The following is a 51,138-nucleotide window of genomic DNA, read 5'->3' on the forward strand; positions in this document are numbered from 1 at the left end:
CTACAGCGGGCCACGACCTCGACGCGCACCCCCGCGCGCCCCCGGGCCGCGGCCGGCCGGGCGCCCTCGCTCGGCGCGCCCGTCGACGTCCGCGGCACGCGCGTCTACCACGTGACGCACATCGACAACCTCGGCCGCATCCTGGGCGCCGGCGCGGTGCTCGCCGACCACGGCGACCCCGGGGCGAACCCCGTGGTGGACATCGCGGCGCCCGCGCTGCGGGACTACCGGCGCACCGCGCCGGCACCGGGCGGACACGGGGTGCTCGCCGACTACGTGCCGTTCTTCCTCAGCGTCGACGCGCCGCTGTGGGAGGCCGTGCGCGCCGGCGCCGCCGACCCGCGCCTCGCCGACGAGGAGGTGCGGCGCCCGGCCGCCGACCACGTCATCCTCGTGAGCTCGGTCGCCGCCGCGCTCGGCGCACGAGCCGACGTGCCCGGCGAGGTGGTCGCGAGCGACGCGGACGTCGCGGCCGGCACCGGCGTCGCGGCATCCGACTGGGCCGCCGTCGAACGCCTGCTCGTGCGCCTCACGCGCCTCGACGACGGCGCGGGGCTGCGCCCTGCGGAGTTCCACGTGCGCGCGCAGGTGCCGCTCGAGCGGTTCGCGCTCATCGCGGTGGGCAACGACCGGGTGCGCGACCGCGTGCGCCAGGCGCTGCGGGCCGTCGGGGCGACGACCCGCGTCGCGGTGTACCCGCCCTGGTTCCAGGCGCCCGAAGCCGAGTAGACACTCGGGCTCGAGCCGGCGGCTCAGCGCTCGCGAGGGATCGGAGGCGCCGCGGCATCCGTCGACGCGTCGCCGTGCTGCGGCCGGGCGTCGGTCGCGGGCGCCGTGGTGCCGACATCGACGGGCTCGGGTTCCTCGAACAGGCTCCGCTGCGCCTCCTCGACCCGCGCGATGTTGGAGAGCCCGTCGGAGCGGTGGTGGCCGAACACCCAGTAACGGTAGAGCACGAAGCGGAAGGCCGTGCCGAGCGCGAGGCCGACGACGTTCGTCGAGATGTTGTCGGCGAGCAGGCTCGTGAAGCCGAGCAGGTGGTGGCTGATCCAGAGGCACGCGAGCGAGATGAGCATGCCGCCGATCGACACCACGAGGTACTCGGCGAACTCGCGGACGTAGTTGCGGCGCCGATGCCTGCGGAACGTCCAGTAGCGGTTGCCGATCCAGTTGCAGATGATCGCCACGCTCGTGGACACCGTCTTCGCCCCGATCGCGGTGGAGATCCAGCCGTCGCCGAACGCCCCGAGGCGCAGCGCGTTGAAGAGGGCGACGTCGATCACGAGGCCGATGAGCCCGACCACGCCGAACTTCACGAGGTAGGCGAGGAATCCCGTCCACGCACGTCGCAGCACGGGGACCACGCGACCGGACACGGTACCGATCCTCCCATACGGGCCGGAGCCTAGACTGGGATGTCGCGGCGCGCACGGCGCCGCATCGAGCGGAACGGGGCGAACGGGTGCGAGTCGGAGTGATCGGCGCGGGGCAGCTGGCCCGCATGATGGTGCCCGCGGCGATCGAGCTCGGCGTCGAGTTGCGCGTGCTCGCCGAGGCCGAGGGGATGTCCGCCGCGATCGCCGCCGAGCGCGTCGGCGACTACACCGACGTCACGACGGTGCTCGAGTTCGCGCGGGGCGTCGACGTGATCACCTTCGACCACGAGCACGTGCCGCAGCACGTGCTGCACGCGCTCGTCGACGCCGGCGTTCCCGTGCGCCCCGGCCCCGACGCGCTGCGCTACGCGCAGGACAAGCTGCTCATGCGCGAGCGCCTCTCGGAGTTCGGCCTCCCGGTGCCCGACTGGGCGCGGGTGACGACCGTGGGCGAGCTCGACGACTTCATCGCCGACCACGGCGGCGCGGCGGTCGTGAAGACCCCGCGCGGCGGCTACGACGGCAAGGGCGTGCGCGTCGTGCGATCGGCCGCCGAGGTGGCCGAGTGGTTCGCCGGTCTCGCGGAGGACGGCCGCGAGGGGGCGCTCCTGGCCGAGGAACTCGTGGAGTTCCGCCGCGAGCTCGCGCAACTCGTCGCCCGGCGCCCCGGCGGCGAGGTCGCCGCGTGGCCGGTCGTCGAGACGGTGCAGGTCGGCGGCGTCTGCAGCGAGGTCATCGCCCCGGCGCCGCACTCGGCCGGCCGGCTCGCGGACGTCGCGGCCGACGTCGCGATCACGATCGCCGAACGCCTCGGCGTCGTCGGCGTGCTCGCGGTGGAGCTCTTCGAGACCACCGACGACCGCATCCTCGTGAACGAGCTCGCGATGCGGCCGCACAACAGCGGCCACTGGTCGATGGACGGCTCCACGACCGGCCAGTTCGAGCAGCACCTCCGCGCGGTCCTCGACCTGCCCCTCGGCGGCACCGGCACGCACGACGAGTGGGCGGTCATGGTCAACGTGCTCGGCGGACCCGAGCAGGGCACCCTCGCCGACCGCTACGCCGAGGCGCTCGAGGGCCACCCGACGGTGAAGATCCACAACTACGGCAAGGATCCGCGACCCGGCCGCAAGGTCGGCCATGTCACCGCCATCGGACCCGACCTCGACGACGTCGTCTACGAGGCGCGCGCCGCCGCGGCCGTCTTCCAGGACTGAGACGGGCGGGCTGAGCGTGCCGTCCGGCTTCTCCCAGCCGGTCGCCCTAGTATTTTCGGGTGACAGCAGGTAACCCCACCCCCCTCGTCGGCGTCGTGATGGGCTCCGACTCCGACTGGAACGTGATGCGCGAGGCATCCGAGCTGCTCGACGAGTTCGGCGTCGCGCACGAGGTCGAGGTCGTGTCTGCGCACCGCACGCCCGAGAAGATGATCGCCTACGGCCGGTCCGCGTCCGATCGCGGACTCAAGGTCGTCATCGCGGGCGCCGGAGGGGCGGCGCACCTGCCCGGCATGCTCGCCGCGGTCACGACCCTGCCGGTGATCGGCGTTCCCGTTCCCCTGTCGCGCCTCGACGGGCTCGACTCGCTGCTCTCGATCGTGCAGATGCCCGCGGGCGTGCCCGTCGCGACCGTGTCGATCGGCGGTGCGAAGAACGCGGGCCTGCTCGCCGTGAAGATCCTCGCGACCGCCGACGCCGCGCTCCAGGGCGCGCTGGCCGACTACGCGACGTCCCTCGCCGCGCTCGTCGAGGAGAAGAACGAACGGCTGAAGTCCACCCGATGAGCATCGCCGCAAGCCCGATCCGATTCCCGGATGCCGCGTCCCGCACGGTCATGACCCGGCGGGCCTGGTGGCTCGTCTGCCTCAACTTCCTCATCCCCGGGTCGCCGCAGGTGCTCGCCGGGGACCGCAAGCTCGGCCGCTTCGGGCTCGGCACGACGCTCGCCCTGTGGGCGCTCGCCGTTGTCGCCCTCGTGACGTGGCTCCTGGCGCCCGCTGCGCTCTACACGATGTTCTCGACCAGCATCACCCTCTGGATCGTGGCCGCGGTCCTCGCCTTCTACGCGGTGGTCTGGTTCGTGCTCACGCTCGACACGCTGCGACTCGTGCGGCTCGTGAAGACGGCGCCGTCGGCGCGCGGCTGGATCGCGGGGCTCACGGCGGTGCTCATGCTCTTCCTCTCGGGATCCGCCGCCTACGGCGCCTACCTCGCCACGACCGCGAGCGGGTTCCTCTCGTCGGTGTTCGTGGCCGGGCCGAGCGAGCCGCCGATCGACGGGCGGTACAACGTGCTGCTCCTCGGCGGCGACGCGGGGCCGGACCGCGACGGGCTTCGGCCCGACAGCATCCGCGTGGTGAGCATCGACGCCGACACCGGCCAGGCGGTGTCGATCGGCCTGCCACGCAACATGGTGGACGTGCCGTTCAACGACGACTCGCCGCTGCACGAGCTCTACCCCGACGGCTACGGCGCGATCGACGGCTGCGAGGTCGACGTCTGCATGCTCAACTCGATCTACACCGAGGTCGAGCTGAAGAGCCCCGACATGTATCCCGAGGCGGTCTCGCAGGGTTCCGAGCCGGGCATCGAGGCGATGCGGGATGCCGCGGAGGGCATCACCGGGCTCGAGATCCAGTACTACGTGCTCATCGACATGCAGGGCTTCCTCGACCTCATCGACGCGCTCGGCGGGGTCACCATCAACGTGCCCGAGGACATCCCGATCCACGCCGACGAGACGTTCACGACCGTCGCCGAGTGGATCCCCGCGGGCGAGCAGCATCTCGACGGCTACCACGCCCTCTGGTACGCGCGCTCACGGCACGGCACGAGCGACTACGACCGCATGGCCCGGCAGCTCCAGATCCAGGAGGCCGTGCTCGCGCAGTTCAACCCCGCGAACGTGCTCTCGAAGTTCCAGGAGATCGCGGCCGCCGGCACCCAGGTGGTGAAGACCGACGTGCCGCAGGGCATGCTCGGCTACTTCGTCGACCTGGCGCGCAAGACCAAGGAGCTCCCGGTCATCGCCGTCGAGATGGTGCCCGACAACGGGGTGGACCCCGAGGATCCCGACTACGAGTACATCCGGCAGCTCGTGCAGCAGGCGATCGCGCCGCCGACGGAGGAACCCGCCGACGGCTGACCGGCGTCGGACCGGACGGGTGCGGTTGCGCCCGGCCGCGGCCGTCGGGTCACGCGTGGCTAGAGGTCGGCGTGCAACTGCCAGACGCGCTCGGCCGTGTCACGCCAGCTGAAGGCGCGGCTCCGGTCGTGCCCGGCGATCGCGAGGCGCTCGGCGATGCCCGGCTGCTCGACGACGGAGGTGATCGCCGCGGCGAGTCGATCGGCGAACCCGTCGCCCACGCCGACCGGAACGGTGATGCCGGCGTCGGCGGCGACCTCGACGAACGCGGGCGCATCGGAATGGATGACGGGAGTGCCCAGGCTGAACGCCTCGATGAGCTCCGTGCCCGACCCGGCATCGTGGGCGGGGGCGACGAATGCCCGGGCGCCCGCAAGCACGACGGCGAGGTCGGCAGCGTCGAGCTCGTCGAAGTGACGCACCCGCCGCGGGTCGACACCGTATTCCTCGGCCACCGTTGCGAGGTGCTGGTCGCCCCAGCTCTGCGGCCCGATGACCACCACGGGGACCTCGGGCACCCCCGGGCGCCCGAGCGCCGCGAACACGTCGACCACGCCGCGTCGGGGCTCGAGGGTGCCCGTGGTCACGATGTAGTCGTCGGGGAGTCCGAGCCGGGCGGCGCGCTCGGCGCGGTCGGGGCCCAGCGAGAGCCCCGATCGCGGGGCCGTGCCGATGACGCGGACGCGCGCGCCGAAGTCGGCGATGCCCTGGAGCCGCTCTGCGAGCGCGTGCGTGGGCACGACCACGGCATCGGCGTGACGGCGGGCGCGCTTGAGCATGCCCTTCTGCCAGGCGACGGATGCCGCGCTGAGCGCCTCGGGGTGCGTCCAGGCGAGCACGTCGTGCACCGTGACGACCACCTGGTTGCCGTCAGTGGCCCGGTCGTGCCGCCGCAGTGGGGCGAAGAGGCTCGGGCTGTGGATCATCCCGCCCCCGGGCGAGGTGGTGACGTTCAGCTGCCAGGCGCCGGCGAGCTCGCGGCGCGCGAGCGAGGTCTTGTAGAGGCCCGAGAGGCCCGGCACGGCGGCGAGCACTCGGTCGTAGTCCTCGGGGAGCGACGAGGACACGATGCCCTCGACATCGCAGCCCGGGGGAGCGGCCGCCACGATCGCCCGCGCGAGGTCGTACGTGTACCTGCCGAGGGCGCCGGGGACGGGTGCGATGATCTGGTCGACGATGAGTCGGAGGGTGGTCACCTCGCTCCTTCCGTGGCCGGTCGCTGAAGCGGTTCCGCCCACACTAGTGCGCCGGGCTGATGCACGCCCGGCCTCGTCCACAGTGGGCGCGGTGGACGGTTCGAGGGCCTACTGCCCCTGCGCCCGGTACCGGGCCTCCGTCGCGTCCTTCTGGGGTGCCCACCAGGCCTCGTTGTCGCGGTACCAGGCGATGGTGTCCGCGAGGCCGGCCTCGAAGTCGGAGAACTGCGGTGCCCACCCGAGCTCGGAGCGCAGGCGCGTGGAGTCGATCGCGTAGCGCAGGTCGTGACCGGGGCGGTCGACGACGTGGTCGTAGGCGTCGGCAGGCTGCCCGAGGATCGTGAGGATCAGTTCGACGACCTGCTTGTTGTTCTTCTCGCCGTCGGCGCCGATCAGGTAGGTCTCGCCGATGACGCCCGTGTCGAGGATGGTCAGCACCGCGGAGGAGTGGTCGTTCGCGTGGATCCAGTCGCGCACGTTCTCGCCCTTGCCGTACAGCTTGGGCCGCTCGCCGCGGAGCACGTTCGTGATCTGACGGGGGATGAACTTCTCGACGTGCTGGTACGGACCGTAGTTGTTCGAGCAGTTCGAGATCGTGGCCCGGACGCCGAACGAGCGCACCCAGGCGCGCACGAGCAGGTCGCTGCCCGCCTTCGTCGACGAGTACGGGCTCGACGGGTTGTAGGGCGTCGATTCGGTGAACTTCGCCGGGTCGTCGAGCTCGAGGTCTCCGTAGACCTCGTCGGTGGAGATGTGGTGGAAACGGATGTCGTGCCTGCGCGCCGCCTCGAGCAGCGTGTAGGTGCCGACGATGTTCGTGTCGAGGAACGGGCGCGGCTCGTCGAGCGAGTTGTCGTTATGGCTCTCCGCCGCGTAGTGCACGACCGCATCGTGCTCGCCGAACAGCTCGTCGACGAGTGCGGCGTCGCAGATGTCCCCCTTCACGAACCGGAAACGGTCCGCGGGCAACCCCTCGAGGGAGGCGAGGTTGCCGGCGTACGTGAGCTTGTCGAGCACGGTGACGGTGTGGTCGGTGTTCGCGAGCACGTAGTGGACGAAATTCGAGCCGATGAAACCGGCGCCGCCGGTCACGAGGAGTCTTGACACGCGCTTCATCCTAGCGAGCCGACCGCGACGGCTCCTGAGGGTGGCCCGTTACGCCGACGGTGCGGCGACCGCTCCGGCCGCGACGGCCGCGTGCAGCGCCTCGCGCCAGTCGCGCATCTCCGGGATCCCCACGGCAGCCCAGCCGGCATGGCCGAGCACGGAGTACGCCGGTCGCGGCGCGGGTCGCACGAAGGCGGAGCTGTCGGTCGGCAGCACCCGATCGGGGTCGAGACCGACCTCGGCGTAGACGGCCCTGGCGAACTCGAACCAGGAGCACTGCCCGGCGTTCGTGCCGTGGTACGCGCCGGACGGGGCATCCGATTCGACGAGGAGCCGGATCTGGCGAGCGAGGTCCATCGTCCAGGTCGGCTGGCCGAGCTGGTCCGTGACGACGCTGACGGTGGGGTTCGAGCCGGCCAGCCGGATCATCGTCGCTGCGAAGTTCGGCCCGTGCGCGCCGTAGAGCCACGCGGTGCGCACGATGTAGGCGCCGCCGGGATGCTCCGCGAGCACGGCCTCCTCGCCGGCCGCCTTCGTGCGGCCGTATGCCGAGATCGGATGCCGCGGCGCATCCTCGGCGTAGGGGGTCGTCGCGCTCCCGTCGAAGACGTAGTCGGTCGACACCTGCACGATCCTCGCGCCCGCCTCACGTGCGGCGATCGCCAGGTTGCGCGCGCCCGACGCGTTCACCGCGAAGGCGAGCGCTTCGTGGGCCTCGGCGTCGTCGACCTTCGTGTACGCCGCGGCGTTGAGCACGAGGTCCTGGCCGGCGACGGCGGCGCGCGCCGCATCGAGATCGGTCACGTCGAGTTCGGACCGACCGAGCGGGGTCAGGTCGTGACCGGCGAACTCGGCACGCAGGTCGGTTCCGAGCATCCCGGAAGCGCCGGTGAGGAGGATGCGCATGATGGAGATCCTAGGCGGTCCCGCGCGCGGGCTCGGACCCGCGCGTTGGTAGAATCCAGCGGTGCAGATCCGCGAACTGAAGATCCCCGACAGCTACGAGGTCACCCCCAGGCAGTTCGGCGACGATCGCGGCGTGTTCCTCGAGTGGTACCGGTTCGATCGGCTCGAGGAGGCGGTGGGGCATCCGCTCTCGCTCGCGCAGGCCAACACGTCGGTCTCCCGCCGCGGCGTCGTCCGCGGCATCCACTTCGCCGACATCCCGCCGAGCCAGGCCAAGTACGTCACCGCGACCCGTGGCGCCGTGCTCGACTTCGTCATCGACATCCGCGTGGGCTCGCCGACCTTCGGCCAATGGGACTCGGTGCTTCTCGACGAGGTCGACCGTCGAGCGATCTACATCGCCGAGGGGCTCGGACACTGCTTCGTGGCGCTCACCGACGACGCGACGGTCAGCTACCTCGTCTCGGCGCCGTTCAACGCGCCGCGCGAGCACGGCATCGATCCGCTCGACCCCGAGGTCGGCCTCGCCTTCCCCGAGGAGGCGGGTGAGCTGCTGCTCTCGCCCAAGGACACCGAGGCGCCCGGCCTCGCCGAGGCTGCGGCATCCGGACTTCTCCCGACCTGGGAAGCGGCTCGGGCCTTCTACGACACGCTCAACAGCAAGGGGAACTGACCGATGCGCGGCATCATCCTCGCCGGCGGGTCCGGCACGCGGCTCTGGCCGATCACCAAGGGCATCTCGAAGCAGCTGATGCCGATCTACGACAAGCCGATGATCTACTACCCGTTGTCGACGCTCATGATGGCCGGCATCCGGGAGATCCTCATCATCACGACGCCCGAGTACAACGAGCAGTTCCGGGCGCTGCTCGGCGACGGCTCGCAGCTCGGCATCCGCCTCGAGTACGCGGTGCAGCCCTCGCCCGACGGCCTCGCGCAGGCGTTCATCATCGGCGAGGAGTTCATCGGCGACGAGAGCGTCGCGCTCGTGCTCGGCGACAACATCTTCCACGGCTCGGGCCTCGGATCGGCGCTCCGGTCGCACACCGACGTGGACGGCGCCCTCATCTTCGCGTACCAGGTCAGCGACCCCACCGCCTACGGCGTCGTCGAGTTCGACGACGACTTCCGAGCGATCTCGATCGAGGAGAAGCCCGCCCAGCCGAAGAGCGACTACGCCGTGCCCGGCCTCTACTTCTACGACAACTCCGTGGTCGGGATCGCGAAGACCATCGAGCCCAGTGCGCGCGGCGAGCTCGAGATCAGCACGGTGAACGAGCGCTACCTGCAGGCGGGCAAGCTGCAGGTGCAGGTGCTCGACCGGGGCACCGCCTGGCTCGACACCGGCACCTTCGAGTCGATGATGCAGGCGTCCGAGTACGTGCGGGTGATCGAGGACCGGCAGGGCTTCAAGATCGGGTGCATCGAGGAGATCGGCTGGCGCGCCGGGTGGATCGACGACGCGCAGCTGAACGCCCTCGCCGCGCCGCTCGCCAAGAGCGGGTACGGCGCCTACCTGCAGCGGCTCGCGGGCTCGCGCTGACGCCACGGCGTGGCTCCGGGCGAGCGGGATCGCTCAGTCGAGTCCCTGCGAGAGATGGCGTGCGCGCAGCCTGAGACCGAGTACGAGCGCCCAGCGCACCGGCGCGAGCACCGGCGACGCGTAGCGACGGCGCACGAAGCGCACCGCACTCTCATGGTGCGCGATGAGCATGCGACGCGACTCCGCCCGCGTCGAGAGTCCGCCGATATGCGTGACCACGGCTGACGGGATGTACCTGTTGACCCAACCCGCTCGCCCGAGGCGGTAGCCGAGGTCGACGTCCTCGAAGTACATGAAGTACTCCGGGTCGAATCCGCCCACCTGTTCGAACGCGGACCGACGCACGAGCAGGCAGGCACCGGAGAGCCAGCCTGCGGCACGGGGATGCGTGGGGGAGGTGCCCTCGCCGCGATACTCGCGCGACCAGGGATTGGACGGCCACGGACCCGAGAGGAGCGCGTGGCCGATCCCCGTGCGCAGCGAGGGGACCTTGCGGGCGGAGGGGTAGGTGGAGCCGTCGGGGTTGAGGATGCGCGGCCCGACCGAGCCGACGGTCTGGTCGTGCACCGCCGACTCCAGGAGCACCCGGAGGGCGTCGTCGCCGAAGTCGACGTCGGGGTTGGCGATCAGCACGAACCGCACCGCCTCGGGCAGCCGTGCCACCGCCGCATTGATCGCCGCGCCGTAGCCGACGTTGCGCTCGAGCTCGACGAGCTCCGCCCCGAACTCCGAAGCCGAGGCCCGCGCGGCCTCCCGGTCGGCCGAGGCATTGTCCGCGATGAGGATCGCCTCGGGTTGCAGTGATTGCATCCTGACGGATCGCAGGAACTCGGGCAGTTGCGCGCTCGAGTTGTACGAGACGGTGACCACGGCGAAGCGGTCCAGCGGGGCAGCGGACATCCCATCGATCCTATTCGGTGCGCGCCGCCGGTTCGTCCGAGCGTGCCGTCGATGACGGCGGGCGGAAGGCGGCGGGCTAGACTTGCCTGTCGGCGCAGGCGTGGCCGCCACCGGTCCCGGTACTCCCGGTCTTCCGGCGAGCGGCCAGGGGCCTGCGGGTGACGGACAAGGACGGTGGTACATGGCTTCGCGAGTGGCGCACAAGATGATGCGCCCGTTCCGGGTGCTTCGCGACGAGGGCCCGAGGGAATTCGCGGCCAGGGTGCTCGCGAAGGCGCATGCGCGGGTGGCCCGACACCGACCGGCGATGCTCGTCGACCTCGGCGATGCCTCCCGGGTCGACTGGACCGTGCGCCCCCCGGCGATGGAGGACCCGATCTCGGTGGCCGAGGGTCCGGTGGAGATCGCCTGGATCATGTCCCCGCCCGGCGACGGAAGCGGCGGTCACCAGAACCTGTTCCGATTCATCCGCTTCGCCGAGCTCGCCGGGCACCGCTGCCGCATCTACCTGTATCGCAGCAGTGAGATGCCGGTGAGCATCGCGGACATCAAGGCGATGGTCACGTCGCGCTCCGCGTACGCCGATGTCGATGCCGAGATCGTGATGTACGACGCCAGCACCGGCGTGCTGCCCACGACGCAGGCGATCTTCGCCACGGGTTGGGAGACCGCGTATCCCGCCTATCTCGACCCGTCGCGGGCGCGTCGCTTCTACTTCGTCCAGGACTTCGAGCCGAGCTTCTACCCGCTCGGCACGGAGTCGATGCTCGCCGAGAACACGTACCGCTTCGGATTCCACGGCATCACCGCCGGCGGATGGCTCTCGGCGAAGCTCCACGACGAGTACGCCATGACCACCGACCACTTCGACTTCGCGGTCGACAAGACCCACTACAGCGTCACGAACCGCGAGCGTCGCAGCGAGGTCTTCTTCTATGCACGGCCGGTGACCGCGCGTCGCGCCTTCGAGTTCGGCGTGCTCACGCTGAGCGAGTTCGCGAAGTTGAAGCCCGACGTGACCATCAATCTCGCCGGCTGGGATGTCTCGGGCTGGGAACTGCCGTTCGCCTACCGGAACCTGGCCACCCTCGACATCACCGAACTGAACGACGTCTACAACCGCTGCGCCGCCGGACTCGTGATGTCCCTCTCGAACATGTCCCTGCTGCCGCTCGAGCTGATGTCGTCGGGTGTGGCCCCGGTGGTGAACGACGGCCCCAACAACCGTCTCGTGTCGGACAACCCGTTCATCGAGTACGTCAAGCCGTCGCCCGCGGCGATGGCCCGTCGCATGGTCGAGGTCCTCGATCGTCCCGACGCGGTCGAGCGTTCGATCGCGATGGCGGCCTCGGTCGAGAACGTCAACTGGGAGGACTCGGGCGCCCAGTTCCTGAGCGCGTTCGAACGGGCCATGCGTGGCTAGGGCGCTCGTCGTCGGTGCCAACGGATTCATCGGCTCCCACCTCGTCGACGCGCTCGTCGAGAGCGGGCACGACGTGACCGCGTTCGACCGGTTCAGCTCGCAGCGGCCGACGTTCGCGTCCACCGCGCCCGCCGTGCTGCAGGGGGAGTTCCTCAGTCGCGCGGATCTCGAGACCGCGGTCGGGGGACAGCAGCTCGTCTTCCACTTCCTCTCCACGACGACGCCCGCGACCGCCGAGGCCGACCCGACCCTCGACATCCGCACCAACGTCGCGCAGACGGTGGAACTGCTCGAGGCGTGCGTCGCCGCCGGAGTCGAACACGTCTACTTCGCCTCGACGGGCGGCGCGATCTACGGTGACCAGGGCAAGCTCGAGTACGCCGAGACCGATCGCGCCCTGCCGATCTCGCCGTACGCGATCGGCAAGCTCACCATCGAGCACTACCTGCGATACTTCCGCGCGAAGCACGGCCTGCGGTCGACGGTGTTGCGGGTCTCCAACCCCTACGGCACCCGGCAGAAGCCGAACTCGAAGCAGGGGCTGATCCCGATCGCGCTCCGCCAGATCGTGCTCGGCCGGCCCGTGGTGCGGTTCGGCGATGGATCGATGGTGCGCGACTACGTCTTCGTGGAAGACCTCGTGCGCATGATCCTGCCGATCGTCGGGCGGTCGACGGTCCACGACCTGTACAACATGGGCAGCGGGGTCGGCTATTCGGTCAACGAGGTCATCGATTCGCTCCGCCGGGTCACCGGAATCGACTTCGAGATCGAGGAGCGGCGCATCCCGCCCACGTTCGTCGACCGGGTCGTGCTCAACACCGACCGCTATCGATCGGAGTTCGGCGAATTCCCCCTGACCGCGCTCGACGACGGCGTCCGGCGCACCTACGACGAGATCCGGAGGCACGTGGATGCCTGAGCCCATCGTGACGGTGGCGATCCTCACCTACAACGGCGAGGAGTACCTCGAGCGGATCCTGCAGCAATTGCGCCGCCAGCGGCTGGACGGCGGGTTCGAGGTGCTCGTCATCGACTCCGGGTCGACGGACGCGACGCTCGACATCGTCCGCCGCCACCCCGAGGTGCGGCTGCACGAGATCCCGAACTCCGAGTTCGGCCATGGAAAGACGCGCAATCTCGCAGCCCGACTCGCCCGGGGCGAGTTCATCGCCTACCTCACGCACGATGCCGTGCCCACCAACGAGGATTGGCTGCGGGAGCTCATCGCGCCGTTCGCGATGGACGAGCGCATCGTGGCGGTCATGGGCAAGCAGGTGCCGCGGCCGGGATGCTTCCCGCTGCTGAAGTACGAGATCAAGGGCGTGTTCGCCGGATTCGGACCGGACTTCGGCACCTCGGTGTTCTACAAGGACGAATCCATGTCCGACGAGGGCACCCTCGGCGCGCTGGGCTTCTACTCCGACGTGAACTCGGCGGCGCGACGACGTTTCCTGCTCGAACAGATCCCCTACCGCGACGTGCGCTACGCGGAGGACCAGCTCTTCGGCCGCGATGTCATCGAGGCGGGCTACCGCAAGGCGTACGCGCCGCGTGCCGCCGTGGAGCACTCGAACGACCTGACCCTCGCGGAGTACGGGCGGCGCATCTTCGACGAGACGGTCGGACTCCGGCAGATCGGGTTCCCGATCCCACGGATGTCCCGGGCCTCGCAGTTGCGGCTCACCCTTCGAGGGATCGTCGGCGACTCGCTCCGGATCCTCCGGGATCGCGACTACTCCTGGCGACGCAAGCTGTACTGGCTGGTCGCGAACCCGGCGTTCCAGGTGCGGAAATGGCGAAGCTATCGCGCGTCGACCCTCGTCGACCTGGCCGACGAGGGCGCGATCCGAGCCGGCTCGCTCGAGCACAGTCGGAAGCGGGCGAGCTGACGCTTGACGTGACCGGCCGTCTCCCGAGCGTCAGGCGGCGCTGACGCTCGGGAGGAGGCGGAGCGTTCCGGAGCCGGGTGCGAGCACCGGGACGTTGAAGCTCGTCGCCCCCGGCGCCTGATCGAAGTTGCGCCCCGTCTCGTCCCCGAGGCCGAGGTTGACGATGTACCTGCCCGGGCCGAGCCGGAGGTCGGGAAGCGTGACCGTGATCCGATGCACGCCCTTCGCCACCGGAAGCGACGTGTCGAGGTCGAAGGTCGTGACCTCGTACAGCCGGAGCCCGAGCGGAGTCTCGATCGAGAAGCCGAGGCCCCAACCGGGAACCGGGTCGACGATCTCGACGTCGATGTCGATCTCGACATCGATTCGCGCATCACTCACGACCGTGCGCGAGTCGATCGACCGGAACATGTACGGCTCCGCCTCGCGACCGGTGTGCGAGTGGACGACCGCGGCGAGACGATCCTCCTCGTATCCCGCCCGGAGGATCCGAAGGCCCTCCGCGGGGTCGCCGTCGTGCCGGATCAGGCCGCCGTGCAGGACGACGACCCGGTCGCAGAGACTGCCGACCTGATCCGCTGAATGACTGACGAGGATGATCGTGCGGCCCTCGTGCTGGAACTGCGCGATCTTCTCCATGCACTTGCGTTGGAACGGCTCGTCTCCGACCGCGAGCACCTCGTCGACGAGGAGCAGGTCGGGGTCGACGTGGACCGCGACGGCGAAGGCGAGCCTCACGTACATCCCGGAGCTGTAGAACTTCACCTGCGTGTCGATGAAGTCGCCGATACCGGAGAATTCGACGATGTCGTCGAACTGACGATCCGTCTCCTGGCGCGACAGGCCCAGGATCGATGCGTTGAGGTACACGTTCTCGCGACCCGTGAGGTCTTGGTGGAATCCGGCGCCGAGTTCGAGGAGTGCCGCGAGGCGGCCCCGCCTCGAGACCGTGCCCGCCGTGGGTTCGAGGATTCCGCCGATGACCTTGAGGAGCGTGCTCTTGCCGGAGCCGTTGTGCCCGACCAGGCCGACCGTGGAACCGACCGGGATCTCCATGGTGACATCCCGAAGTGCCCAGAAGTCGTCGACGTGCTTGCGCGAGGTCCGGAAGTTCACCAGCCGCTCCTTGAGCGACTTGTCCTTGTGCATGACGAATCGCTTCGAGACGTTCTGGACGGAGACCAGCGAGGGGTGCTGCATGTCAGAGCTCCTGTGCAAAGTTGCCTTGCAGGCGATTGAAGATCCGCTGGGCGAGCCAGAGGAGGCCCACGCTCACCACGAGCATGACGAGGAGGCGGAGCTCGAGGTTCTCCGGCCATGTCTGCGCGAATGCGCCCGTCGCCTCGTCCCCGGCGGCCCAGAGCGAGCGCTGCATCGAGATCACGGCGATGGTGACCGGGTTCGCAAGGTAGAGCTCTTCCAACCACCCGCCCTGCAGGGCGTCGTGGACGAACGTGAACGAGTACACGATCGGGGAAGCCCAGAAGAGCACGACCAGTGCCACCTCGACCAGGTGCTGGGTGTCACGCAGGTACACGTTGACTCCGGCGAGGATCAGCCCGACGGCGGTCGAGAACAGGGTCAGCATGATGATGGCGAGCGGTGCGAGCAGCAGCCGCTCGTCGGTCGGGAAGCTGGCCAGGACGAAGATGGCGGCGAGCAGCACCAGGAACTGGACGAAGAAGTTGAACATCGCCCCGCCGACGGCGCTCAACGGGTAGATCTCGCGCGGGAGGTAGACCTTCTTCACGAGCCCGGCGTTGCTCAGGAGCGACGTCGTCGAACTCGCCACGACTTCATTGAAGAGTCCCCAGGTGGTGAGGCCGACGAACACGAAGATGGCGAAATCCGGGATCGCCCGCGCCAGACCCAGGATCTGGCCGATCGCGAAGTAGTAGATGAGCAGTGAGACGATCGGCCGGAAGAGGCTCCACAGGATGCCGAGCGTGCTGTCTTTGTACCGTGCGCGCACCTCACGACGCACCAGGAGCCCCAGAAGCTCGCGCTGCGACCAGATCTCGGCGAGCGATTGGCCGGTGCCGGAGAAGAACGGCGAACGCCGACCCACCACTCGCATCGGTTCGAGCGCGATGCGCTCCGCGCGGCGTTCAGCGTCGCTCGCCATAATGCTCATGTCCTCCGTGGGTGCATACCGCGGCCCCTGGTGACGAATGGGCGACGCGCAATCCAAACGATTCTACGTTCTCCGTCAGCGCCGTGTTGCCGCTGGCATTCCCGGCCGCACGCCTAGGGTGAAGGAAATCGCGAGTACGGGGGTGCAACGGTGGAGACACCGGCTCGGAGGCGGCGGTTCGCACGATTCGCCGGCGGTGCGGCGTTCGCCGTATCCGCTTCCCTGCTCGCGGGCTGCGTCGCCACCGTTCCGTCGGCGCCTCTCGGCGTGTCCGACAGCCCGGCCCCCACCGAGACCGCCGACAAGCCGGTGAACTCGGAGGCTCCAACGACGCGCGAGGCGGTCCTCGTCGTGGTGGGAGTCGATGTCGCGGGCACGAGCGTGCTCGCGACCGGATACGTCTCCGGAGTCATCGAGGACGGGGGGCGGTGCGTGTTCGAGTTCACCCACGACGCCGACGTCGTGACGATCGAGCAGGCCGGCGTCGCCGACCGGATGTCCACCTCCTGCTCGTCGGGCCAGGTGCCGCTCGAGCGATTCGACCGCGGGACGTGGATGGCAGTCCTCGCCTACGAGGGCCTCTCCGGTGAGACGACCACATCGGAACCGATCGATCTGGAGATCCCATGAGCGCCCTCGGGAGGATTGCGGCAACCATCGGTCTCATCGCCGTCATCCTGCCGCTCGGAATCACCGGCGCCGCTCCGAGCGCCGCGGCCGCCGACGCCGCCGACTTCCAGCCCGGGTACCTCATCAGCGATGAGCTCTTCTTCGACGGCGGGGCGATGTCCGCATCCGCGGTGCAATCGTTCCTCGTCGGCAAGGTCCCCACGTGCCGGTCCGGTTACGTCTGCCTGAAGGACTACAAGCAGACGACGTCCAGCCGGGCAGCGGAGAGCGGGCTGTGCGGTCCCTACGCCGGTGCGACGAACGAGAGTGCGTCGACGATCATCGCGAAGGTGGGCGTGGCGTGCGGAGTGAGCCAGAAGGCGCTGCTCGCACTGCTCGAGAAGGAGCAGGGGCTCGTCACCGACACGTGGCCGACGGACCGCCAGTATCGATCGGCGACCGGATACGGCTGCCCCGACACTGCGGACTGCGACGCCCAGTACTACGGGTTCTCCAACCAGGTGTACATGGCGGCCCTGCAGTTCAAGCGGTACGCAGCGAATCCCACCGGCTGGAACCACGTCGCGGGGCGGACGAACTACATCCGCTTCCACCCGGACTCGACGTGCGGGTCGAGCGCTGTCTTCATCAGGAACCAAGCCACCGCGGGGCTGTACAACTACACGCCGTACCAGCCGAACGCAGCTGCGCTCGCGAATCTCTACGGCACCGGCGATGCATGCAGCGCGTACGGCAACCGGAACTTCTGGCGGATCTACTCGGACTGGTTCGGATCGCCGACGGGTCCGTCGAGCCTGGTCCGGACTGCCGACAACGCGACCGTCTACCTCGTCTCCGGTTCGGTCAAGTATCCGGTGACGAGCCTGTCGACGCTGACCGCGCTCTCGCCGCTCGGCCCCGTGAGCTTCGTCTCCCAGGCGTACCTCGACCGGTACACGACGTTGCAGCCCGTCGGCCGCGTGATCCGAGGGCCGGACGGGACCATCTACTTCTACGACGCCGGCATCAAGCTGCCGTTCACGAGTTGCCAACTCGTCGTCGACTACGGCGGATCGTGCACCTCGGCAGGCTTCGTGCAGTTGACCGCCGAGCAGGTCGGCGCGTTCGTCACCGGACCGGCCATGCGTTCCGTGCTCGGGACCACCGAGGGGTCTCGCTATTACGTGACGCAGGGGACGCGACGCGAGATACTCGACGACCGATCGCAGGCGGAAGCGGGGATCTCGGGCGGCTACAACGTGCTCACCGAGAACGCCGTCGCGGGCCTCGCGTTCGGACCCCCGATCGTGCGCGATTCCGTCCTGCTCACCCGACGCGGAGGCGGCTACTTCTTCCTGAGCGCCGGCTCGAAGTACGCCGTCGACGCCGGCGCCGCCGCGGCATCCGGCCTGCCCGCACGATCCTCCGGCACGCTCCGGCCCCAGAGCCTTGCGCTCATCCCGGATTCGGGCATCCCCTTCCGGGGTGTCGTCACGGGCTCGACCGACGGCACCAAGAGCATCCTGAGCGGGACGGGCAGGTACCGGTGGACCGGCGGCGTGGGATCGGGCGACGCGCCGAAGGTGCCGGCATCACAGGAGTTCGTCGAGAGCTTCGGGCTGCTCGGCGATGTCACGGTCGGCTCGGCCATCAAGGCGGCGGACTCCGCCACCGTGTACATCGTGATGAGCTCGCAGATTCTGCCGGTCGGCTCGTGGAGCGCGCTGGTGGCGCTGCAGAACTCGACGTCGCCGAAGATCGCCGTCGTGCCCGCCGCGATGATCTCGACGCTCCCGAAGGGTCCCGTGGCGCTCACCGCCGGGAGTCTCGTGCGAACCCCGGGCGAAGCGACGATCTACCTCGTGAACGGCGTGACGAACAAGGTGCCGATCTCGAACTTCGTCTACACGAACGAGGCGGGAATCACCTCATGGACCTACACGACGCAGGAACGCCTCGACGCCTACCCGACCGCGGCCGGGCCGTTGGGCTTCGGAATCGCCTGTGGGACGGAGAACCTCGTGAGTGCGGGAGGCGCCGTCCACCGCGTCGATCCCACGCTCGCGAGCGCCTTCCCGGTGAAGTACACGGCGCTCGACGAGTTCACGTGCAGGCTGCTGGAGCGCGGCATCGATGCGAGCGCCTTCATCCGAACGCCGGACGGGAGCATCTACCAGCTCAAGGATGGTCAGAAACTGCCCATCACCTCGATGGCGAGGTTCGCCGAACTGAGCGGCGGCTCCGCCTGGCTGAGCGTGTCGACGGCGTTCGCTGCGCAGTTCCCGACCGGGCCGAGGGCCTGACCCCGGGGCGGCCGGTCGGCCGTGACTCGGCCGCTAGGCTGACTGGGTGAATTCTGCCCCCCCGACGTCGATGAGGCGGCGCTTCAAGGCGCTCTTCCTCGTGCCCGCACTGCTCCTGATCGCACTCGCCGCGTGGGCCGTCTCCTCCCCGATCGGGTCGAGCCCCGACGATGACTTCCACCTGACGAGTGTCTGGTGCGCGACGGGCGATCGGCCCGGACTGTGCGAGAGCACCGGGGACAGCGAGACGCGCAGCGTCGCGCGGGAGATCGCGTCGGCACCGACCTGCTACGCCTTCAAGCCCGCCGAGAGCGGCGTCTGCCAGGAGACGACGGCAGCCGGGGGTATGACCGAGACCACCCGCGGCAACTTCAACGGCGGATACCCGCCGGTGTTCTACGGCTTCATGAGTCTGTTCGCAGGCGCGGACGTCGGGACCTCGGCGATGGTCATGCGGCTCGTCAACGTCGTGCTCTTCGTCGCGACCACGACCGTGCTCTTCTGGCTCCTGCCCGTGCCGCGACGGGCGACACTGCTCTGGTCATGGACCATCGGGCTGATCCCGTTGACCACGTTCCTCCTCGCGTCGAACAACCCCAGCTCGTGGGCGATCATCTCCGCGGGCACGGTGTGGTTGTCGTTCGTCGGCTACGCGGAGAGTGCCGGGTGGCGCCGGGTGGCGCTGGGTGTCCTCGGCGTGGTGGCGGCCATCCTGGGGGCCGGAGCCCGCACGGACGCGGCGGTGTACGGCGCGATCGGCGCGATCGTCGCGATCGTGCTCACCCTCCGTCGCGATCGACGGGCGCTGCTCGGGGCGATCCTCCCGGCAGCCGTCGTCCTCATCATGATCGCGGGCTTCCTCTTCACGGGCCGGCAGTCCGGCGTCGTGACGGGCGGCTTCGGCGACCACGACCTGCCCCCGGGGTTCACGACGGGAACGCTCGCACTCGACAACCTGGTCCGCGTGCCCGAACTGTGGCTCGGCACGTTCGGAACCTGGAGCCTCGGATGGTTGGACACCCCCCTGCCCGGGATCGTGACAGTCGGCTCCGCGTTCGTGTTCGCGGGCATGATGTTCGTCGGCATCGCGTCGAGCTCGCTCAGGAAGTGGCTCGCACTCGCACTCGTGATCGGCGCAGCGTGGACGCTCCCGGCCTGGATCCTCCTGCAGAGCAAGGTGCCGGTCGGTTACGAGGTCCAGCCGCGGTACATCCTTCCGCTGGTCGTCATGGCGGGGGGAGTCGCGCTCCTCGTCGTCGGGGCGAAGCACCTTCGGCTGTCGACGCCGCAGCTCGTCATCCTCGCCGTGGCCGTCTCGGTGTCCAATGCGGTCGCGCTGCACGTGAACCTCCGTCGGTACCTCACGGGTCTCGACAATCACGACTGGAATCTGGATCGCGGCATCGAATGGTGGTGGCAGAGCCCCGTCTCCCCGATGACCGTGTGGGCCATCGGCACCCTCGCCTTCGGCGCGGCGATCGTGATCGCGGTCCTGGAAGCCCGTCGTCTCGGAGCGGTCGAAGCGGCCCGGGATGCCGAGCCGTCGACGGCGGCACCCGTCAGCGCCTGATCGGCGAGGTCGCCGGCGCGCGCGTCACGCCGGCGACCTCCGGATGTCGGATGCCGCTCAGGCGGCGCCGATGACGCGGTACTCGCTTCCGGGCCACGACCCGCGCGTGCTGATTCGCCGACCATCGACGACTGCCTTCACGCCCGGGAGATCGTCGGAGGTCAGTTCCGCGTAGTCCCGATGGTCGGTCTGGATGACCGCTGCGTCGACCGGCGTGCCGAGGGAGTACGGCGTGAACCCGATCCGCTCGAGCTCCTCATCCGCATAGAGCGGGTCGTGGACCGAGACCACGGCACCGCGGGCGACGAGCTCGTCGACCGTCGCGAAGACGCCCGAGAAGGCGGTCTCCTTCACGCCGCCGCGGTACGCCGCACCGAGCACGACCACGCGGGCGCCGCGGAGGTCGCCGTACGCGGACTCGAGGAGGTCGACCGCGTGGGCCGGCATCGCGGCGTTCGCCTCGCGCGCCGCACGCACCACCGTCGCGGCGGGGTCGTTCCAGAGGTAGAGCCGCGGGTAGACCGGGATGCAGTGGCCGCCGACGGCGATGCCGGGACGGTGGATGTGGCTGTACGGCTGCGAGTTCGACGCCTCGATGACCTTGTAGACATCGACGCCGATGGTCTCGGCGTACCGGCCGAACTCGTTGGCCAAGCCGATGTTCACGTCTCGATAGGTCGTCTCGGCGAGCTTCGCGAACTCGGCCGCCTCGGCGCTGCCGAGGTCCCAGACGCCGTTCGGGGTCGTCAGGTCGGGCCGATCGTCGAAGTCGAGCACTGCCCGGTAGAAGTCGAGCGCGCGGGCCGCACCTCGGTCGGAGAGCCCGCCGACGAGCTTCGGGTACTTCCTGAGGTCCTCGAACACGCGGCCGGTGAGCACTCGCTCGGGGGAGAAGACGATATCGAAGTCCTCGCCCTCGACGAGGCCCGAGATCTCCTCGAGCAGCGGCTTCCACCGGGACCGTGTCGTTCCGACGGGGAGCGTCGTCTCGTAGCTGACGAGCGTGCCCGGGGTGAGGTGCTCCGCGACCGACCGGGTCGCTGCGTCCATCCAGCCGAAGTCCGGCCGGGCGTCCGCGTCCACGAACAACGGCACGACGATCACCACGGCGTCGGCCTCGGGGATCGCCGCTCCGTAGTCGGTCGTCGCTCGCAGGCGGCCGGCAGGCACCAACTCGGTGAGTGCGTCCTGGAGACCGGCCTCCCCGGGGAACGGCTCCTGCGCGGCCATGATCGTGTCGACCGTGTGCTGGTTCACGTCGACGCCGATGACGTCGTGCCCCTTCGACGCGAACTGCACGGCGAGCGGAAGACCGATCTTCCCCATCGCGACGACCGCGATCCTCATCAGGCTGACTCCCTTCGGGCGCTGCGCGCCTCATGACCAAACTCAGCAATCATACGACCCGGTGCTCGCGTGACCGGTCGGGGTGGACCACCCTCGCCCCCGGGTGGAGGCCGGCGCCGTCTATCGTTGAACGAGGTCGGGCGCCGGATCGTCGGCGATGCCCGGCCGCACGATTGCGAAGGGGAGAGTACATGGGCCGGGAGGCACGCGGTGGCAGGACCCCGCGACGGGTGGTGGTCCTCACGACCTGGTTCCCGAGCGACGACCGCCCGACGCAGGCCCCGTTCAACCTCCGGCATGCCGAGGCGATCGGAGATGTCGCCGAGGTGCGCGTCCTCCACGTGCGATTCGGCGCGACGGGGCGGGCGGCGGACGAGGTCTACCACGGAGTGCGGGTCCGCCGCCTGCCGCTCTCGGCGAGACATCCGCTCACGGCGCTCGCCACGCTCGCCGCGGTCCGTCGGGCAGTGCGCTCCTCGGATGTCGTGCACACGATGGCGTTCTCGTCGATCGGCGTGCTGCTGGCCGCGGCGCCGTTCGGCCGAACGCCCTGGGTGCACACCGAGCATTGGAGCGGTGTCGCGCACCCCGAGTACGTGTCGCCCCGATGGAGACGGCTGGCATGGCTGCGTGGGGTGCTCCGCGCCCCTGCCCGGCTCACGGCGGTCAGCCGCCAGCTGGCCGACGTGCTGGTGCGATTCAGCTCCGCCGAACGCGTGTCCGTCGTCCCCTGCGTCGTGGAGAACCCCGAGCCGGTGTCGGCGCCGCCGGCCTCGCCGCCGCTCGAACTCGTGTCGGTCGGCGGGATCGTCGAGGGGAAGCAGCCCCTCGTCGCGGTGCGCACCCTTCGATGGCTCGCCGACCAGGGCGTCGACGCCCGTCTCACCTGGGTCGGCGACGGTCCGATGCGTGCCGAGATGGAACGGGAGGCCGGCGACCTGCAGGTCGCCGACCGCGTTCGGATCACCGGCTTCGTCGACCCGGATGACGTCTTCGGCTACTACGCGCGGGCCCGGGTCTTCTTCGGCCCGACCCGGAGCGAGACCTTCTTCGCTGCCGCGGCCGAGGCGCTCTCGGCGGGCCGGCCGGTCGTGGCGGCGGATGTCGGCGGCTTCACCGACTACGTGAGCGAGGCGAACGGCGTCATCGTCGACGAGCTCTCTCCCGCCTCGTTCGGAAGCGGCATCCTGCTCGCCGCGGAGCGGTTCGAGGACGTGCCTCCCGAGCGGATCGCGACCCCGATCCGGTCACGCTTCAGCCGCTCCGCCATCGCGGGCTCCTTCGACGCCGTGTATCGCGCCGCGGAAGCGGATCCCGCCGCGCCGTACGCGTTCCGGCTCCTCGCCGTCGGCCGCAGCCGGCGGCCGGCCTGACCGGACGGAGGCTCGCGCCGCCTCCGTCTAGACTCGAATCCATGCACGTTCTGAGCGTCGTCGGCGCCCGCCCGCAGTTCGTCAAGCTGGCCCCCATCGCTCACGCGCTGGAGGGCCGCGCCCGCCACACCGTGGTGCACACGGGCCAGCACTACGACGACAACATGTCCGACTCCTTCTTCCGCGACCTCGGAATCCCCGCGCCCGACGTGAACCTCGCCGTCGGCTCCGGTCCGCACGGCAAGCAGACCGGCTCGATGCTCGCGTCGCTCGAGCCCGTCTTCGAGGACTACCGCCCCGACTGGGTGCTCGTGTACGGAGACACGAACTCGACCCTCGCGGCCGCGGTCGCCGCGGTCAAGCTCCACCTGCCCCTCGCGCACCTCGAGGCGGGTCTGCGCTCCTTCAATCGGCGGATGCCGGAGGAGCACAACCGCGTGCTCACCGACCACGCCGCCGATCTGCTGCTCGCGCCCACCGAGGTCGCGATGCGCCACCTCGACGACGAGGGGCTCGCGGATCGCAGCGTGCTCGTCGGCGACGTCATGACCGACGTGCTCTACCGCACCCGCGATCGCGTGGCCGCGGCGCCGCCGTCGTCGACCGGGCTGCCCGACGGCGAGTACCTCGTGGCGACGCTGCACCGGCCCGACAACACGGACGACCCGGCGCGGCTGGAGGCGATCGTCTCCTCGCTCGCCGGGCTCGACCGTCCGGTGCTCCTCGTGGCGCACCCGCGTCTCGTCGCCGCGGCCGAGCGCGCGGGAGTCGAGCTGGCCCGCGGTCCGATCCGCGTCATCGCGCCGCTGTCGTACCCCGAGCTCGTGTGGGCGGTCTCCAACGCCGCCGGGGTGGTCACCGACTCGGGGGGACTGCAGAAGGAGGCGTTCCTGCTGCGGGTGCCGTGCACGACGGTGCGGCCGGAGACGGAGTGGGTGGAAACGGTCGAGCTCGGCTGGAACGTGCTCGTCGGCGACCGGCTCGGGGAACTCGCGTCGGCAGTCTCCCGCCCGCGGCCCGCCGAGACCGCCGCGACGCCCTACGGCGACGGCCACGCGGCCGAGCGGGTCGTCGACACGCTGCTGGAGCGCCGAATCAGCGTCTGATGGCCCCGAGCACGGCACGGGCCGCCTTGGCGCCCGCTGCCGACAGTGACGCGTTCTCGTCGACCCATCGCGACCGAGCCGGGCGAGCGGCTTCCGTCTCGCCCGTCGCCTTCGCCCTCGCCGCCGCGATCATCGCATCCGCCACGGCATCGGGATCGTGGGAGGCGCTCCAGCCCAGGCCGTTCTCGTCGACCAGGGCAGCGGCGACCCCCGTGCCCGCGAAGACGACCGGAGTGCCGCAGGCTGCGGCCGCGTACACCTTGGTCGGCTTCGCGAAGTCGTACCCGAGGCCGGGCGTGATGCTCGCGAGCGCGGCGGTCGCGCCGCGCAGCCATTCCGCAGTGCGCCGTGGCGGGATGACTCCGCCGAGCACCACTCGATCGGAGAGCCCGAGCCGGGCCGCCGCCTCGGCGATGCGACCGGACTCGGAACCGTGGCCGAAGAACCGGATGCCGGCGTCGGGGTACTCGGCGAGCACGCGGGGGAGCGCTTCGACGAAGATCGCGGGACCCTGCCACTCCGACATGATGCCGGTGTACACGTAGGTCGGGAACGGCAGGTCGGCGCGCTCGCCCTCGATCGAGAAGAGGCCGGTGTCGATGCCGTTGCCGACCGTGACGACGCGATCCTCGGCCACGCCGAACGCGACCACCTTCTCGGCCACCTCGTCGGAGACGGCGATGACCGCCGCCGCGCGGCGCAGGACCCATCCCTCGAGCCCGCGCATGACGGCGATGAGCCCCCTCGAGGAGCCGAGGGCGATGAGACCGTCAGTCCAGACATCCGCGGCGTAGTAGACGAAGGGCCGGCGCCGCAGCCACGAGCTCACGGCGACCATGAACCCCGTCGTGGGCGGCGGCTCGGCGACGACGACGTCCGCTCGCCGGAACAGCAGCCGGAAGAAGAGCGGGATGTCGAAGCTCAGGTACTGCACGTAGCCGCGCACGTTGCCCGAACGGTCGCGCAGGACCGGCGCGCGGGCGATGCGGACGCCGGGTGCGTCGGCTTCGCCCTGCGCGGCCTTCGGCGGACGGGTCGTGACCACCACCACATCGGCGCCGGCCTCCACCAGCCCGAGGGCCAGGGCGCGCAGCCGGAACGATGCGGCGCCGACCTCGGGGCTGAAGAGCCGCGTCGCGACGAGCGCTCGTCTGGTGCCGCGCGTCACTCGGGAACGCCGACGGTGGTGTGGGTGGCGGCGGACTCGAGCACGGCTTCGGCGACCGCGATCGTGCGCAGGCCGTCGCGCAGCGTGACGATGTCGTTGCGGACACCCAGGACGGCATCGCGGAAGGCCTCGTGCTCGAGGCGCAGCGGCTCCCGCTTCGCGAGGGCGAAGCGCGTCACGGCGCCCTCCGACACCCCGCGGAACGCGGCCACGGAGTCCCACTCGGTGGCGACCGTGCCGTTCTCGTAGAACGTGAGGTCGCCGGTGAGCGTGTCGGCGACGAACGCGCCCCGCTCGCCGGTGACCACGGTGACTCGCTCCTTCATGGGCGAGAGCCAGTTGACCAGGTGACTCGTGATCACGTCGTTGGCGAGACGGCCGGTGAACGACACCATGTCCTCGTGCTCCCGCCCGCTGCGCACCGTGGTGTGCGCGGAGACCGTGGCGAACGGGCTCTGCGCGAGCCACGCGCTCAGGTCGATGTCGTGGGTCGCGAGGTCCTTCACGACCCCGACGTCGGCGATCCGGGCGGGGAAGGGACCCTGCCTGCGCGTGGCGATCTGGTACACCTCGCCCAGGTCGCCGTCCGCGATGCGCTGGCGCAGGCTCTGCAGCGCGGGATTGAAACGCTCTATGTGGCCGACCGCTCCCACGAGCCCTCGACGCTCGAAGGCCTCGACGATGCGGCGACCGGAGGCGGAGTCGCCCGCGATGGGCTTCTCGATCAGGACGTGCACACCGGCATCGGCCAGCCGCAACGCGATGCCCTCGTGCAGCACGGTGGGCACCGCGACGACGGCGGCGTCGAGGCCCGCGCCGATGAGTCCCTCGACGTCGGCGTGCAACGGAAGTTCGCCCGCGACGTGGTGCGGGTCGCCGACCGCATCGGCGACCGCGACGAGCTCGACGCCCGGAGTCTCGCGGATGACCCGTGCATGATGCCGGCCCATCATGCCGAGCCCGATCAGCCCGATGCGCAGCTCGCTCATGCGCCGGCTCCCACGAGCCTGTTCACGGCCTCGACGATCCGCTCGAGATCCGCCGCGCTGAGCGAGGGGTGCACGGGCAGCGAGAGCACCTCGCGCGCCGCGCGCTCCGTCTCGGGCAGGTCGATGTCCCGGCTGAACGCAGGAAGGCGGTGGTTCGGGATCGGGTAGTACACGCCGGTACCGATGCGGTACTCCTCGCGGAGCGCGGCAGCGAGGCCGTCCCGGTCCTCGGGCACCCGGATCGTGTACTGGTGGTAGACGTGCGTCGCCCCCTCGGCGACGTGTGGGGTGCCGACGCCCTGCAGGTGCTCGTCGAAGAAGGCGGCGTTCCGCCGGCGGTCCGCGGTCCAGCCGAGCACCTTCCGCAGCTGGGCGCGGCCGATCGCCGCGTGCACGTCGGTCATGCGCGCGTTGAAGCCCACGATCTCGTTCTCGTACTGGCGTTCCATCCCCTGGTTGCGCAGCAGTCGAACCCGTCGGGCGACATCGGGATCGCCGGTCGTAACCATGCCGCCCTCGCCCGACGTCATGTTCTTGGTCGGGTAGAGGCTGAACATCGCGAAGGTGCCGAAGCTGCCGACGGGGGCGCCGCCGAACGTCGCACCGTGCGCCTGCGCCGCGTCCTCGAAGAGCTGCAGCCCGCGCTGCTCGGCGAGGTCGCCGAGCGATCGCATGTCGGCGGGATGCCCGTAGAGATGCACGGGCAGGATCGCCGCGGTGCGATCGGTGAGCACCGCCTCGACCGCGGATGCATCGAGGCAGAAGTGGTCGGGCTCGATGTCGGCGAACACGGGGGTCGCACCGGTGAGGGCGACGGAGTTGGCCGTCGCGGCGAACGTGAACGACGGGACGACGACCTCGTCGCCCGGGCCGATGCCGGCGGCGAGCAGGCCGAGGTGGAGCCCGGCGGTGCCGGAGTTCACGGCCACGGCGGCCCGGCCGTCGACGAGGACCGAGGCGAACTCCTGCTCGAAGGCGGCCACCTCGGGGCCGCCGGCGAGCATCCCGCTCGCGAGCACGGCGTCGACCGCGGCGCGCTCCTCGGCGCCGATCAGCGGGCGGGCCGCCGGGATGAAGTCCAGTTCCTCAGTCATCGGCCAGCTCCGTCAATTCGTCTCCATTCTCGATGTAGCGCGCACCCGTGCGCGGGCACCGCCATTCGTCTCCGACGCGCTCGAGCGGCTCGCCCGCGCGGCCCACCCAGCGGATGCGCCGCGCCGGCACGCCCGCGACGAGCGCGAAGGGCGGCACGTCCTTCGTGACCACGGCGCCCGCCGCGACCATCGCCCATCGGCCGATGTGCACCGGTGCCACGCAGACGGCTCGTGCGCCGATCGAGGCGCCTTCGTCGATGGTGACCCCGACCGCGTCCCAGTCGTCGGCAGTCTTGAGCTCGCCGTCGGGCGTGACGGATCGCGGGTACGTGTCGTTGGTGAGCACGACCGCCGGCCCGATGAAGACGCCGTCGCCGAGCACCGCGGGCTCGTAGACGAGCGCGTGGTTCTGGACCTTCACGTTGCGGCCGAGCCGCACGCCGGTGCCGATGTAGGCGCCGCGGCCGATGATGCAGTTCTCGCCGAGCACCGCGTCCTCGCGGATCTGCGCGAGATGCCAGATCTTCGAGCCGGACCCGATGGTCGCGCTCGCAGAGACGTCGGCTCCGGATGCGATAGCGACCACGGATGGTCCTTTCGGGGTGGAGCGAGGGATGGGGTGGGATCAATTCCGCATCGACGTTAGCATGCGGATCTCCGGCGTCATGAGGGCGGCCCAGACGGCGACGTAGGCGACGGATGCCACGAGGATGCCGAGCAGCGGCCAGTCGAACGCCTCGGCGGCGACGATGATCAGGGCGGCGCACGCCACGCCGGCCGCGAACCGGATCCAGAGCCAGAGCCACGGCATCCCGTAGCGACGCCACACGACGAGGATCGGGCCGAAGCCCGAGACGAGGGCGCCGACCAGGTAGCCGAGGGCGACGCCGGTCGTGGAGGCGAACGGCACCAGGGCCGTCATCGCGATGAGGCCGAGCGCCACGCCTCCTGCGCTCAGCAACGAGGCGAGCCGCACGCTCGAGCGGCCTCCCGCCTGCAGCAGGGTGACCGTTCCCGCGCTCAGCGTGACGGCGAGACTGGCCGCGAGGAGGATGCGCAGGTCGGTGGCGCCCTCGGTGAACCCCGGACCGTAGACGATCGAGAGCAGCGGTTCTGCGAGGATCGCCAGCACCCCGAACACCGCCCCGAGCGCGAAGACCAGGCCGCGCGTCGAGAGGTCGGCCTGGCGCACCATCGATCCGTCGTCGTCGCGGCCGGAGGCATGGGCCATCGTCGGGAACAGTACGAGGGAGAGCACCGAGCTGAGCAGCGAGGCGGGCGTCGCGATGCTCAGGGCCGCCGCGTACCATCCGGCTTCGTCGCCGGTGCCCACCCAGTTCGCGATCACCATGGTGAGCTGGATGAAGCCGCTCGTCGCGAGCGCCGACAGCGACCCCCACAGGATGAAGGCGTTCATCTCGTGGCGCAGCGCATGCGGCAGCGGCGTCCGTCCGCGGCCCTTGGGCCGACGGGGCCACCCGGCGATGGCGTAGAGGCCGTATCCGACGGCGAGCGGCAGCAGCACGAGCTCCGTCCAGCCCAGGGCGAGGAACACGAGGAGCAGGCCCAGCCCCACCACGAGCGTGATGACGTCCCAACCGGCGACCCGGCTCACGAGCCCCGCCGAGAAGTACACGCCGCGCACGAACGAGTAGGCCGAGAGGGTGAACGCGAGGAGGCCGCCCGTGACGGCGAGCGGGATCGAGTGGGATGCGACGATCGTGTAGACGATCACGCCCGTGGGTGCCGCGACGAGTGCCGCGGCGATGAGGGCACCGCGTGAGAGGTACGCCGCCGACGACCACGCGAGCTCGAGGTCGCCGCGGCCGCGGGCACGGGCGATGAACTTCACCGCGGCGTTCCCGCTCGCGATCGGGTACGCGAGGGAGGCGATCTGCGCGACGGCGATGGCGCCATTCGTCGTGGCGAGCACGGCGGGCCCGAGCCACCGGCCGATGAGCACGCTGTAGAGGAAGCGGAGGATGCCCTGCAGGCCCACGCTCGCGGTCGACAGCACGCTCCGCTTCACCATCGCGGGCTGGTCCTCGGTATCGAGGTCGACGCGGCCGAAGAATCGGTGCGGTACCCTCGAAGGCATCAGGTTCGTCCTCGGTCGCGGCCGCACAGGTCGAGCGGCGGACGACCCGCCGGCGGCATGGCGGCAATGCTACCAAGCGCGGTCACGCGGTTCGGCAGCGCCGACGAGACGACCGAGTAGTAAGCCCCGCGACGACCGGCACCATGACGTGTGCCGGCACGGGTCGCAGAGGAAGCCGAGGAGCACACCATTTCCACCCCAGTCGAGCAGCGAACGTGGCTGGTCGTCCCCCTCTACAACGAGGCGACGGTCGTGCGCGCGGTCATCGAGAACGCACGCGCCGTGTTCCCCAACATCGTGTGCGTCGACGACGGCAGCTCCGACGAGTCGGTCGGCGAGGCACGCGCAGGCGGCGCCGTGGTCGTCGAACACCCGTTCAACCTGGGGCAGGGGGCCGCGATCCGCACCGGCCTCGACTACGCGCTGCGCGATCCCGGTGCCGACTACTTCGTGACGTTCGACTCCGACGGGCAGCACCGGGTGGAAGACGCCCTCGCGATGGTGCAGCGCCTCGACTCCGAGCCGCTCGACGTCGTCATCGGCTCCCGATTCCTCGACGGGCGCACGAAGCCGGGAGCGCTGAAGCGCGTCGTGCTGAAGCTCGCGGTCGCGTTCGAACGGCGGAGCACGGGAGTGCAGCTCACGGACGCGCACAACGGTCTTCGCGCGCTGAACCGGCACGCGGCCCGGTCCATCGAGATCGACCAGAACCGGATGGCCCACGCATCCGAGATCGTCTTCGAGATCGGCAAGAAGAAGCTGCGGTACGCCGAGCAGCCCGTCCACGTGGTCTACACCGACTACACGCGGTCCAAGGGGCAGTCGATCTGGAACTCGGTCAACATCCTCAACGATCTGTACCTGAAGTGAGCGAGGACTGAATTGGACACTCAGCTGGTGATCAAGGTCCTGCTCATCGTCGTGTTCGCGGCGTTCGCGGTGTTCCTGATGCTGCCCGGTCGCGGCGTGCGGCACGTCGCCATCCGGCGCATCGTGATGCTCGCACTCCTCGTCGTGGTCGTGTTCGCCGTCGTCTTCCCGTCGAGCCTCAGCACCATCGCGAGCCTCGTCGGCGTCGGCCGTGGCACCGACCTGCTGCTGTACGGCCTCATCGTCGTCTTCATCGGCAACTCGCTGATCGAGCACCGGCGCGCTCGCCAGCTCGAACGGCAGATCACGGTGCTGGCCAGGCGGATCGCCCTCGACGAGAGCCCGGAGCCGTCGCGCCCCCGCGCGACCGAGGCCGACGGAGCGGAGCCCACCGAGCGCTGAGGGCCGGCGGGCCGCCCGTCGGGGGTCACGTAGACTCGACGGGTGCGTGTGGTCGTGACGGGTGGAGCCGGATACATCGGAGCCCACGTCGTCCGGCTTCTGGCATCCCGCGGCGATGACGTCGTCATCGTCGACGACCTCGTCACCGGCGTCGCTGATCGAGTCGCCGGTGCGCCGATCGTCGAACTCGACCTCGTCTCCGACCGGGCGGCCGACGCGTTGTCCGTCGCATTGCGCGGTGCCGACGCCGTCATCCACTTCGCGGCCCGCAAGCAGGTCGCCGAGTCGGTCGCCAGGCCGGCGTGGTACTACCGGCAGAACGTCGGCTCGCTCGCCGTCGTGCTCGAGGCGATGGAGTCGGCCGGCGTCCGGCGACTGGTGTTCTCGTCGTCGGCGGCCGTGTACGGCGCGACCGAGGGCAGCCGGATCCGCGAGACCGAGCCGACCGTGCCGGTGAACCCCTACGGGGACACGAAGCTCGTCGGCGAGCGCATGGTCGCGGCATCCGTGGCCGCATGGGGTCTCACGGCCGTGAGCCTCCGGTACTTCAACGTCGCGGGCGCCGGGTGGGACGAACTGGGCGACAGCGCGGTGCTCAACCTCGTTCCGATGGTGTTCGAGCGGATCGACCGCGGCGAGCCGCCGATCATCTTCGGCGACGACTACGACACGCCAGACGGAACGTGCATCCGCGACTACATCCACGTGCTCGACCTCGCCGAGGCGCACGTCGCCACCCTCGACGCGATGGCGCAGGGCGCGCCGCGGCACGACGTGTTCAACGTCGGAACGGGTCGCGGCTACTCCGTGCGCGAGATGGTCGAGGCGATCCGGGAGCACGCGGGCTCGACGGTGCCCGCCGAGGTGCGTCCGCGCCGTGCGGGCGATCCCGCCGTCGTGGTCGCCGATCCGTCCGCGATCCGCGATACCGTCGGCTGGGTCGCGCGGCGCGGCCTCGACGACATCGTGACGAGTGCCTGGTCCGCGCACCGGTTCCTCTCGCGCTGAGGCGCTCACAGGCCCGAAACATCCGTCGGATATCCTGAGCCATCGCACGCCCGAGGACTGGAGGCAGGGGATGGAGCAGGCAGCGCCAGGCGTTCGTCCGAGGCGTGGGTGGGGCACAGGCCTGTCCTCGCCACGCGCGGTGTTCTGGGCGGCGTTCGCCCTCGTCGCCCTGATGTCGACGCTGTGGGCGGTCGCCAGCCCGCTCTTCTCGGTTCCCGATGAGAACGCCCACGTCGCCAAGGCCGTGGCGCAGTTGCGCGGCGAGGTCATCGGCGAGGCCGTCGAGGGACGCAAGCACCTCGTGGTCGATCTCCCGGAGGGTTACGACTACAACCACGGCATGATGTGCTACCTGTTCATCCCCGAGCACTCCGCCGAGTGCGGCGTGGACTTCGGCGACGGCACCGGGGAGCAGGACTTCGAGACGTGGGTCGCCACGTACAACCCGATCTACTACGCCGTCGTGGGCTGGCCGAGCCTGCTCACCGACGACGGCATCGTCGCCGTCTACGCCATGCGCATCCTCAGCGCCCTCCTGTGCTCGCTCCTCCTCGCCTGGGCGTTCCAGCTGGCATTGGCCGGCAGTCGAGCGCGCTGGATGCCCTTCGGCGCCGCGTTCCTCGCGCTCCCGATGGTGGTCTACTTCGCCGGGGCGGTGAATCCAAACGGCGTCGAGATCGCGGCGGGCGCCGCCCTGTGGCTGGGCGTGCTCCGACTCCTCGAGAGCTTCGGGACGGCGGACGATCCGCATGCACGGCCGCGCTGGTACCTCTGGCTCGTCGTCACGATCTCCGCGTCGCTGCTCGTCAACGCACGGGCGATCGGACCGCTCTGGGTGCTCGTCATCGCAGTGGCGTGCTCGGCGGTGGTGGGCTGGCGCTCCGCGGGACGCCTGTTCGCGACGCGCGGCAGCTACCCCTGGCTCGTGGCGATCGCCGCGGCATCCGTCTTCTCACTCGCCTGGACGCTCGGGACCGGCGGCATCGCCAGTCAGGCCGACACGGCGGACGCGCCCCTCGTGGGCGCCTCCCCACTCGTCGGGGTCGCGGTGATGATCCGCCACACCGGCGACTGGGTGCAGCAGGTCCTGGGCGTCTTCGGATGGCTCGACACGCCGTTGCCCTTCGAGGCGTACCTGCTCGTCGCGGTCGCACTCGGCGTCCTCGTGGTGCTCGCCGCGGCCGGCAGCGACCGGCGCGGTGCGATCGTGGTCATCGGGTCGCTCGCGCTCGCGCTGCTGCTGCCCGCGCTCATCCAGGGGTTCCAGATCTCGCGCACCGGCCTGATCTGGCAGGGCCGGTACGGCCTGATCCTCTACCTCGCCGTGCCCATCGCGGCCGCCTGGGCCCTGTCGCGGGGGAGTGGAGACCGTCTCGCCTTCCTCTCGTCGCGCCTGACCTGGATCGGCGTGTCGCTGCTCGCGGCCTTCTCCTCCATCGCCTACGTCTGGGTGATGCGGCGCTACACGCAGGGACTCACCACGGCGAGGTCCGACGAGTTCCCGTCGAGTCCGTGGCAGCCGCCCATCGACGACATCGCACTGTGCGTGCTCTACGTCGTCGTGGCGCTCGGGTTCGCCGTGTGGATCGGCAGGCTCGGCATGCTGGCCGCTCGCGGCGTCGAGGCGAGCAGGGCCGATGGCTGAGCCGCGCGTCGCCATCGCCTACGACTGCCTCTACCCGGTCCACACGGGTGGGGGCGAGCGGGTATACCGCCGCATGGCCGAGCTCCTCGTCGAGCGCGGTGCGAAGGTGAGCTACGTGACGCGTGCCGATTGGCCGACGGATGCCGCGCCGCGGGCGCCGTTCGATCTCGTCGGCGTCTGGCGCGGGCGGATCCACGACGCGAGCGGCACGCGCACGGCGTCGAGCGCTCTCGCATTCGCGTCGGCACTGTTCCGGCACTTCGTGCGGCATCGCGGATCGTACGACCTCGTCGTCGTCGCCGCGCTGCCGGTGCTCAACGTCTTCGCCGTCCGGCTCGCGCTCCTCGGCGCGCGCACGCGGATCGCCGTCGACTGGCTCGAGGTGTGGCCGTACCGGAAGTGGCGTTCGTACGCCGGAGCGATCACGGGCACGATCGCCTGGGTGCTGCAGTCGCTCGCCGTGCACCTCGGCGACGTGCTGACCGTGAACAGCGGGTTCACGAGGGAACGGCTGCGTCGCTACCGGCCGCAGGCCGACCCGATCGTGCTCGGGCTCGTCGACCTCGTCGGTGCGGAGCCGGATGCGACGGTCGTGCCGCCCGAGCCGCCGTCGCTGCTCTTCGTCGGGCGGCACATCCCCGACAAGCGACTCGAGGCGCTGCCCGCGGCGCTCGCCCATGCGCGTCGCGAGGTCCCGGGCCTCGTCGCGCGCGTGGCGGGCAGCGGGCCGGAGACGGAACGTGCGCGCGTCGCCGCGGAGGAGGCGGGCGTCGCCGACGCCGTCGAGTTCGTCGGGCGCGTCTCGGACGACGAGCTGCGACGCCTGTACCTCGAGTCGAGCGTGCTCGTGAATCCGTCGGCACGGGAGGGCTTCGGCCTCGTCGTGGCCGAGGCGGCTGCCGCTGCGACGCCGAGCGTCGTGGTGGCGGGAGAGGACAACGCGGCCGCCGAGCTCGTCGTTGCCGGGGTCAACGGGGCGATCTCCGACGACGTGTCCGCGGCGGCACTGGGGGGAGCGATCCTGCGCGTGCTTCGCGGAGGCCGACGGCTCCGCGCGTCGACGCTCGCGTGGTTCGACGCGGAGCGTGTCGACCGGGGCCTCGGCCGATCGGTCGACGAACTGCTCGACCGGCTCGCGATGCTCGAGCGGTCGCCGTGATCAGCCCGCGAGTGCGGTGAGGATCGCGGCGCGCGTCGACTGCGCGGTGCGCTCCCACGAGTACCCGGCGGCGCGCGCGAGTCCCTCGCGGGCCATGCGCTCGCGTTGCAGCGGGTCGTCGAGCACGGATCGGATCGCCCGCGCGATCGCATCGGGGTCCGTCGGGTCCACGTAGACGGCGGCCTCGCCGGCGACCTCGTGCATGACGGGGATGTCGGAGACGATCACGGGGCAGCCGCGGGCCATCGCCTCGAGCGGCGGGAGGCCGAAGCCCTCGAAGCGGGTCGGGAACACGAGCGCGGTCGACTCGGCGTAGAGCCGTTCGAGTTCCTCGCCGCTCAGCCAGCCGCGCAGGTCGACGTGGGCGCCGAGCCCGAGCCGGTCCACGGCGGGGACGAGCGGGTCCGCGCCGTGACTCCCGGTGATGACGAGGAAGGGTCGTTCCGCAGGCTCGATGCGGGCGAGCGCCTCGAGCAGGGTGGCGAAGCCCTTGTGCGGCATCCGGTTCCCCACGGCGAGCAACTGGTCGACCCGTCGAGCGGGCGCCGGAGTCGATCCGGCCGGAGTCGATCCTGCCGGAGTCGATCCGGCCAGGGGCGTCACCGTGATGCGCTCGCGTGGCACGCCGAGGTGCGCGACGATGTCGTCACGACTCGCACGGCTCACGGTGAGGATCCGGCGGGCGCGCCGCGCCGCCGCCCGGATCATCATGCGGAGCACCCGGGAGTAGGAGCCGGGCACGTACTCGGGATGCCGGAACGCGAGGAGGTCGTGCACGGTGAGCACGACCGGGACGCGCGAGCGCAGCGGACCGAAGTTCGCCGGACAGTGCACGAGGTCCGCACCGAGCCGTCGCGCAGCGCGGCCGACGCCGAAGAGCTCGGCGCGGGCCCACGCGACGCGGTCGTCTCCCCGCACGCCCGAATCGACGACGGCGCCCGGGAACCAGGGCGCGCCCGCTTCGGCGAGCTCGGACGAGGCGAAGGCGACGTACTCGAGTTCCGGGTCGTCGGCCGACAGCCGCGAGTAGACCTCGCGAACGTAGGACTCCATCCCGCCCTTCGTCCCCGTGTAGAAGACGAGGTCGACCAGGACCCGACGCCGGGTCATGCGGCGCGCTCCCGCGAGACGCGGGCCACGCGCCGCCGACGCGCCGCCTCGTAGACGACGGCCGAGAGCAGTTCGGCGAGCAGGAGTCCGACGAACACAGCGCTGAGGCTCTGGGCGGCCAGGCCCGCCGCGGCCAGGGCGAACGTGAGCACGGAGACGGCCGCGCGCAGCCCGGTCAGGAGCCGCACCTCGCCCATGCGGCGGAGCGCGGCGAAGGGAAGCGTGGTCGCGAGCGACGCCGCCCGCCACGCGCAGGCGAGGAGCAGCGGCGCGAGCGTCGCGGACTCGTCCCACGCCGACCCGAAGATGAACCCGAAGACGCCGCTGAGTTCGAGCACCAGCAGCACGACGACCGCGGCCAGGACCGAGCCGGCGGAGACGACGATGTCGAGGGTGGAGTGCTCCTTGAGGAGGCGCAGCCGCATGAAGTTCAGCGGAATGGCGAGCAGTCCCGACACCGTGGCGATCGAGGTGAAGAGCACGGCGTCGGCCGAGCCGAGGAATGCGAGGATCATCGTGTTGAGCAGGGGGTAGATGACGCCCGTGATCGCCGTGTCCGCGATCACCCAGCCCATCACCGCGGGCTCCGGCCGGCTCGCGCGATGCATGACGGGCATGCACCGCACGCAGGTCGCGACGGCGATGCCGAGCACGAGGGGGACGAGCGCCCACGTCTGTTCCGCGAATCCGGCGAGGACACCGATGAGGGCGCCGGACCCCACGGCGATGGAGGCGACGATCTCCCGCCGGTCGAGGCGTTCGGCGACCGAGACCCCTCGCCCGACCTCGAGGGCGGCGATGAGGACCGGAAGGCCGATTCCGAGGACCACCGCGTTGGGCGGCGTCACCGCGATCACCAGCGCGGTCAGCACCGAGACGGCCGCGAGCCACAGCGGGAAGACGACCCGGCGCTCGGTGGCGGCGGAGCTGAGGCGCGATTCGACCACGACGGCGAAGGTGATCTGCCCGGCGAACGTCGCCACGAGCACCGCGACGGCGAGGAATCCCTGTTCCTCGACCGAGAACAGCCGCGACGAGATCGAGACGGTGGCCGCCGGGATCACGGCGAGCGAGACGCCGCCGAGGAGGGTGATGAGGCTCAGGGCGGCGCTGCGCAGGCGCATCGGGCCCGGCATCGGCTCGCTCATCGGGTGACGGCCTTCGTGGAACCGCCGAAGGTGCGCCCGAGGGCGCCCTCAGCGCGCCCGACGAACACCCACCATCCGTCGGCCGGCGTGTTCGTGGAGCGGTGCCGCAGTCCGAAGGCGAGCCCTCCGAACACGAACGCGAACCGCCACCACCATGGGTACGGATGCCGCATCACGAGCCGGCCGAGACCGCGGCCGTACGCCCGCAGCTTCCGTCGTCGCTCCGCGGCGGACAGGCCGGCGGGATCGGCGATGCCGCCGACCGTGACGTCGGCGGGGAGCCAGCGGAAGGTGCGGGCGAGCTCGGGGCGTCGTTCCATCAGGCGGAGCAGCAGGTCGGTCGCCTCGCCCGCCTGCCACGGCGTCGGCGCGCCGGTGCCGATGCCCGGGTCGAAGCCGCCGAGCCCCTCGAACACGCTTCGGCGCATGAGGATGCCCATCTCGATGACGTTCCAGACGTTCCATCGATCGAGCGGCGTGCCGCCGGGCGGCAACGTGAACTTCGGGCCGTGCTCGTCGACGACGGTGAGTGCTCCCGCATCGAGATCGGCGGCGATCCGACGGAGCTCGGGAATGGCGCCCGCGGGGAACCACGTGGTGTCGTTCGGGAAGAGCAGCAGGAACTCGCCCTCGTCGAGCGCCGCGACGCCGGTGTTGCGACCGAGGGACGCGCCGGGCGCGGAACCCGTGACGGTGACCCGGAACTCCGGCGTCCGGTGACGCGAGGCGAGTGCCTCGACCTCGTCCTGCCGATCCTGCGCGACGATCACCACCCGGTCGCCATCGCCCAGCTGTCCGTCGAGTGAACGGAGCAGTCGCTCGAGGGGCTCGATCCTGCCCAGCGTCGAAACCACGAGTCCCACATCCACAATGCACTCATTCTGTACGATGAGGGGGCCGCGCTCGTAACGACAGGACCCCAGCCGCATGACCACATCGACCGAGGCGATCGAGCTGTCGATCGTCATGCCGTGCCTGAACGAAGCCGAGACGCTCGCGGTGTGCATCGACAAGGCGCGCGGGTACCTCGCTCGCAGCGGCGTGATCGGCGAGGTCGTGATCGCCGACAACGGCAGCACCGACGGCTCGCAGGACATCGCCCGAGCGCACGGTGCCCGGGTCGTGGACGTGCCCGCGAAGGGGTACGGCAGCGCCCTCATGGGGGGCATCGAGGCCGCGCACGGCCGGTACGTCATCATGGGCGACGCCGACGACAGCTACGACTTCTCGAACCTCGACCTGTTCGTCGAGCGGCTCCGCGCCGGGGACCAGCTCGTGATGGGCAACCGCTTCAAGGGCGGCATCGCCGACGGCGCGATGCCCCCGCTGCACAAGTACCTCGGCAACCCGGTGCTGTCGTGGATCGGGCGGGTGCTCTTCCGCTCGCCGATCGGCGACTTCCACTGCGGACTCCGCGGCTTCAACCGTCAGGCGATCCTCGACCTGCACCTGCAGACGACGGGCATGGAGTTCGCGAGCGAGGTCGTCGTGAAGTCCACCCTCGGCGGCCTCCGGGTCTCGGAGGTGCCGACGACGCTCGACAAGGACGGCCGAAGCCGCCCTCCTCACCTGCGCAGCTGGCGCGACGGCTGGCGCCACCTCCGCTTCCTCCTCATCTTCAGTCCGCGCTGGCTGTTCCTCATCCCGGGGGCGGTCGCGTTCTTCGTGGGCTTCCTCGGCACGCTCTTCCTCGCCTTCGGGCCGATCGCCCTCGGCGACCTCGGCCTCGACGTGCTGACCCAGCTCTACCTCACGGCGCTGTCGGTGGTGGGGTACCAGTCGGTGCTGTTCGCGATCCTCACGAAGATCTACGCCCAGCACGAGGGCTTCCGCATACCCCGGTCGCGCAACTTCGACCGCCTCGAACGACGCATCAGCCTCGAGAGCGGCGCGCTCGTCGGACTCGCGCTCTTCGTCGTGGGCCTCGTCATCGCCATCGTCCAGTTCACGGGCTGGGCCTCAGGCGGGTTCGGGGCACTGGACACCCGGGCCACCCTGCGGTTCGCCATCCCCGCCGTGCTGTTCATGATCCTCGGCGCGCAGACGATCATGTCGGGCATGTTCCTCGGCGTGCTGAACGTGGGCCTGAAGCGGGACCGCTGATGGCCGGTGACGGCAGTCGGTCCCCGCGGGTCTCCGTCGCGATCGGCACGCACAACGGCGCCACCTACGTCGCCGACCAGCTGCGCAGCATCCTCGCGCAGTCGCGGCCGGTCGACGAGATCGTCGTGTCCGACGACGCCTCGGTCGACGGCACGCCCGAGCTCGCCGAGCAGCTCCTCGCCGACCATCGGGCGACGGATGCCGCGGCGCCGGCGCTCGTCGTGCTGCGGAACGGCGTGGCGCTCGGCGTGACGGCCAACTTCGAGCAGGCGCTCGCCGCGGCATCCGGTGACCTCGTCGCCCTGTGCGACCAGGACGACGTCTGGCATCCCGATCGCGTCGCGCGTGCGGTGGATGCGTTCGCCGCGCGACCCGGCCTCGACCTGGTCGCGGCCGACGCGCGCCTGGTCGACGGCGCGGGAGCGCCCCTGGGGTCGTCGCTGTTCGAGACGCTCGGCGTGGGGCCGTCGACGCGACGGCGCCTCGCGGGCGACGGCGCGTTCCACGAGCTGCTCAAGCGGAACCTGCTGACCGGGGCGACGATGATGGTGTCGCGCAGCCTGGTCGAGCGCGCGCGGCCGTTCCCCGCGTCGTGGGTGCACGACGAGTGGCTCGCGGTCGTGGCCTCCGTCGGCGGCGGCATCGCCGTGCTCGCGGAGCCGGTCATCGACTACCGCCAGCACGGCGCCAACCAGATCGGCGTGTCGCGCCTCGGCGCGAGCGGGCGGATCGACCGCCTGCGGGAGCCGCGCAGCGCTCGGAACGCGCGCCTGCTCGACCGCGCGCGTGACCTGGCCGAGCGGCTTCCGGCGATCTCGGCGGGCGAGGCGTCGGTGGTCGCCGACGTGCGCGCGAAGCTCGCCCACGAGCAGGTGCGCGCGGCGCTGCCCGAGCCGCGCCTCGCCCGGCTCCGTCCGGTGTGGCGGGAATGGCGCAGCGGGCGCTACGGGCGGTACGGGCTCGGCGCACAGGACGTGCTGCGCGACCTCGTGCAGCCCGTGTGACGTCGCCGCTCGGTCAGGACGCGGAGGGCAGCCCCGGCGCCGGCGCCCGCCGAGACGCGAGCGCGTCGCGCCAGCTCATGTCGCGCGCCGCCTTCACGGCGCACACCACGAGGAGCATCCAGCCGCCCTCGAGGAGGGCGAAGCTCTCGGCGAAGCTCACGACGGCGATCACGACGAGCACGAGCGCGGGCCACAGGTAGACGACGCTGCGCCGATCCGATGCGAGGATCCACGCACGCACGAGGGCGACGCCGATGAGCGCGACGAACGCCAGGGCGCCGATGACGCCCACCTGGAAGTACGTGTCGACGTAGGCGCTCAGCGCCGAGGAGAGGTCGCGGCCCGCGGCCGACTCGATCCAGCGGTAGGGCGGGGCATCCGGCCACGTGCCCACCCAGCCCCAGCCCTGCAGCGGGTTCAGGCTCAGGTAGCGCGACAGTTCGCGCCAGACCTCGAGGCGCACGTCGAAGTCGTCGCGTGCATCGAGGAGCCCGATGATGCGCACGCGGAAGATCCACGCGACCGTGAGGGCGACCGCTGCGGTCGCGAGCAACGCGAGCTGCCAGCGCCACCGGTTCGCGGCAGCCACCCGCCGCAGGCCGTAGAGGGCGGCGAGGGCCACCAGGGCGAAGCCGAGCGCGACGAAGGTGCCCGGCGACCCGGAGAGCAGGACGCACGCCGACGCGATCGACACCGACGCGATCGCCCTGCCGCGCTGCACGCTGCGGGTGCGCCACTCGACGATGAAGGTGACGAGCGCGATGAGCGACACGAACCCGAGCACGTTGCGGGACGCGAAGATGCCCTGGATCGGGCCGAGTTCCGCGAGGTTGCCCGCGATGCCGAGGAACGGGATCGGCTGGTCGATCAGGATGCCCGAGAGCACCTCGAGCGCGAGGGAGACGCCCAGCAGCACGCGCAGGACGTCGCCGAAGGCCCGCACGATCTGGATCGTGTCGCGCATGAGCGCGATGTAGATTCCGAGCATCGCGAAGGCGACGAGGTAGACGACCCGGGTCGCGGTGGCGGCCGGCGTGGAGCTCCACAGGATCGACGCCGTGCACCAGCCGATGAAGACGAGGATCGTGAGCGGCAGGATCCCGTACCACTCGACGGCGCGCCACCGCGCGACGAGGGACACCCCGCAGAGCGTGATGAGCGCCGCGAGGGCGGCGAGGTAGCCGGGCCAGCCCATGAGGGCGCGGAGGGCGTGCGAGGCGAACGCGATGCCGATCGCGGTGAGCGTGAGTGCCTGCGCGAAGCGCGCCGAGGACGCGAACGGTCGAAGGACGCCGGCGACGCGCGCCGGACCGTGCTCGGCGCTCATCGGGCCGTGCCGGAGGCGGTCGTCGTCGCGGGCAGCGGCTCGGGCGCCCACTGCCGCTGCTTGGTCGCCCAGGCGATCACGATGAGCAGCACCCAGCCGCCCTCGATGAGGATCCGGCTCTCGGCGAGGCTCTGGGCGAGCAGCGACACGAGCACGAGCAGGGGAAGCAGCGCGGCGGCCGAATAGGGGAGCGGGTCGCCCGACGCATCCATCGGCCGGTCGACGGCGAGGAACCACGAGCGCCAGAGGGCGCCGACGACCATCGCGGCGAACACGAGCACCCCGACGATGCCGAGCTGCAGCCACACGTCGAGCCACGCGTTGTGCGCCTGCAGGTAGGTGACGCCCTTGCGCACCGCGAGGTCGTCGAACGGCTCGACCCACGGCACCCAGTAGCCGACCCAGCCCCAGCCGAACCACGGGCGATGGCTCGCGAGCTCGGTCACCGACGCCCAGATGTCGAAGCGCCCGGTGAGGTCCTCGGACTTGCCGAACAGTTGCAGCAGCTGGTTCCACCCCACGGCGACGAGCGCGACGGACGCCGCCACGGCGCCCGCCGCGGCCCAGTACACGCCGCGGCGGCGGTCGGGTCCGACGCGGCGCGCCGACAGCGCGAACGCCAGCGCGACGGCGACGACGGCGGCGCACAGGATGACGGTGGCCGACCGGGTGAGCGCGAGGATGCCGACGGCGACGACGATCCACGCGATGCCGCGGCCGCGGTGCATGGCGCCCGCGGCGACGAGGCAGCCGAAGACGACGACCCCGAGCAGCGCGACCATCGCGAGCAGGTTGCGGTTGCCGACGATCCCCTCGATCGGACCGCCCGAGAACAGGAGCCCGCGCGACCAGTAGAACGCGCTCGGCACGTCCTCGCCGGCCCACTCGACGAAGTTCGGCGCCACCGGCTCGTGCACGAAGAGCCCCACCCACACCTCGAACACGAGTGAGAGCGCGAGCACCCACTTGATCGCGGCCGCGAGCGCCCGCGCGAGCCGGGGCCACGGCACGCACAGCACGAGCGTCACGCCGAGCAGGGTCGAGGCGAGCGTGAGCGTCACGCCGAGCGCCGACGCGCCCGGATAGAAGGACCACGCGATCGAGAGGGCAGCGAGCGCGAGGAAGAAGATCGTGGACTTCGGCACCCGCCGCCACGCGAACGCCGGCCGCACGCGGACGAGCACCACGACGGCGCCGACGACGACCAGGAGGGCGATGACGCCCCACCCCCAGTAGCCGAGCAGGTTGCGCCAGAACTGCCCTGCGAGCACCGTGAACAGCGAGAACGTCGCGAACGCTCCGATGAGGGTGTCGCGTCGCGTTGCTGCCATGCGCACAAGGCTATCGCGGGGCGGCGCGCCCGACATGAAGGATGCCGCGGCGCTCGTAGGGGAGCGTCGCGGCATCCGGCTCGGGGAGGGCGGAGCGGGTGCGCCGGGCGGGGCCGGGCGCACCGCCGCTTCAGACGAAGGCGGCCTCGCCCGTGATGGCGCGCCCGACGATGAGGGTGTTCATCTCGCGCGTGCCCTCGTAGGAGTAGAGCGCCTCGGCATCGGCGAAGAAGCGCGCGACGTCGTAGTCGAGCACGATGCCGTTGCCGCCGACCGCTTCGCGCGCCCACGCCACGGTCTCGCGCATCCGGGCCGTCGTGTACGCCTTCGTGAGGGCCGAGTGCTCGTCGCGCTGCTCGCCGCGGTCGAGCATCTCCGAGACGCGCACGACCATGCCGAGCGACGCGGTGATGTTGCCGAGGCACTTCACGAGCAGGTCCTGGATGAGCTGGTGGGCGCCGATCGGCTTGCCGAACTGCTCGCGCCGCTTCGCGTAGGCGACGGCGGCCTCGTAGGCGCCGATCGACGTGCCGACCGCCGACCACGCCACCTCGGCGCGGGTCTGGCGCAGGACCGCCGCCGTGTCCCGGAAGGAGTTCGCGTTCTGCAGGCGCAGCGACTCCGGCACGACGACGTGCTCGAGCGTGATGTCGGCGTTCTGCACGGCGCGCAGGCTGATCTTGCGCTCGATCTTCGTGGCGGTGTAGCCCGGCGTGGAGGTCGGCACGATGAAGCCCTTGACCTGGCCGTCGGCCTCGTCCTTCGCCCAGATGATCGTGATGTCCGAGAAGGTCGCGTTGCCGATCCAGCGCTTGGCGCCGTTGAGCACCCATTCGTCGCCCTCGCGACGCGCGGTCGTGCGCAGGCCGCGCGCGCTGTCCGAGCCCGAGAGCGGCTCGGTGAGCCCGAAGGCGCCGATGACCTCGCCCGACGCGAGCCTCGGGATCCACTCCGCGCGCTGCTCCGTCGATCCGGCGATCGCGATCGACCCGGTGGCGAGCCCGTTCTGCACTCCCGCGAACGTCGCCACCGATGCGTCGACGCGCGCCAGCTCGAGCGCGACGAAGCCCCGGAACACGGCCGAGTTCTTGAAGGGCTTCGTCTCGTCCCACGCGTACGACAGCGCACCGAGCTCGGCGAGCGGCTTCACGATCTGCATGGGGAACTCGCCGCGGTCCCAGTGGTCGTTCACGATGGGCTTGACGTCGCGCTCGAGCCAGCCTCGCAGCGCGGCGAGCGCCTCCTTCTCCCGGTCGGTGAGCAGGGATTCGTACGAGAAGAAGTCGCTCGCGAGCGGCTCGAAGGTCATGACAGCTCCAATGCGTGGTCGGATGCCGCGAGCCTAAGTCGGCGGCCGGGCGGCACCGCAGTCGTTGGTAGTTTGGTGCCAAACCCGGGAAGGAACCCCTCACCTATGTTTGTCGCCATCCGCAACACCCCTCGCGACTATGCGTGGGGATCGCACACCGCGATCGCCGGATTCCTCGGTTCGGAGCCGACCGGCGGCCCGGAGGCGGAACTGTGGCTGGGGGCGCACCCCGCGTCGCCCGCGACGATCGTCGACGCGGCATCCGTCGGCCACGCCGACCTCGTCGAGTGGATCGCCGCGGATCCCGTGCGGGCGCTCGGCCCCGCGCTCGCGGCGAGGGGTGCGCGGCTTCCGTTCCTGCTCAAGGTCCTCGCCGCCGACCGGCCGCTCTCGCTGCAGGCGCACCCCACGACCGAGCAGGCGCAGGCGGGCTACGAACGCGAGGACCTCGACGGCATCGCGCTCGACGCGTACGACCGCAACTACCGCGACCGGTTCCACAAGCCCGAGCTCATCGTCGCCGTGAGCGACACGTTCGACGCGCTCTCGGGCTTCCGCCCGCTCGAGGAGGTGCGGGGCGTCCTCGAGACGCTCCGTGCCGCGGATGCCGCGTCCGAGCGCCCGGAGCCCGCGGCCCTCGACCTGCTCGAGGCCCGCCTGTCCGGCAGCGAGCCGGTGCAGGACACGGTGGAGTGGCTGCTCCGGGACGGGCGGGGCGGCGACACGGGGGAGGCCGCATGGGTCGTCGAGCGCGTCACGCTGCTCGCGACCTCCGACATCGCGCTGGGGTCGCCCTACGCGGAGTCGTTCGCGACCGTGACGGACCTCGCCGCCGAGTATCCCGGCGATCCCGGCATCGTCATCTCGCTGCTGCTCAACCGCGTGCGGCTCCGGCGGGGCGAGGCACTGTACCTCGCGGCCGGCAACATCCACGCTTACCTGCGCGGGCTCGGCATGGAGCTCATGGCGTCGAGCGACAATGTGCTGCGCGGCGGGCTCACGCCCAAGCACATCGACGTGACCGAGCTCCTCGAGGTGCTCGACTTCACGCCGATCGCGCCCCCGCGGCTCGAGCCCGAGACCCCCTCGCCGGGCGTGCAGACGTTCCGGCCCGACGTGCCGGACTTCGTGCTGCACCGCGTCGAGGCGGGGGCGGATGCCGCGCACGTCGCGATCGACGGCCCCGCGATCGTGGTCGCCGAGGGCGGCGACGTGCACCTCACGGGCGCGCTCGGCGGCACCGACCTCGCGCGCGGCACCGCCGTGTACGTCACTCCCGACGAGGCCAGGCTCGCGGTGAGCGGCGCGGGCATCGCGTGGATCGCGACGACCGGACGCGCCCCTGCCTGAGCCGCACGGGGATCGGCGCGGGGTGGTCTCCAGCGATCGTCCGGCCGCGACGTGCGAGAATACCGCGGTGCAGCCCACCGACCTCCGTTCCCCGACCCCGACCCCGGTCGCGACGCGCTCCGCCGGAATCGACGGGCTGCGCCTCATGGGGGTCGTCGCGGTCGTGTTCGGCCATGTCTGGGCCACGGGCCTCACCCATCCGGCGCTCTTCATCTGGCATGTCCCGGTGTTCTTCGTGCTGAGCGGGTACCTGTGGCGCCCCGGGCGCTCCCTCCTCGGCGAGGTGCGCAAGCGGGCGCGCTCGCTCCTCGTGCCGTACGTGCTCTGGCTGGCGGTCGTGACGCTCGGCTGGGCGTTGTTCACCGACATCGTGGGAACGAGGCAGTGGCCGGATCCCATGAACCTGCTGCTCGGCGGCGCCCGGCTCGGCGGACAGTACGCCGCGTTCTGGTTCGTCACGGCGTTGTTCGTGGCCGCCGTCGCGATGCGCGCGTTCTCCGCACTGTGGGAATGGCTTCCGCTCGTGGTCGGCGTCGCCGTGCTCGCCCTCGCCTACGTGCAGCCCGAGTGGGTTCGCTGGGTGCCGTGGTCGGCGGGCGTGGCGCTTGCGGCACTCGTCTTCATGGCCATCGGCGACGGCCTGCGCCGAGTGCGCGGGCAGATCTCCGCGCCCGTTCCCATCGGGCTCGCACTCGCCGGGGTCGGCCTCGCGCTCTCGATCTCCGGCGTCGTGCCGCCCGTGGACATGAAGGCGGCCGGCTTCGGAGCGCCGATCGCAACCGTGCTGGTGAGCGCCGCGATCTCGTGCGGCATGATCCTGTTCTTCGAGGGCGTCCAGCATCGCATCCCGGAACGAGCCGGTCGGATCGTGACGCTGCTCGCCGGCGTCGCGCTGCCCGTGATCCTCGGGCATGCGCTCTTCATCGCGATCGGCCGTGCGGTGGGCGCGCCGTCGATCGCGATCTTCACGGCCGCGCTGCTGGTCCCGATGCTGGCCGGGCTGGTGCTCGCACGCTTCCGCGTCGGGCGCCTGTTCGTCTGATCGGCCTCGCGCGACGCGTGGTCCCTCAGCCGGCCTGGCGGGGACCGAACACGCGGCGATACTGCGTCGGCGTGGTCTGCAGCACCTTCACGAAGTGGTGGCGCATGACGGCGGCCGCGCCGAAGCCGGTCTCACGGGCGATCTCCTCGAGCGTGAGGTCGGTCTCCTCGAGCAGCTGCTGAGCGCGCAGCAGGCGCTGGCGGTTGAGCCACGCGTTCGGGGTGGTGCCCGTCTCGGCGCGGAACTTGCGGGCGAACGTGCGCGGCGACATGAGGGCCTTGCGGGCGAGACGGTCGACCGTGAGCTCTTCGTCCAGGTGCTCGAGCATCCAGGCGGTGACCTCAGCGAAGGAGTCGCTGCGGCACTCGGCGACCGGGGTCTGGATGAACTGGGACTGCCCGCCGTCGCGCTGGGGCGGTACGACCATGCGGCGGGCGACGATATTGGCGGCGCTCGCGCCGAGCTCCGCGCGCACGATGTGGAGCGCTGCGTCGATGCCGGCGGCGGTGCCGGCGCCGGTGACGACCTTGCCGTCCTGCACGAAGAGCACGTCGGGGTCGACCTCGGTGTCGGGGAACATCTCGGCCATGCGGTCGGTGTACATCCAGTGCGTCGTCGCGCGGCGCCCCGCGAGCACCCCGGCGTGGCCGAGCGTGAATGCGCCCGAGCAGACCGAGAGCACCCATGCGCCGCGCGCGACGGCGTGGCGGATGACCTCGAGCACGCGCTCGTCGGGCGGTGTGTCGATGAGCGATGCGGGCACCGCCACGAGGTCGGCGGTGTACGCGGCCTCGAGGCCCTCGTGCACGACCACGTCGAACCCGAGCTTCGTGGGGATGGGGCCGGGCTCGGCGGCGACGACGTGGAAGTCGAACGTGGGGCCGCCCTGTTCGCTGCGGTCGATGCCGAAGACCTCGCAGATCACGCCGAACTCGAACGGCGCCATCTGGGGCACCGCGATGCAGGCGATGGAGTGGAGCACGGGAACCTCCGTTGGCAGGAATGTGTCGATCCGTGACCATGCTGCCACTGTCGGCAGGATGTTGCAAGAGGGAGAATTTCTGCCATGACCACCATCATCGTGCTCCTCGTCCTCGTGGGCCTCGCCGTCTGGGGCTCGGTCGCCACGCTCCTCCGGCTCGACGACGACGGCTACGGTCGTCCCGAGATCCGCGACCGCGTGCGCCACGCCGAGAACCTCCCCGCACGGCACGCCTGAGCGCCGCGGCCCGCCGGCGGCCGGGGGTCGCCGCCGGTTGCCGGGTGCCGGGTCCCGCTTGCGCGGCGGCCCGCCCCGCGGCATCCGTCACGCACCTCGCCGCCCCGGCGCCGCCCGCTAGCATCGTCACGACGCCGGAAGCACCGGCGACGGAAGGCGGACATGAGCTGGCTGGTCACCGGAGGCGCGGGGTACATCGGCTCGCACGTCGTGCGGGCGTTCCGCGCGCAGGGCATCGACACCGTCGTCGTCGACGACCTCTCCTCGGGGCGGCGCGAGTTCGTGCCCGAGGGCGTGGAGTTCGTCGAGGGGACCATCCTCGACGGCGGGCTGCTCGAATCGGCCATGCAGCGGCACGGCGTGCAGGGCGTCGTGCACCTCGCGGGCTTCAAGTACGCCGGCGTCTCGGTGCAGCGCCCGCTGCACACCTACCAGCAGAACGTGACCGGCACGGCGACGCTCCTCGCCGCGATGGAGGCGCGGGGCGTCGATCGCGTCGTCTTCTCCTCGAGCGCGGCGGTCTACGGAACGCCCGACACCGACCTCGTGACGGAGTCGACGCCGAAGCATCCCGAATCGCCGTACGGCGAGTCGAAGCTCATCGGCGAGTGGCTGCTCGCCGACCAGGCCGTCGCGACGGGCCTGCGCCACACCTCGCTGCGCTACTTCAACGTCGTGGGCTCCGGAACCGACGAGGTCTACGACCCGAGCCCGCACAACCTCTTCCCGCTCGTCTTCGACGCGCTGCTCGAGGGCCGCACGCCGCGCATCAACGGCGGCGACTATCCGACCCCCGACGGCACCTGCGTGCGCGACTACATCCACGTGGCCGACCTCGCCGACGCCCACGTGGCGGCCGCGCGACGGCTCGATGCCGGGGAGCCGATCGAGGCCGTCTACAACCTCGGCTCCGGCGACGGCGTCTCGGTGGGGGAGATCATGCGCGCGGTCGCCCAGGTCACGGGCATCGCGTTCGATCCCGAGGTGGGGCCGCGTCGACCGGGCGACCCGGCACGCATCGTCGCGTCGGGCGAGCTCGCCGCCCGTGACCTCGACTGGCGCATGCGGCACACGCTCGCCGAGATGGTCGCGAGCGCCTGGTCGGCGCGTCGGGCCGCCGCCGAGTGACGTCGCGCACGGCATCCGCCGGGCGCGACGTCACAACTCCGACACGCCAGCGGCGTGTCGTGGACGGGGTGAAGCCTCCATGCACGATCGAGGGTTTACGATTCCCGACTTGACTCCTGCGAATTACACCGGTGTAATTGGTCGTGACACGCCCCTCGGGCTGTCGGTACAACTGGGTGGGAGACGATATGGGAATTCCTGAATATCGTTCTGGAGTACCTGACGATTGGTTCGTCGATCCGGTTCGCCTCGGCGTTCCGGGGGTGCGCGGGGGCGCGAACGACGACAATCCGTTGGCGTGGCAGAGCGATGCGCTGTGTGCGCAGACCGATCCGGAGGCGTTCTTCCCCGAGAAGGGCGGCTCCACTCGCGACGCGAAGAAGATCTGCACCGGATGCGAGGTGCGATCCCAGTGCCTCGAGTACGCCCTCTCGAACGACGAGCGGTTCGGCATCTGGGGCGGGCTCTCCGAGCGCGAACGTCGCAAGCTGCGCCGGCGCGCGGGCTGAGCAGCCGCCCGTACGACGAGTCGGCAGCCGCCGGCCCGTCGGGCGGGCGACGTGTCGCACGGCCGCGTCCGTCGATCCTCGAACCTCGTTTCGAGGCACGCCCGCAGCCATGACGGATGCCGCGGGTGCAGCCGCCTAGGCTGTCCCCGATGTTCCCCAGAGTCACCGCCATCCTCGTCGTGCAGCACGGCGGCGACCGTCTCCGCGAGACGCTCGACGCCCTCGCGGCGCAGCGCCGGACGCCGGACGCGCTCGCCGTGGTGCTGATGCGCCCCGACCAGGCGACGCGGGACGCCGTGGCCTCGGCCCACCCGAGCCACGTCGTGCAGGTGGAGGAGCCGCTGCCCTTCGGCGAGGCCGTGCGGGCAGTGGAGCGCCTGCTCGATCCGCCCGCATCCGACGCCGACTCGCTGTGGCTGCTCGCGGAGGACACCGCACCGGAGCCGGGCGCCCTCGCAGCCCTCGTCGGCACGCTCGAGACGGCGAAGTCGGTCGCGGTCGCCGGCCCGAAGCTCGCCGGTTGGGACGCCCCCGAGCGGATCGTGGCGTTCGGCCGCACGCTCACGCGCTTCGGGCGCAGCGTGCCCCTCGTCGACGGTGAACTCGATCAGGGCCAGCACGACGGTCTGAGCGACGTGCTCGGCGTCGATCCCGCGGCGATGCTCGTGCGACACGCGGTGTTCCGATCGCTCGAGGGCTTCGACCCCGCGCTGCCCGCCGCCGACGACGCCCTCGACTTCTGCGTGCGCGCGCGCCTCGCCGGACACCGCGTCGAGGCCGTGCCCGCCGCCCGGGTGCGATTCGCCGGCGCCGGCGTCGCCGGCCAGGCGATGGCTTCGGGCGGACGTGCCGCGCGTCGGCGCGCGCGGGAGGCGCGCGCCGAGGAACTCCATCGCCGGCTCGCGTACGCGCCCGCCGCGATCGTCCCGCTGCACTGGCTGAGCCTCCTCCCGCTCGCCCTGCTCCGCTCGGTGCGGCTCCTGCTCACGAAGGCCCCCGGCGCGATCGGCGGGGAGTTCCGCGCCGCGCTCCGCGCGATGGCGACGCCGGGGCGCGTGGCTCGGTCGCGGCGCGTCCTGCGCCGCGAGCGCACCGCACCGTGGTCGTCGATCGCGCCGTTGCGCATGCAGTCCGACGAGCTGCGTCACCGGCGCCAGCACGCCGCCGAGGAACGCCGCGAACGGGCGCGCGGTCGCGTCGAGGAGCTGCAGTTCCTCGGCACCGGCGGCGGGTGGCTGCTGCTCGGAGCGGTCGCCGCATCCGTCGTCCTGTTCCTCTGGCTCGTGGGCGCGGGCGGCGTCGGCGGCGGCGCGCTGCTCCCGCTGTCGAGCGACCTCGGCGAGCTCTGGCGCAATGCCGCGTACGGATGGCGCGACGTCGGACCCGGCTTCGTCGGGGCTGCCGACCCGTTCTCGGGGGTGCTCGCCGTGCTCGGGTCTGCCGCCTTCTGGGCGCCTTCGGCCGCCGTCACGGCGGTGTGGCTCGCGGCGATTCCCGCAGCGGCACTGGGGGCCTGGTTCGCGGCCTCGCGGCTCTCCGAGCGTGGCTCGCTGCGGGTCGCCGCCGGGATCGTGTGGGGGCTCGCCCCGACCTTCCTCACGGCGCTCGCCGACGGGCGTCCCGGTCCCGTGCTCGCCCACGTGCTCCTGCCGTGGCTCGCGTTCGCGGTGTTCGGCGCCGCGACCTCGTGGGCCGCCGCGGCCACCGCCTCGCTGCTGTTCGCGGCTGTCGTCGCGTGCGCGCCGAGCCTCGCCCCGGCGCTCCTCCTGGGGTGGATCGTCGCGCTCGCCGTGAGCGGACGCGCCTCGGTGCGGCTCATCGGCATCCCACTGCCGGCGCTCGCGCTCGCGCTGCCGCTCATCGTGGAGCAGGTCGGCCGCGGCACCCCGCTCTCGCTCCTCGCCGATCCCGGCCTGCCCGTCGGGAGCGCAACGCCCACGACGTGGCAGTTGGCGCTCGGCCAGCCCGTCGCCGGGTGGGGTGGCTGGGAGACGGCGTTCGGCGGCGCGGCATCCGCCCTCGTCCCCGCGCCCGTCATCCTCGCGGTGCTGCTCGCGCCGCTCGCGATCGCGGCCGTTGCCGCGGTCGCCGCTCCCCGGCTGCGACCGGCGCTCCTCGCACTCGCCGTCGCCGCGGTCGGCTTCGCGACCGCCGTGGGCGCGACGGCCGTCGCCGTCGCTGCGGCGGGCGACGCGG

At 71.1% G+C, this 51,138-nt stretch carries 47 protein-coding genes; 27 read left to right on the top strand and 20 right to left on the bottom strand.

Annotated elements, in window-relative coordinates:
• The coding region (locus EDM22_RS11250) for a DarT ssDNA thymidine ADP-ribosyltransferase family protein (protein WP_122937152.1) at positions 1-729 on the top strand (729 nt) is incomplete at its 5' end.
• A gap of 23 nt (positions 730-752) precedes the next feature.
• On the opposite strand, the gene EDM22_RS11255 is transcribed toward EDM22_RS11250, so the two are convergent.
• Positions 753-1,376, bottom strand: coding sequence for a GtrA family protein (locus tag EDM22_RS11255; RefSeq protein WP_245989335.1), 624 nt, complete (start codon positions 1,374-1,376; stop codon positions 753-755).
• Here EDM22_RS11255 and EDM22_RS11260 point away from each other — a divergent pair.
• From EDM22_RS11260 to EDM22_RS11270, 3 genes are all read left to right on the top strand, one after another.
• Positions 1,331-2,593 (top strand): 5-(carboxyamino)imidazole ribonucleotide synthase, encoded by a 1,263-nt coding sequence (locus EDM22_RS11260; RefSeq protein ID WP_376917935.1) that lies wholly within the window; start codon positions 1,331-1,333, stop codon positions 2,591-2,593. The genes EDM22_RS11255 and EDM22_RS11260 overlap by 46 nt on opposite strands.
• Positions 2,594-2,691: 98 nt before the next feature.
• Entirely contained in the window at positions 2,692-3,159 is a 468-nt protein-coding gene (purE, locus tag EDM22_RS11265; RefSeq protein ID WP_122937154.1) for a 5-(carboxyamino)imidazole ribonucleotide mutase, read from the top strand.
• Complete coding sequence (locus EDM22_RS11270; protein ID WP_122937155.1) at positions 3,156-4,520, top strand: LCP family protein; 1,365 nt, start codon at positions 3,156-3,158, stop codon at positions 4,518-4,520. The genes purE and EDM22_RS11270 overlap by 4 nt, the downstream gene beginning before the upstream one ends.
• A 59-nt stretch (positions 4,521-4,579) precedes the next feature.
• Here EDM22_RS11270 and EDM22_RS11275 read toward each other — a convergent pair whose 3' ends face one another.
• The 3 genes from EDM22_RS11275 to rfbD form a co-directional block, all read right to left on the bottom strand.
• The gene (locus EDM22_RS11275) at positions 4,580-5,716 is read right to left on the bottom strand and encodes a glycosyltransferase (protein WP_122937156.1); all 1,137 of its coding nucleotides are present in this window, start codon (positions 5,714-5,716) and stop codon (positions 4,580-4,582) included.
• 108 nt (positions 5,717-5,824) lie between these two features.
• Complete coding sequence (rfbB, locus tag EDM22_RS11280) at positions 5,825-6,823, bottom strand: dTDP-glucose 4,6-dehydratase (protein WP_122937194.1); 999 nt, start codon at positions 6,821-6,823, stop codon at positions 5,825-5,827.
• Between the two features lie 48 nt (positions 6,824-6,871).
• A complete protein-coding gene (gene rfbD, locus EDM22_RS11285) occupies positions 6,872-7,729 on the bottom strand; it encodes a dTDP-4-dehydrorhamnose reductase (protein ID WP_122937157.1) in 858 nt (285 codons plus the stop codon).
• Between the two features lie 61 nt (positions 7,730-7,790).
• Between rfbD and EDM22_RS11290 the strand changes: the two genes are divergently transcribed.
• Positions 7,791-8,402 (top strand): dTDP-4-dehydrorhamnose 3,5-epimerase family protein, encoded by a 612-nt coding sequence (locus tag EDM22_RS11290; protein WP_122937158.1) that lies wholly within the window; start codon positions 7,791-7,793, stop codon positions 8,400-8,402.
• Between the two features lie 3 nt (positions 8,403-8,405).
• On the top strand, positions 8,406-9,272 hold the full coding sequence (gene rfbA / locus EDM22_RS11295; RefSeq protein ID WP_122937159.1) for a glucose-1-phosphate thymidylyltransferase RfbA: 867 nt from the start codon (positions 8,406-8,408) through the stop codon (positions 9,270-9,272).
• A gap of 33 nt (positions 9,273-9,305) precedes the next feature.
• Here the strand turns inward: rfbA and EDM22_RS11300 are convergent, their stop codons facing one another.
• On the bottom strand, positions 9,306-10,172 hold the full coding sequence (locus EDM22_RS11300; protein WP_122937160.1) for a glycosyltransferase family 2 protein: 867 nt from the start codon (positions 10,170-10,172) through the stop codon (positions 9,306-9,308).
• 181 nt (positions 10,173-10,353) lie between these two features.
• On the opposite strand from EDM22_RS11300, the gene EDM22_RS11305 reads away from it, so the two are divergent.
• The 3 genes from EDM22_RS11305 to EDM22_RS11315 are packed head-to-tail and all read left to right on the top strand — an operon-like array spanning position 10,354 to position 13,487.
• Positions 10,354-11,595, top strand: coding sequence for a rhamnosyltransferase WsaF family glycosyltransferase (locus tag EDM22_RS11305; RefSeq protein WP_138708068.1), 1,242 nt, complete (start codon positions 10,354-10,356; stop codon positions 11,593-11,595).
• Complete coding sequence (locus EDM22_RS11310; RefSeq protein ID WP_122937162.1) at positions 11,588-12,517, top strand: NAD-dependent epimerase/dehydratase family protein; 930 nt, start codon at positions 11,588-11,590, stop codon at positions 12,515-12,517. The genes EDM22_RS11305 and EDM22_RS11310 overlap by 8 nt, the downstream gene beginning before the upstream one ends.
• Positions 12,510-13,487, top strand: coding sequence for a glycosyltransferase family 2 protein (locus EDM22_RS11315; protein WP_122937163.1), 978 nt, complete (start codon positions 12,510-12,512; stop codon positions 13,485-13,487). Before EDM22_RS11310 ends, EDM22_RS11315 begins: the two co-directional genes overlap by 8 nt.
• 30 nt (positions 13,488-13,517) lie before the next feature.
• Here the strand turns inward: EDM22_RS11315 and EDM22_RS11320 are convergent, their stop codons facing one another.
• Entirely contained in the window at positions 13,518-14,687 is a 1,170-nt protein-coding gene (locus EDM22_RS11320; protein ID WP_122937164.1) for an ABC transporter ATP-binding protein, read from the bottom strand.
• Position 14,688: 1 nt separating this feature from the next.
• Positions 14,689-15,621, bottom strand: coding sequence for an ABC transporter permease (locus tag EDM22_RS11325; RefSeq protein ID WP_245989336.1), 933 nt, complete (start codon positions 15,619-15,621; stop codon positions 14,689-14,691).
• Between the two features lie 267 nt (positions 15,622-15,888).
• Between EDM22_RS11325 and EDM22_RS11330 the strand changes: the two genes are divergently transcribed.
• Genes EDM22_RS11330 through EDM22_RS11340 form a run of 3 tightly spaced genes read left to right on the top strand, consistent with a single transcriptional unit; the run spans position 15,889 to position 20,103 of the window.
• Positions 15,889-16,251 carry a hypothetical protein gene (locus tag EDM22_RS11330; protein WP_138708069.1) on the top strand — a complete coding sequence of 121 codons (363 nt, stop codon included), beginning with the start codon at positions 15,889-15,891 and terminating at the stop codon, positions 16,249-16,251.
• Positions 16,248-18,533: a hypothetical protein gene (locus tag EDM22_RS11335; protein WP_122937167.1), complete on the top strand. Its 2,286-nt coding sequence runs from the start codon at positions 16,248-16,250 to the stop codon at positions 18,531-18,533. The genes EDM22_RS11330 and EDM22_RS11335 overlap by 4 nt, the downstream gene beginning before the upstream one ends.
• Positions 18,534-18,579: 46 nt before the next feature.
• Positions 18,580-20,103, top strand: coding sequence for a DUF2142 domain-containing protein (locus tag EDM22_RS11340; RefSeq protein WP_138708070.1), 1,524 nt, complete (start codon positions 18,580-18,582; stop codon positions 20,101-20,103).
• A 57-nt stretch (positions 20,104-20,160) separates the two neighbouring features.
• Here the strand turns inward: EDM22_RS11340 and EDM22_RS11345 are convergent, their stop codons facing one another.
• The gene (locus EDM22_RS11345; RefSeq protein WP_122937169.1) at positions 20,161-21,450 is read right to left on the bottom strand and encodes a nucleotide sugar dehydrogenase; all 1,290 of its coding nucleotides are present in this window, start codon (positions 21,448-21,450) and stop codon (positions 20,161-20,163) included.
• Between the two features lie 230 nt (positions 21,451-21,680).
• On the opposite strand from EDM22_RS11345, the gene EDM22_RS11350 reads away from it, so the two are divergent.
• Both EDM22_RS11350 and wecB read left to right on the top strand, forming a co-directional pair.
• Positions 21,681-22,823, top strand: coding sequence for a glycosyltransferase family 4 protein (locus tag EDM22_RS11350; protein ID WP_170964099.1), 1,143 nt, complete (start codon positions 21,681-21,683; stop codon positions 22,821-22,823).
• 41 nt (positions 22,824-22,864) lie between these two features.
• Positions 22,865-23,929 (top strand): non-hydrolyzing UDP-N-acetylglucosamine 2-epimerase, encoded by a 1,065-nt coding sequence (gene wecB, locus EDM22_RS11355; protein WP_122937171.1) that lies wholly within the window; start codon positions 22,865-22,867, stop codon positions 23,927-23,929.
• Here wecB and EDM22_RS11360 read toward each other — a convergent pair.
• The 5 genes from EDM22_RS11360 to EDM22_RS11380 are packed head-to-tail and all read right to left on the bottom strand — an operon-like array spanning position 23,919 to position 29,278.
• Positions 23,919-25,097, bottom strand: coding sequence for a glycosyltransferase family 4 protein (locus tag EDM22_RS11360; RefSeq protein ID WP_122937172.1), 1,179 nt, complete (start codon positions 25,095-25,097; stop codon positions 23,919-23,921). The genes wecB and EDM22_RS11360 overlap by 11 nt on opposite strands.
• On the bottom strand, positions 25,094-26,086 hold the full coding sequence (locus EDM22_RS11365) for a Gfo/Idh/MocA family protein (protein WP_122937173.1): 993 nt from the start codon (positions 26,084-26,086) through the stop codon (positions 25,094-25,096). Before EDM22_RS11365 ends, EDM22_RS11360 begins: the two co-directional genes overlap by 4 nt.
• Positions 26,083-27,180: a DegT/DnrJ/EryC1/StrS family aminotransferase gene (locus tag EDM22_RS11370; protein ID WP_122937174.1), complete on the bottom strand. Its 1,098-nt coding sequence runs from the start codon at positions 27,178-27,180 to the stop codon at positions 26,083-26,085. The genes EDM22_RS11365 and EDM22_RS11370 overlap by 4 nt, the downstream gene beginning before the upstream one ends.
• Positions 27,173-27,766: an acyltransferase gene (locus EDM22_RS11375; RefSeq protein WP_122937175.1), complete on the bottom strand. Its 594-nt coding sequence runs from the start codon at positions 27,764-27,766 to the stop codon at positions 27,173-27,175. Before EDM22_RS11375 ends, EDM22_RS11370 begins: the two co-directional genes overlap by 8 nt.
• 39 nt (positions 27,767-27,805) lie before the next feature.
• A complete protein-coding gene (locus tag EDM22_RS11380) occupies positions 27,806-29,278 on the bottom strand; it encodes a lipopolysaccharide biosynthesis protein (protein WP_122937176.1) in 1,473 nt (490 codons plus the stop codon).
• A gap of 150 nt (positions 29,279-29,428) precedes the next feature.
• On the opposite strand from EDM22_RS11380, the gene EDM22_RS11385 reads away from it, so the two are divergent.
• The 5 genes from EDM22_RS11385 to EDM22_RS11405 all read left to right on the top strand — a co-directional run bounded on the left by EDM22_RS11385 (position 29,429) and on the right by EDM22_RS11405 (position 34,362).
• Positions 29,429-30,148: a glycosyltransferase family 2 protein gene (locus EDM22_RS11385; RefSeq protein WP_376917925.1), complete on the top strand. Its 720-nt coding sequence runs from the start codon at positions 29,429-29,431 to the stop codon at positions 30,146-30,148.
• A gap of 27 nt (positions 30,149-30,175) precedes the next feature.
• Entirely contained in the window at positions 30,176-30,550 is a 375-nt protein-coding gene (locus EDM22_RS11390) for a DUF2304 domain-containing protein (RefSeq protein WP_212591941.1), read from the top strand.
• 42 nt (positions 30,551-30,592) lie between these two features.
• Positions 30,593-31,558, top strand: a complete 966-nt coding sequence (gene galE, locus EDM22_RS11395; RefSeq protein ID WP_122937178.1) for a UDP-glucose 4-epimerase GalE — start codon at positions 30,593-30,595, stop codon at positions 31,556-31,558.
• Between the two features lie 139 nt (positions 31,559-31,697).
• Positions 31,698-33,203: a DUF2142 domain-containing protein gene (locus EDM22_RS11400; protein ID WP_170964100.1), complete on the top strand. Its 1,506-nt coding sequence runs from the start codon at positions 31,698-31,700 to the stop codon at positions 33,201-33,203.
• The gene (locus EDM22_RS11405; RefSeq protein ID WP_122937180.1) at positions 33,196-34,362 is read left to right on the top strand and encodes a glycosyltransferase family 4 protein; all 1,167 of its coding nucleotides are present in this window, start codon (positions 33,196-33,198) and stop codon (positions 34,360-34,362) included. The genes EDM22_RS11400 and EDM22_RS11405 overlap by 8 nt, the downstream gene beginning before the upstream one ends.
• Here the strand turns inward: EDM22_RS11405 and EDM22_RS11410 are convergent, their stop codons facing one another.
• From EDM22_RS11410 to EDM22_RS11420, 3 genes are read right to left on the bottom strand one after another with little or no spacing between them, the layout of a single operon-like run.
• A complete protein-coding gene (locus tag EDM22_RS11410; protein WP_122937181.1) occupies positions 34,363-35,472 on the bottom strand; it encodes a glycosyltransferase family 4 protein in 1,110 nt (369 codons plus the stop codon).
• A complete protein-coding gene (locus EDM22_RS11415) occupies positions 35,469-36,620 on the bottom strand; it encodes a hypothetical protein (RefSeq protein ID WP_122937182.1) in 1,152 nt (383 codons plus the stop codon). The genes EDM22_RS11410 and EDM22_RS11415 overlap by 4 nt, the downstream gene beginning before the upstream one ends.
• Positions 36,617-37,474 carry a glycosyltransferase family 2 protein gene (locus tag EDM22_RS11420; RefSeq protein ID WP_138708071.1) on the bottom strand — a complete coding sequence of 286 codons (858 nt, stop codon included), beginning with the start codon at positions 37,472-37,474 and terminating at the stop codon, positions 36,617-36,619. The genes EDM22_RS11415 and EDM22_RS11420 overlap by 4 nt, the downstream gene beginning before the upstream one ends.
• 73 nt (positions 37,475-37,547) lie before the next feature.
• Between EDM22_RS11420 and EDM22_RS11425 the strand changes: the two genes are divergently transcribed.
• Both EDM22_RS11425 and EDM22_RS11430 read left to right on the top strand, forming a co-directional pair.
• The gene (locus EDM22_RS11425) at positions 37,548-38,723 is read left to right on the top strand and encodes a glycosyltransferase family 2 protein (protein WP_122937184.1); all 1,176 of its coding nucleotides are present in this window, start codon (positions 37,548-37,550) and stop codon (positions 38,721-38,723) included.
• On the top strand, positions 38,723-39,727 hold the full coding sequence (locus tag EDM22_RS11430; protein ID WP_122937185.1) for a glycosyltransferase family 2 protein: 1,005 nt from the start codon (positions 38,723-38,725) through the stop codon (positions 39,725-39,727). Before EDM22_RS11425 ends, EDM22_RS11430 begins: the two co-directional genes overlap by 1 nt.
• Before the next feature lie 13 nt (positions 39,728-39,740).
• Here EDM22_RS11430 and EDM22_RS11435 read toward each other — a convergent pair whose 3' ends face one another.
• The 3 genes from EDM22_RS11435 to EDM22_RS11445 form a co-directional block, all read right to left on the bottom strand.
• Positions 39,741-41,054 (bottom strand): O-antigen ligase family protein, encoded by a 1,314-nt coding sequence (locus EDM22_RS11435; protein WP_122937196.1) that lies wholly within the window; start codon positions 41,052-41,054, stop codon positions 39,741-39,743.
• Entirely contained in the window at positions 41,051-42,385 is a 1,335-nt protein-coding gene (locus tag EDM22_RS11440) for an O-antigen ligase family protein (RefSeq protein WP_122937186.1), read from the bottom strand. Before EDM22_RS11440 ends, EDM22_RS11435 begins: the two co-directional genes overlap by 4 nt.
• A 130-nt stretch (positions 42,386-42,515) precedes the next feature.
• Positions 42,516-43,694 (bottom strand): acyl-CoA dehydrogenase family protein, encoded by a 1,179-nt coding sequence (locus tag EDM22_RS11445; protein ID WP_122937187.1) that lies wholly within the window; start codon positions 43,692-43,694, stop codon positions 42,516-42,518.
• Between the two features lie 105 nt (positions 43,695-43,799).
• On the opposite strand from EDM22_RS11445, the gene manA reads away from it, so the two are divergent.
• Positions 43,800-45,044, top strand: coding sequence for a mannose-6-phosphate isomerase, class I (manA, locus tag EDM22_RS11450; RefSeq protein ID WP_122937188.1), 1,245 nt, complete (start codon positions 43,800-43,802; stop codon positions 45,042-45,044).
• Between the two features lie 67 nt (positions 45,045-45,111).
• On the top strand, positions 45,112-46,086 hold the full coding sequence (locus EDM22_RS11455; protein WP_138708072.1) for an acyltransferase family protein: 975 nt from the start codon (positions 45,112-45,114) through the stop codon (positions 46,084-46,086).
• Between the two features lie 25 nt (positions 46,087-46,111).
• On the opposite strand, the gene EDM22_RS11460 is transcribed toward EDM22_RS11455, so the two are convergent.
• Positions 46,112-47,068, bottom strand: coding sequence for a GlxA family transcriptional regulator (locus tag EDM22_RS11460; protein WP_122937190.1), 957 nt, complete (start codon positions 47,066-47,068; stop codon positions 46,112-46,114).
• 84 nt (positions 47,069-47,152) lie between these two features.
• On the opposite strand from EDM22_RS11460, the gene EDM22_RS19565 reads away from it, so the two are divergent.
• The 4 genes from EDM22_RS19565 to EDM22_RS11475 form a co-directional block, all read left to right on the top strand.
• Positions 47,153-47,305, top strand: coding sequence for a hypothetical protein (locus EDM22_RS19565; RefSeq protein ID WP_170964101.1), 153 nt, complete (start codon positions 47,153-47,155; stop codon positions 47,303-47,305).
• A gap of 162 nt (positions 47,306-47,467) precedes the next feature.
• The gene (gene galE, locus EDM22_RS11465) at positions 47,468-48,433 is read left to right on the top strand and encodes a UDP-glucose 4-epimerase GalE (protein ID WP_122937191.1); all 966 of its coding nucleotides are present in this window, start codon (positions 47,468-47,470) and stop codon (positions 48,431-48,433) included.
• A gap of 188 nt (positions 48,434-48,621) precedes the next feature.
• Positions 48,622-48,942: a WhiB family transcriptional regulator gene (locus EDM22_RS11470; protein ID WP_122937192.1), complete on the top strand. Its 321-nt coding sequence runs from the start codon at positions 48,622-48,624 to the stop codon at positions 48,940-48,942.
• Positions 48,943-49,091: 149 nt separating this feature from the next.
• On the top strand, positions 49,092-51,138 hold a 2,047-nt coding region (locus tag EDM22_RS11475; protein ID WP_170964102.1), incomplete at its 3' end, for a glycosyltransferase family 2 protein.

Origin of the sequence: Agromyces tardus (genome assembly GCF_003710805.1) — a bacterium.
Taxonomy (GTDB): domain Bacteria; phylum Actinomycetota; class Actinomycetes; order Actinomycetales; family Microbacteriaceae; genus Agromyces; species Agromyces tardus.

What these genes read in the sequence shown, in the direction of transcription:
- EDM22_RS11380 (WP_122937176.1), bottom strand. Translation starts at nt 29,278, where the DNA reads ATGCCTTCGAGGGTACCGCACCGATTCTTCGGCCGCGTCGACCTCGAT.
- galE (WP_122937191.1), top strand. Translation starts at nt 47,468, where the DNA reads ATGAGCTGGCTGGTCACCGGAGGCGCGGGGTACATCGGCTCGCACGTC.
- purE (WP_122937154.1), top strand. Translation starts at nt 2,692, where the DNA reads ATGGGCTCCGACTCCGACTGGAACGTGATGCGCGAGGCATCCGAGCTG.
- EDM22_RS11370 (WP_122937174.1), bottom strand. Translation starts at nt 27,180, where the DNA reads ATGACTGAGGAACTGGACTTCATCCCGGCGGCCCGCCCGCTGATCGGC.
- manA (WP_122937188.1), top strand. Translation starts at nt 43,800, where the DNA reads ATGTTTGTCGCCATCCGCAACACCCCTCGCGACTATGCGTGGGGATCG.
- EDM22_RS11415 (WP_122937182.1), bottom strand. Translation starts at nt 36,620, where the DNA reads ATGAGCGAGCCGATGCCGGGCCCGATGCGCCTGCGCAGCGCCGCCCTG.
- EDM22_RS11345 (WP_122937169.1), bottom strand. Translation starts at nt 21,450, where the DNA reads ATGAGGATCGCGGTCGTCGCGATGGGGAAGATCGGTCTTCCGCTCGCC.
- EDM22_RS11440 (WP_122937186.1), bottom strand. Translation starts at nt 42,385, where the DNA reads ATGGCAGCAACGCGACGCGACACCCTCATCGGAGCGTTCGCGACGTTC.
- EDM22_RS11300 (WP_122937160.1), bottom strand. Translation starts at nt 10,172, where the DNA reads ATGTCCGCTGCCCCGCTGGACCGCTTCGCCGTGGTCACCGTCTCGTAC.
- EDM22_RS11365 (WP_122937173.1), bottom strand. Translation starts at nt 26,086, where the DNA reads ATGAGCGAGCTGCGCATCGGGCTGATCGGGCTCGGCATGATGGGCCGG.
- EDM22_RS11325 (WP_245989336.1), bottom strand. Translation starts at nt 15,621, where the DNA reads ATGAGCATTATGGCGAGCGACGCTGAACGCCGCGCGGAGCGCATCGCG.
- EDM22_RS11430 (WP_122937185.1), top strand. Translation starts at nt 38,723, where the DNA reads ATGGCCGGTGACGGCAGTCGGTCCCCGCGGGTCTCCGTCGCGATCGGC.
- EDM22_RS11425 (WP_122937184.1), top strand. Translation starts at nt 37,548, where the DNA reads ATGACCACATCGACCGAGGCGATCGAGCTGTCGATCGTCATGCCGTGC.
- rfbD (WP_122937157.1), bottom strand. Translation starts at nt 7,729, where the DNA reads ATGCGCATCCTCCTCACCGGCGCTTCCGGGATGCTCGGAACCGACCTG.
- EDM22_RS11435 (WP_122937196.1), bottom strand. Translation starts at nt 41,054, where the DNA reads ATGAGCGCCGAGCACGGTCCGGCGCGCGTCGCCGGCGTCCTTCGACCG.
- EDM22_RS11445 (WP_122937187.1), bottom strand. Translation starts at nt 43,694, where the DNA reads ATGACCTTCGAGCCGCTCGCGAGCGACTTCTTCTCGTACGAATCCCTG.
- EDM22_RS11305 (WP_138708068.1), top strand. Translation starts at nt 10,354, where the DNA reads ATGGCTTCGCGAGTGGCGCACAAGATGATGCGCCCGTTCCGGGTGCTT.
- rfbA (WP_122937159.1), top strand. Translation starts at nt 8,406, where the DNA reads ATGCGCGGCATCATCCTCGCCGGCGGGTCCGGCACGCGGCTCTGGCCG.
- EDM22_RS19565 (WP_170964101.1), top strand. Translation starts at nt 47,153, where the DNA reads ATGACCACCATCATCGTGCTCCTCGTCCTCGTGGGCCTCGCCGTCTGG.
- EDM22_RS11410 (WP_122937181.1), bottom strand. Translation starts at nt 35,472, where the DNA reads ATGACCCGGCGTCGGGTCCTGGTCGACCTCGTCTTCTACACGGGGACG.
- wecB (WP_122937171.1), top strand. Translation starts at nt 22,865, where the DNA reads ATGCACGTTCTGAGCGTCGTCGGCGCCCGCCCGCAGTTCGTCAAGCTG.
- EDM22_RS11470 (WP_122937192.1), top strand. Translation starts at nt 48,622, where the DNA reads ATGGGAATTCCTGAATATCGTTCTGGAGTACCTGACGATTGGTTCGTC.
- EDM22_RS11315 (WP_122937163.1), top strand. Translation starts at nt 12,510, where the DNA reads ATGCCTGAGCCCATCGTGACGGTGGCGATCCTCACCTACAACGGCGAG.
- EDM22_RS11405 (WP_122937180.1), top strand. Translation starts at nt 33,196, where the DNA reads ATGGCTGAGCCGCGCGTCGCCATCGCCTACGACTGCCTCTACCCGGTC.
- EDM22_RS11335 (WP_122937167.1), top strand. Translation starts at nt 16,248, where the DNA reads ATGAGCGCCCTCGGGAGGATTGCGGCAACCATCGGTCTCATCGCCGTC.
- EDM22_RS11320 (WP_122937164.1), bottom strand. Translation starts at nt 14,687, where the DNA reads ATGCAGCACCCCTCGCTGGTCTCCGTCCAGAACGTCTCGAAGCGATTC.
- EDM22_RS11270 (WP_122937155.1), top strand. Translation starts at nt 3,156, where the DNA reads ATGAGCATCGCCGCAAGCCCGATCCGATTCCCGGATGCCGCGTCCCGC.